49 protein-coding genes and 2 pseudogenes (2 of these 51 only partly in view) are annotated in these 57,346 nt (G+C 74.2%); 33 read left to right on the forward strand and 18 right to left on the reverse strand.

The window, feature by feature from the left end; genetic code table 11:
* Positions 1–2,688, reverse strand: partial view of a type VII secretion protein EccCa gene (gene eccCa, locus C5N14_RS00275; RefSeq protein WP_117664767.1) — the 5' portion only. The gene continues 1,299 nt to the left of window position 1, outside the view; only the first 2,688 of its 3,987 coding nucleotides appear in the window; it begins with the start codon at positions 2,686–2,688; its stop codon lies beyond the left edge, outside the window.
* Positions 2,689–2,790: 102 nt separating this feature from the next.
* Here eccCa and eccD point away from each other — a divergent pair, with 102 nt between their 5' ends.
* A complete protein-coding gene (gene eccD / locus C5N14_RS00280) occupies positions 2,791–4,191 on the forward strand; it encodes a type VII secretion integral membrane protein EccD (protein ID WP_117664768.1) in 1,401 nt (466 codons plus the stop codon).
* Between the two features lie 31 nt (positions 4,192–4,222).
* On the opposite strand, the gene C5N14_RS00285 is transcribed toward eccD, so the two are convergent.
* Positions 4,223–4,729: an inorganic diphosphatase gene (locus tag C5N14_RS00285; RefSeq protein ID WP_117664769.1), complete on the reverse strand. Its 507-nt coding sequence runs from the start codon at positions 4,727–4,729 to the stop codon at positions 4,223–4,225.
* A gap of 537 nt (positions 4,730–5,266) precedes the next feature.
* On the opposite strand from C5N14_RS00285, the gene dacB reads away from it, so the two are divergent.
* The 3 genes from dacB to tilS all read left to right on the forward strand — a co-directional run bounded on the left by dacB (position 5,267) and on the right by tilS (position 8,861).
* Positions 5,267–6,700, forward strand: a complete 1,434-nt coding sequence (dacB, locus tag C5N14_RS00290; RefSeq protein ID WP_243639021.1) for a D-alanyl-D-alanine carboxypeptidase/D-alanyl-D-alanine-endopeptidase — start codon at positions 5,267–5,269, stop codon at positions 6,698–6,700.
* Positions 6,701–6,781: 81 nt separating this feature from the next.
* Entirely contained in the window at positions 6,782–7,849 is a 1,068-nt protein-coding gene (locus C5N14_RS00295) for a zinc-dependent metalloprotease (RefSeq protein ID WP_117664771.1), read from the forward strand.
* 10 nt (positions 7,850–7,859) lie between these two features.
* On the forward strand, positions 7,860–8,861 hold the full coding sequence (gene tilS / locus C5N14_RS00300) for a tRNA lysidine(34) synthetase TilS (RefSeq protein ID WP_117664772.1): 1,002 nt from the start codon (positions 7,860–7,862) through the stop codon (positions 8,859–8,861).
* Positions 8,862–9,093: 232 nt separating this feature from the next.
* Here tilS and C5N14_RS00305 read toward each other — a convergent pair whose 3' ends face one another.
* Entirely contained in the window at positions 9,094–10,056 is a 963-nt protein-coding gene (locus tag C5N14_RS00305) for a GlxA family transcriptional regulator (protein ID WP_117664773.1), read from the reverse strand.
* A gap of 150 nt (positions 10,057–10,206) precedes the next feature.
* Here C5N14_RS00305 and C5N14_RS31910 point away from each other — a divergent pair, with 150 nt between their 5' ends.
* The 4 genes from C5N14_RS31910 (at position 10,207) to folE (ending at position 14,118) form a co-directional block, all read left to right on the forward strand.
* Complete coding sequence (locus C5N14_RS31910; protein WP_165878005.1) at positions 10,207–10,344, forward strand: hypothetical protein; 138 nt, start codon at positions 10,207–10,209, stop codon at positions 10,342–10,344.
* A gap of 100 nt (positions 10,345–10,444) precedes the next feature.
* A complete protein-coding gene (hpt, locus tag C5N14_RS00315; RefSeq protein WP_117664775.1) occupies positions 10,445–11,017 on the forward strand; it encodes a hypoxanthine phosphoribosyltransferase in 573 nt (190 codons plus the stop codon).
* Positions 11,018–11,404: 387 nt separating this feature from the next.
* Positions 11,405–13,420, forward strand: coding sequence for an ATP-dependent zinc metalloprotease FtsH (gene ftsH, locus C5N14_RS00320; protein WP_117664776.1), 2,016 nt, complete (start codon positions 11,405–11,407; stop codon positions 13,418–13,420).
* A 71-nt stretch (positions 13,421–13,491) separates the two neighbouring features.
* Positions 13,492–14,118, forward strand: coding sequence for a GTP cyclohydrolase I FolE (gene folE / locus C5N14_RS00325; protein WP_117664934.1), 627 nt, complete (start codon positions 13,492–13,494; stop codon positions 14,116–14,118).
* Between the two features lie 131 nt (positions 14,119–14,249).
* On the opposite strand, the gene C5N14_RS00330 is transcribed toward folE, so the two are convergent.
* Together C5N14_RS00330 and C5N14_RS00335 are read right to left on the reverse strand one after the other, a co-directional pair.
* The gene (locus tag C5N14_RS00330) at positions 14,250–14,996 is read right to left on the reverse strand and encodes a hypothetical protein (protein WP_243639010.1); all 747 of its coding nucleotides are present in this window, start codon (positions 14,994–14,996) and stop codon (positions 14,250–14,252) included.
* Positions 14,997–15,226: 230 nt separating this feature from the next.
* Positions 15,227–17,890: pseudogene (locus tag C5N14_RS00335) on the reverse strand (FtsK/SpoIIIE domain-containing protein); the annotation flags it as partial.
* A 304-nt stretch (positions 17,891–18,194) separates the two neighbouring features.
* Here C5N14_RS00335 and C5N14_RS00340 point away from each other — a divergent pair.
* Entirely contained in the window at positions 18,195–18,746 is a 552-nt protein-coding gene (locus C5N14_RS00340) for a hypothetical protein (RefSeq protein WP_117664777.1), read from the forward strand.
* A 3-nt stretch (positions 18,747–18,749) separates the two neighbouring features.
* On the opposite strand, the gene C5N14_RS00345 is transcribed toward C5N14_RS00340, so the two are convergent.
* The 7 genes from C5N14_RS00345 to C5N14_RS00375 are packed head-to-tail and all read right to left on the reverse strand — an operon-like array spanning position 18,750 to position 27,172.
* A complete protein-coding gene (locus C5N14_RS00345) occupies positions 18,750–19,349 on the reverse strand; it encodes a hypothetical protein (RefSeq protein WP_117664778.1) in 600 nt (199 codons plus the stop codon).
* 13 nt (positions 19,350–19,362) lie between these two features.
* Complete coding sequence (locus C5N14_RS00350; RefSeq protein ID WP_117664779.1) at positions 19,363–20,514, reverse strand: M23 family metallopeptidase; 1,152 nt, start codon at positions 20,512–20,514, stop codon at positions 19,363–19,365.
* Complete coding sequence (locus C5N14_RS00355; protein ID WP_117664780.1) at positions 20,511–21,068, reverse strand: hypothetical protein; 558 nt, start codon at positions 21,066–21,068, stop codon at positions 20,511–20,513. The genes C5N14_RS00350 and C5N14_RS00355 overlap by 4 nt, the downstream gene beginning before the upstream one ends.
* Positions 21,065–23,029 carry an MFS transporter gene (locus tag C5N14_RS00360; RefSeq protein ID WP_117664781.1) on the reverse strand — a complete coding sequence of 655 codons (1,965 nt, stop codon included), beginning with the start codon at positions 23,027–23,029 and terminating at the stop codon, positions 21,065–21,067. The genes C5N14_RS00355 and C5N14_RS00360 overlap by 4 nt, the downstream gene beginning before the upstream one ends.
* Before the next feature lies 1 nt (position 23,030).
* Positions 23,031–26,435, reverse strand: coding sequence for an ATP-binding protein (locus C5N14_RS00365; protein ID WP_117664782.1), 3,405 nt, complete (start codon positions 26,433–26,435; stop codon positions 23,031–23,033).
* 49 nt (positions 26,436–26,484) lie between these two features.
* Entirely contained in the window at positions 26,485–26,847 is a 363-nt protein-coding gene (locus tag C5N14_RS00370; protein WP_117664783.1) for a hypothetical protein, read from the reverse strand.
* Positions 26,848–26,857: 10 nt separating this feature from the next.
* Positions 26,858–27,172, reverse strand: a complete 315-nt coding sequence (locus C5N14_RS00375) for a hypothetical protein (RefSeq protein WP_117664784.1) — start codon at positions 27,170–27,172, stop codon at positions 26,858–26,860.
* 354 nt (positions 27,173–27,526) lie between these two features.
* Here C5N14_RS00375 and folP point away from each other — a divergent pair, with 354 nt between their 5' ends.
* From folP to C5N14_RS00410, 7 genes and pseudogenes are all read left to right on the forward strand, one after another.
* Positions 27,527–28,420 carry a dihydropteroate synthase gene (gene folP, locus C5N14_RS00380; protein WP_117664785.1) on the forward strand — a complete coding sequence of 298 codons (894 nt, stop codon included), beginning with the start codon at positions 27,527–27,529 and terminating at the stop codon, positions 28,418–28,420.
* Positions 28,417–28,788: pseudogene (gene folB / locus C5N14_RS00385) on the forward strand (dihydroneopterin aldolase); the annotation flags it as partial. The gene folP and the pseudogene folB, both read left to right, overlap by 4 nt.
* 104 nt (positions 28,789–28,892) lie before the next feature.
* Positions 28,893–29,420 (forward strand): 2-amino-4-hydroxy-6-hydroxymethyldihydropteridine diphosphokinase, encoded by a 528-nt coding sequence (folK, locus tag C5N14_RS00390; RefSeq protein WP_117664787.1) that lies wholly within the window; start codon positions 28,893–28,895, stop codon positions 29,418–29,420.
* Positions 29,421–29,439: 19 nt separating this feature from the next.
* Positions 29,440–29,979 carry a DUF3180 domain-containing protein gene (locus C5N14_RS00395; RefSeq protein WP_117664936.1) on the forward strand — a complete coding sequence of 180 codons (540 nt, stop codon included), beginning with the start codon at positions 29,440–29,442 and terminating at the stop codon, positions 29,977–29,979.
* Positions 29,980–30,097: 118 nt separating this feature from the next.
* Positions 30,098–31,315: an ABC transporter permease gene (locus C5N14_RS00400; RefSeq protein WP_117664788.1), complete on the forward strand. Its 1,218-nt coding sequence runs from the start codon at positions 30,098–30,100 to the stop codon at positions 31,313–31,315.
* A gap of 106 nt (positions 31,316–31,421) precedes the next feature.
* Positions 31,422–31,730: a hypothetical protein gene (locus C5N14_RS00405; protein WP_117664789.1), complete on the forward strand. Its 309-nt coding sequence runs from the start codon at positions 31,422–31,424 to the stop codon at positions 31,728–31,730.
* Positions 31,731–31,792: 62 nt separating this feature from the next.
* A complete protein-coding gene (locus C5N14_RS00410; RefSeq protein WP_117664790.1) occupies positions 31,793–32,293 on the forward strand; it encodes a hypothetical protein in 501 nt (166 codons plus the stop codon).
* 12 nt (positions 32,294–32,305) lie between these two features.
* Here the strand turns inward: C5N14_RS00410 and C5N14_RS00415 are convergent, their stop codons facing one another.
* Positions 32,306–33,295 (reverse strand): ABC transporter ATP-binding protein, encoded by a 990-nt coding sequence (locus C5N14_RS00415; protein ID WP_117664791.1) that lies wholly within the window; start codon positions 33,293–33,295, stop codon positions 32,306–32,308.
* A gap of 2 nt (positions 33,296–33,297) precedes the next feature.
* Between C5N14_RS00415 and C5N14_RS00420 the strand changes: the two genes are divergently transcribed.
* From C5N14_RS00420 to C5N14_RS00435, 4 genes are all read left to right on the forward strand, one after another.
* Complete coding sequence (locus C5N14_RS00420; protein ID WP_117664792.1) at positions 33,298–33,984, forward strand: ABC transporter permease; 687 nt, start codon at positions 33,298–33,300, stop codon at positions 33,982–33,984.
* A gap of 70 nt (positions 33,985–34,054) precedes the next feature.
* The gene (locus C5N14_RS00425; RefSeq protein ID WP_117664793.1) at positions 34,055–34,780 is read left to right on the forward strand and encodes an ABC transporter permease; all 726 of its coding nucleotides are present in this window, start codon (positions 34,055–34,057) and stop codon (positions 34,778–34,780) included.
* Positions 34,781–34,973: 193 nt separating this feature from the next.
* Positions 34,974–35,978, forward strand: coding sequence for a glycine betaine ABC transporter substrate-binding protein (locus tag C5N14_RS00430; RefSeq protein ID WP_117664794.1), 1,005 nt, complete (start codon positions 34,974–34,976; stop codon positions 35,976–35,978).
* A gap of 98 nt (positions 35,979–36,076) precedes the next feature.
* A complete protein-coding gene (locus C5N14_RS00435) occupies positions 36,077–37,684 on the forward strand; it encodes a hypothetical protein (RefSeq protein ID WP_128763497.1) in 1,608 nt (535 codons plus the stop codon).
* A 32-nt stretch (positions 37,685–37,716) separates the two neighbouring features.
* On the opposite strand, the gene C5N14_RS00440 is transcribed toward C5N14_RS00435, so the two are convergent.
* Both C5N14_RS00440 and C5N14_RS00445 read right to left on the reverse strand, forming a co-directional pair.
* Positions 37,717–38,886, reverse strand: coding sequence for an NADH-quinone oxidoreductase subunit D (locus C5N14_RS00440; RefSeq protein ID WP_207892564.1), 1,170 nt, complete (start codon positions 38,884–38,886; stop codon positions 37,717–37,719).
* Positions 38,883–40,055, reverse strand: coding sequence for an SAM-dependent methyltransferase (locus tag C5N14_RS00445; RefSeq protein ID WP_117664797.1), 1,173 nt, complete (start codon positions 40,053–40,055; stop codon positions 38,883–38,885). The genes C5N14_RS00440 and C5N14_RS00445 overlap by 4 nt, the downstream gene beginning before the upstream one ends.
* 237 nt (positions 40,056–40,292) lie before the next feature.
* On the opposite strand from C5N14_RS00445, the gene C5N14_RS00450 reads away from it, so the two are divergent.
* The 10 genes from C5N14_RS00450 (at position 40,293) to C5N14_RS00495 (ending at position 52,463) form a co-directional block, all read left to right on the forward strand.
* The gene (locus C5N14_RS00450) at positions 40,293–41,273 is read left to right on the forward strand and encodes a Rossmann-like and DUF2520 domain-containing protein (RefSeq protein ID WP_117664798.1); all 981 of its coding nucleotides are present in this window, start codon (positions 40,293–40,295) and stop codon (positions 41,271–41,273) included.
* A complete protein-coding gene (gene panC / locus C5N14_RS00455; protein ID WP_117664799.1) occupies positions 41,270–42,121 on the forward strand; it encodes a pantoate--beta-alanine ligase in 852 nt (283 codons plus the stop codon). The genes C5N14_RS00450 and panC overlap by 4 nt, the downstream gene beginning before the upstream one ends.
* 26 nt (positions 42,122–42,147) lie before the next feature.
* Positions 42,148–42,573 (forward strand): aspartate 1-decarboxylase, encoded by a 426-nt coding sequence (panD, locus tag C5N14_RS00460; RefSeq protein WP_117664800.1) that lies wholly within the window; start codon positions 42,148–42,150, stop codon positions 42,571–42,573.
* Positions 42,574–42,690: 117 nt separating this feature from the next.
* Entirely contained in the window at positions 42,691–43,587 is an 897-nt protein-coding gene (locus C5N14_RS00465) for a septum formation family protein (protein ID WP_117664801.1), read from the forward strand.
* Between the two features lie 79 nt (positions 43,588–43,666).
* On the forward strand, positions 43,667–45,361 hold the full coding sequence (locus C5N14_RS00470) for an L-aspartate oxidase (RefSeq protein ID WP_117664802.1): 1,695 nt from the start codon (positions 43,667–43,669) through the stop codon (positions 45,359–45,361).
* A gap of 114 nt (positions 45,362–45,475) precedes the next feature.
* Complete coding sequence (gene nadC, locus C5N14_RS00475; protein WP_117664803.1) at positions 45,476–46,381, forward strand: carboxylating nicotinate-nucleotide diphosphorylase; 906 nt, start codon at positions 45,476–45,478, stop codon at positions 46,379–46,381.
* 80 nt (positions 46,382–46,461) lie between these two features.
* Positions 46,462–47,220, forward strand: coding sequence for a type III pantothenate kinase (locus C5N14_RS00480; protein WP_117664804.1), 759 nt, complete (start codon positions 46,462–46,464; stop codon positions 47,218–47,220).
* A gap of 207 nt (positions 47,221–47,427) precedes the next feature.
* Entirely contained in the window at positions 47,428–48,936 is a 1,509-nt protein-coding gene (gene lysS / locus C5N14_RS00485) for a lysine--tRNA ligase (RefSeq protein ID WP_117664805.1), read from the forward strand.
* A 115-nt stretch (positions 48,937–49,051) separates the two neighbouring features.
* On the forward strand, positions 49,052–49,396 hold the full coding sequence (locus C5N14_RS00490; RefSeq protein ID WP_165878006.1) for an Lsr2 family protein: 345 nt from the start codon (positions 49,052–49,054) through the stop codon (positions 49,394–49,396).
* Positions 49,397–49,931: 535 nt separating this feature from the next.
* The gene (locus C5N14_RS00495) at positions 49,932–52,463 is read left to right on the forward strand and encodes an ATP-dependent Clp protease ATP-binding subunit (protein ID WP_117664807.1); all 2,532 of its coding nucleotides are present in this window, start codon (positions 49,932–49,934) and stop codon (positions 52,461–52,463) included.
* A 150-nt stretch (positions 52,464–52,613) separates the two neighbouring features.
* On the opposite strand, the gene C5N14_RS00500 is transcribed toward C5N14_RS00495, so the two are convergent.
* Positions 52,614–53,525 (reverse strand): A/G-specific adenine glycosylase, encoded by a 912-nt coding sequence (locus C5N14_RS00500; RefSeq protein ID WP_117664937.1) that lies wholly within the window; start codon positions 53,523–53,525, stop codon positions 52,614–52,616.
* A gap of 96 nt (positions 53,526–53,621) precedes the next feature.
* On the opposite strand from C5N14_RS00500, the gene C5N14_RS00505 reads away from it, so the two are divergent.
* From C5N14_RS00505 to C5N14_RS00515, 3 genes are all read left to right on the forward strand, one after another.
* A complete protein-coding gene (locus tag C5N14_RS00505; protein ID WP_117664808.1) occupies positions 53,622–54,134 on the forward strand; it encodes a glycine cleavage system protein R in 513 nt (170 codons plus the stop codon).
* Entirely contained in the window at positions 54,131–54,691 is a 561-nt protein-coding gene (locus tag C5N14_RS00510; RefSeq protein WP_117664809.1) for a peptide deformylase, read from the forward strand. The genes C5N14_RS00505 and C5N14_RS00510 overlap by 4 nt, the downstream gene beginning before the upstream one ends.
* A gap of 155 nt (positions 54,692–54,846) precedes the next feature.
* Positions 54,847–55,587: a hypothetical protein gene (locus C5N14_RS00515; RefSeq protein ID WP_117664810.1), complete on the forward strand. Its 741-nt coding sequence runs from the start codon at positions 54,847–54,849 to the stop codon at positions 55,585–55,587.
* Between the two features lie 51 nt (positions 55,588–55,638).
* Here C5N14_RS00515 and disA read toward each other — a convergent pair whose 3' ends face one another.
* Both disA and radA read right to left on the reverse strand, forming a co-directional pair.
* Positions 55,639–56,823, reverse strand: coding sequence for a DNA integrity scanning diadenylate cyclase DisA (gene disA / locus C5N14_RS00520; protein WP_117664938.1), 1,185 nt, complete (start codon positions 56,821–56,823; stop codon positions 55,639–55,641).
* 142 nt (positions 56,824–56,965) lie between these two features.
* Positions 56,966–57,346 carry the 3' end of a DNA repair protein RadA gene (gene radA / locus C5N14_RS00525; RefSeq protein WP_117664811.1) on the reverse strand. 1,068 nt of this gene lie beyond the right edge of the window, so the window shows 381 of its 1,449 coding nt (coding positions 1,069–1,449); its start codon lies off the right edge, out of view — the gene reads right to left on this strand; it ends in the stop codon at positions 56,966–56,968.

Below are 57,346 nucleotides of genomic sequence, written 5' to 3' on the forward strand. Positions count from 1 at the left end.
GCCGGACACCCCGCCGACGTGCGGCAGGTCGCGCAGCGCGGCCAGGCCCCCGCCGCCGAAGTCCAGGCAGTACACCTGCGCCTCGACCGGCGTGTGGGTCAGCGCCAGCGCGCAGACCAGGGTGCGGAGCAGGCCCGACTTGCCGCTCTGCGGACCGCCGACCACGCCGACGTGTCCGGCCGATCCGCCGAGGGTCAGCCAGAGCAGGTCCCGGCGCTGCTCGAACGGCTTGTCGACGACGGCCACCGGCACCTGGAGCGCGCCGTGCAGCTCCGGGTTGGCGGAGCCCAGCCCGCGCGCCGGGTCGGCGCCGACCGGCCCGAGCAGCTCGTCGAGGGTGGGTGCGACGTCCAGCGGCGGCAGCCACACCTGGTGCGCCGGCGGTCCCTGCCCGGCCAGCCGCCCCACCAGCACGTCGAGCAGGCTCGCGGCGCCGGGGTCCGCCTCGGCGGCGGCCGTCGGGGCGGGGACGGCCGGCTCCGGCACCGGCACCGCGTGGGTGGAGAAGGCGAGCAGGCGGGGCACGCCGGCCGCGCCGGGTCCCGCCGTGCCGTCGGGGCGGCGCAGCGCGCCGGAGACGTACGCGGCCTTGAAGCGCACCAAGGGCTCGGTGCCGAAGCGCAGGTAGCCGTGCCCCGGTGAGCGGGGCAGCTCGTGCGCGTCGGGCACCCCGAGGACCGTGCGCGACTCCAGCGCCGAGAAGGTGCGCAACCCGATCCGGTACGACAGGTGGGTGTCCAGGCCGCGCAGCCGCCCCTCCTCCAGCCGCTGGCTGGCCAGCAGCAGGTGCACCCCCAGCGACCGGCCCAGGCGGCCGATCTGCACGAACAGGTCGATGAAGTCCGGCTTGGCCGAGAGCAGCTCGGAGAACTCGTCGCAGATCAGCAGCAGCGACGGCAGCGGGGCCAGCGGGTTGCCGGCCGCCCGGGCCCGCTCGTAGTCGCGCAGGCTGGCGAAGTTCCCGGCCCGGCGCAGCAGCTCCTGGCGGCGGACCAGCTCCCCGTTGATCGCGTCGACCATCCGGTCGACCAGCGGCAGCGCGTCGGCCAGGTTGGTGATCACCGCGGCGGTGTGCGGCAGCCGGTCGAACGAGGCGAAGGTGGCTCCGCCCTTGAAGTCGACCAGCACGAAGTTGAGCTGCTCGGAGCTGTGCGTGGCGGCCAGCCCGAGGACCAGGGTGCGCAGCAGCTCGGACTTGCCGGAGCCGGTGGCCCCGATCAGCAGCCCGTGCGGGCCCATCCCGTCCTGGGCGGACTCCTTGAGGTCCAGCTCGATCGCCCCACCGTCGGTGCCCACCCCGATCGGCACCCGCAGCCGGTCCCGGGCCGACCTGGGCGTCCAGCCCTGCTCGGCGGTGAAGCCCTCCGGGTCGCCGATGCCGAGCAGCTCGGGCAGGCCCAGCTCGGCGTTGACCGGGGCGTCCGGCCCGCGTACGGCGGTGGCCAGCCGCAGCGGGGCCAGCCGGCGGGCGACCGCCTCCGCGTCGGCGGGCGCCAGCCCGTCGGCGGCGCCCACCTCGGCGTGCCCCTCGGCGGAGTGCGAGTGCAGCCGGCCGCCGCGCAGGTCGAGCAGGAGGGCGTACCGGTCGAGCAGGCGCGGCGGCGGGGTGTCCAGGTCGACGACGGTGACCGCGTCGATGCCGCCGTCGCCGACCAGGTCGGTGGCGCCGGTCAGGTCGCCGCCGTCGAGCACCACCACGACGTGCGGTCCGTCGGTCGCCGGGCCGGCCGGGCTGAACCGGGACCGGCTGGCCAGCACGTCGTCGAGGAGCCGCTCCAGCTCGGGGGCGGAGCTGGTGACCAGGCGGACCGGCCCGACGGCGTCGACGCGGGTGGGGTGGTGGGCGTGCGGCAGCCACTTGACCCACTCCCAGAGCGCCCGCCGCTCCGGCCCGGCGCAGACCGCGACCAGCAGCTCGTCCGGGGCGTGGAAGACCGCGAGCTGGGTGAGCAGGGCCCGGGCCAGCGCCTGGGCGTCGGGCGACCCGGTGCCGGGCCGGACCGCCCCGTCGGTGCCCTGGCGGGCCGGCTCGCCCCGGACGTGGACCCGGGCGAAGCTGCGCAGCGACAGCGCCACCGGCAGGTCCGGCACCACCGAGTACGCGTCCAGGAAGCGACGCAGCGCGCCGGCGGTCATCGGCTCCAGCTCCTCCAGCGGCCGGGTGACCGGAGGGACCAGCGGGGTGGCCAGGGTCTGCGGGCCGAGGCCCACCCGGACCACGGCGAAGTCCGGGTCGGCCGGCCGGCGCTCCCACACCCGGTGGCTGTCGACGGTCGACCAGAGCCGGGCCGGGTCGGGGTGCCGATAGTGCAGGCCGGCCCGCTGCTGCCCGGCGGTCTGCCGGACCCGGCGGCGCAGCGTGGTGAGGTGCCGCAGGTACTCCCGCCGGGCGGCCATCAGCTCCGACTTCTTCGGGGTGCCGGCGGCGCTGCCCCACGAGGTCACCAGCATCGCCACCGAGGAGAGCCCGAACATCCCGCCGACCACGTAGGAGTACGCCCCACCGCCCCGGCCGAACATCATCGCCATCGCGACCGTCCCGCCCAGCATCGGCAGCACCATCAGCGCCTGCTGCCAGCGGCTGCCGGTGCCGGCGGGGATCTCCGGTGGCGCCTCGACGGGCAGCTCGCCGAGCGGGATCTCCGGCGCCGGTCGCCGGGGCGGTCGCTTGATGACGACAGTGGACACTCGGCCTCCCCCACAGCGCTCGGTAACCCGAGCCTGGCTCATGGTAGGTAAAGTCCTTCCGTCCGCGCAGCCACCGTCCCCCTTCGATATGGAGATGCGCCGATGACATCCGGGCTGGCCCGTGTCACGATCAGCGCCCCCCGGCGCCGGGTCGACGTCGCCCTGCCGGAACAGGTCCCCCTCGGCGAGCTACTGCCCGAGGTGCTCCGGCACGCCGGCGACGGGCTGGCCGACGACGGGGAGCGGCACGGCGGCTGGGTGCTGCGCCGCACCGACGGCGCGGTGCTGCTCACGGCCCAGGCGCTGCTACCCCAGGGGGTCCGCGACGGCGAGGTGCTGCACCTGGTGCCGGCCCGCGCCGAGTGGCCCGAGCTGGAGTACGACGACGTGGTCGAAGCGATCGTCGACGGGGCCCGCCGCCGGGGTGCCGCCTGGTCGCCGGCCGCCACCCGGGCCGCAGCCCTGGCCGGGGCGGCCGTCCCGCTCGCCGTCGGGCTGCTCGCCGTGCTCGCCGCCGGGCCCGGGCACCGGACCGGCTGGCCCGTCACGGTCGCGGTGGCGCTGCTGCTCACCCTCGCCGGCACGGTCGCCTCCCGGGCGTACGGCGACGGCGTCACCGGCGCCACGCTGGGCGGCTACGCCCTGCCGTACGCCGCCGCGGCCGGCGCCCTCGCGGTCAGCTCGGGCGACCCGGTCGGCCCGGTCCCGCCGCTGCGTTGGCTGGGCGCCCCCGAACTGCTGGCCGGCGCGGTGGCGCTGCTGCTGGTGGCGGTGCTCGGCCTGCTCGGGGTGGCCAGCCGGGTCCGCGTCTTCGTGGCCGGCGCGACCGTCGGGGCGGCCGGCGCGCTCGCCGCGCTCGGCGGGCTGGCGCTGCCGGCCGAGGGCGCCGCGGCGGTGCTGGTCTGCGTCCTGGTCTTCGCGTTGGGCGGGCTGCCGCTGCTGGCCATCCGGCTGGGCAAGCTGCCGCTTCCGCCGATCACCCTGCCCGGCGACGGTGGCCCCGGCGCCGAGGCCGCCCGGGACCTGCCCGACCGGGCCCGGGTGCACGCCGCCGTGGCCCGGACCGAGGAGATCCTCACCGGGATGCTGCTCGGGCACGCCGTGCTGGCGGCCGGGGCGGCGGCGGTGCTCGCCGCGACGGGCGGGGTCGCCGGCCGGCTGCTGGCGGCGGTCGCCTCCGCCGTGCTGCTGCTGCGCTCCCGGCTCTTCGTGGCGCTGCGCCACCGGGTGCCCCCGGTGGCCGCCGGGCTGGCCGGGGCCACCCTGCTCGGCGGGGTGCTCGCCGTGGGCGCCGGTCCGGCCGGGGGGCTGTCACTGGCCGTCGGCGGGCTGGTCGTGGCCCTGGTCGCCGTGGCCGCCGGCACCACGTACGCCCGGCGGCCCGTGTCGCCGTACGTCGGTCGGCTGGCCGACCTGACCGACACCGCGCTGGTGGTATCCGTGGTGCCGGTGGCCTGCGCCGTGCTCGACCTGTACGAACGGGCCCGGGGGCTGCTCGGCTGAGCGGCCACCGGGCCCGTCGACGTCGGGTGGGTCAGTGCGCGGGCTCGCCGCGCTCCTCGGCCTCCCGGGCGCGCCGGTACGACGCGTGGATCTCGGCCTCGGCCTCGACCCGGCCGACCCAGGTCGCGCCCTCGACCGACTTGCCGGGCTCCAGGTCCTTGTACACCTCGAAGAAGTGCTGGATCTCCAGCCGGTCGAACTCGCCCAGGTGGTGGATGTCGCGCAGGTGCTCCTGGCGCGGGTCCTCGTAGGGCACGCAGAGGACCTTGTCGTCCCCGCCCTTCTCGTCGGTCATCCGGAACATGCCGATGGTGCGGCAGCGGATCAGGCAGCCGGGAAAGGTCGGCTCGGGGACCAGCACGAGCGCGTCCAGCGGGTCGCCGTCCTCGCCCAGGGTGCCCTCGATGAACCCGTAGTCCGCCGGATACTGCGTGGACGTGAAGAGGGTACGGTCCAGCCTGATCCGGCCGGTCGCGTGGTCCACCTCGTACTTGTTGCGGTGACCCTTGGGGATCTCAACCGTGACGTCGAAATCCATCTCCCACGCTCCTCGTCTGCCCACGCTGGCTAACGGAAACCAGTGGCGCCGCTCTCCGGGCAGAGTGAATACCCACCCGCCCGCTCCGGCCGCCGCATAGTCTTCGGACCGAAGTAGTGTCACCCAAGCTGTTTTCCACGCGGGGAGGAGGGGGTCGTGGGGAGGGAAGATTCACACTACCGCCCGGAGGGGGTCGACGGGCGGAAGGGCGGACATCCGCGCTCCGGGGGCGCGACCGGCCGGGTCCCGGTGCCCGAGGCGCACGTCCCCCGTACCCCCGCGCCGCCCCCCGCCGACGAGGTGGACCCCGACGCCACGGCCCGGCTCACCGGGACCGGGGAGCGGCCCCCGCCGCCCGTGTGGCGACCCCCGGCCCGGCCGTCCGCGGCCGACCGGTTCCCGGACCCGGATCCGGCCTCCCCGGCCGCCGGCCCGGACGCCCCGGCGCCGGCCGCCACGCCGGAACCGGCCGGTGAGCCGCCGGCCGGGCCGCCCCCGGGGTACGACCGGTCGCCGGCCCGCCGCCGACGCCTTCCAGTGGCCGTGCTGGCCGTGGTGCTGCTGCTCGCCCTGGTCGGGGCCGGGCTGGCGGTGGTCCGGCCCGGTCCGGTCGCCGGCTGGCTCGGTGCGGACCGGCCCAACCCGCGGACGACCGCCGAGGCCGCCGAGCCGGAGCCGGTCCCGGTGCTCGCCGGCCCGGACGCCAACGCCCCCGAGCCCACCCCGGACGGGGTACGCGCCGCCCTCGAACCGCTGCTGCGGGCCCCCGAACTGGGCAGCCGGGTCAACGTGTCGGTGGCCGACGTGACGACGGGCCGGTCGCTCTATGCGCGGGGCGGCGACGACGGCACCGTCCCCGCCTCGGTGACCAAGCTGGCCACCGCCGTCACCGTGCTGGAGGCCCGCGGGCCCGACCACCGCATCCCCACCCGGGCGGTGGCCGGCGCGAACCCGGGCGAGGTGGTCCTCGTCGGCGGCGGCGACCCGACCCTCGCGGTCGACGGCGACGGGTTCTATCCCGACGCGGCCCGCCTCGACGACCTGGCCAGGCAGGTCAAGCAGGCGCTCGGCGGCACCGCGCCGACCCGGGTCACCGTCGACTCCTCGCTGTTCCCGGGCCCGGTGTACGGCCCCGGCTGGGACCCGGACATCCCCACCGGTGGGTTCGGCGCGGCGATCAGCGCGCTGATGACCGACGGCGCGCGCCGGGACCCGCGGACCGCGAAGAAGAACTTCGACGCCAGCCACGGCTGGGCGGAGCGGGCCGCACAGCCGGACCTGGCGGCCGGCCGCGCCTTCGCCGGGCTGCTCGGGCTCACCGGGGCCGCCGCCGAGGTGAAGCGGGGTACCGCCCCGGCCGCCGGCGCGGCCCCGTCCGCCGCGGCTCCCGCGCCCGGCGCCGAACTGGGCAAGGTCGAGTCGCTACCGATGATCCGACTGGTCGACCTGATGATCACCGACAGCGACAACGTGATCGCCGAGGCGATGGCCCGGCAGGTCGCGCTGGCCCGCGACCAGCCGGCGTCCTTCGTAGGCGGGGCGGCGGCGATGGACATCGTGATCGGCGAGTTGGGCCTGTCGGCCGACGAGATCACCCTCTCCGACGGCAGCGGGCTGTCCCGGAGCAACCGGATCAGCCCGTCGCTGCTGACCGACCTCATCGCGCTCGCCGGCAACGGCACCCACCCGGAGTTGGCCGCCATCTTCGGCGGCCTGCCGGTCGCCGCCTGGTCGGGCACCCTCGGCGGGCGGTACCAGGTGCCGGCCACGGCGGCCGGGGCCGGCGTGGTCCGGGCCAAGACCGGCACGCTGACCCGGGTGCACGCCATCGCCGGGCTGGTCACCACCGCCGACGGCCGGCTGCTCACGTTCGCCGTGCTCACCGACCAGGTGCCGCCCGACTCGCTCGACGACACCCGGCGGGCCCTCGACCGGATCACCTCCGCGCTGGCCCGCTGCGGCTGCCGCTGAGCCGGCCGGGACCCCTTTTGCGGGGTCATGTCCTGTCCTCGGCGAAAGGTGGGGGTGTTCCGGCGCGGGTACGGTGGGTGCATGGCGCAGTTCGTGGACTGGGATCTGGCCGCCGCGACCGCGGGGGCGTTGAGCAAGTCGGGGCCCCGGGTGTCGTACGCCGAGGCCACCGAGGTGGTCTCCGACCTGCGGCGGCTGACCGACGAGGCGGCCGGGCACGTGGCCGACTACACCGGGCTCCGTTCGCAGGTGGCGCACCCGCCGGTACGGGTGGTGGACCGGCGGGACTGGGCGGCGACCAACATCGCCGGTCTCCGCGAGGTGATCACCCCGCTGGTCGGCCGGCTCGCCGGCGACAAGCAACCCGGCCCGCTCACCGAGGCGATCGGCTCCCGGGTCACCGGGGTCCAGGCCGGCACCGTGCTGGCGTACCTGTCGGGCCGGGTCCTGGGCCAGTACGAGGTCTTCTCCGCCGAGCCCGGCCAGTTGCTGCTGGTCGCGCCGAACATCGTCGAGGTGGAGCGGAAGCTGGAGGCCGACCCGCGTGACTTCCGGCTCTGGGTGTGCCTGCACGAGGTGACCCACCGCACCCAGTTCACGTCGGTGCCCTGGATGCGGGCCTACTTCCTCGGCGAGGTGCAGGCCTTCGTGGACGCCTCGCAGGGCGGCGAGCACCTCGTCGAGCGGCTGCGCCGGGGGGTGGCCACCCTATCCGACGCGGTCAGGGACCCGGAGAGCCGGGCCAGCGTGCTGGACATCGTGCAGACTCCCGCCCAGCGGGCCGTGCTCGACCGGCTCACCGCGCTGATGACCCTGCTGGAGGGGCACGCCGAGTTCGTGATGGACGGCGTCGGCCCGCAGGTCATCCCCAGCGTCGAGCGGATCCGGGCCGGGTTCAACCGGCGCCGGGAGACGGGCAACCCGCTGGAGAAGGCGATCCGCCGGCTGCTGGGCGTCGACGTCAAGATGCGCCAGTACGCCGAGGGCCGCAAGTTCGTCCACGGCGTCGTCGAGCGGGTCGGCATGGAGGGCTTCAACAAGATCTTCGGCTCCCCGTTGACCCTGCCCCGGCTGGAGGAACTGGGCGACCCGGACGCCTGGGTCGCCCGGGTGCACGGGCCGACCGGCGCCACCCCGACCGTCGGCTGACCGTACGCCGATGGCCGCGCTCGCCCCGCCGGTCGCCGCGATCCGGCTCGCCGTCCGCCGCGCGCTGACCGGGCTGGCCGGGGACGGGCCGGTGCTGGTCGCCTGCTCGGGCGGGGCCGACTCGCTCGCCCTGGCCGCCGCCACGGCGTTCGTCGCGCCCCGGCTCGGCCGGCGGGCCGGGCTCGTCACCGTCGACCACGCCCTCCAGGCCGGCTCCGACCGGCGGGCCGCCGCCGTGGCGGCCTGGGCCGGCGGGGCCGGGCTCGCGCCGGCCGAGGCGGTACGCGTCGACGTCGCCGGCCGCCCCGGCGGGCCGGAGGCCGCCGCCCGCCAGGCGCGCTACGAGGCGCTGGCCGAGGCGGCCCGGCGGCACGGGGCGGCGGCGCTGCTCACCGGGCACACCCGCGACGACCAGGCGGAGACGGTACTGCTCGCGCTGGCCCGGGGCGCCGGCCCCCGTGGGCTGGCCGGGATGCCGCCCCGGCGGGACCTGTCCGGGGTGCCGCTGCTGCGCCCCCTGCTCGACGTGACCCGGGAGCAGACCCGCAAGGCGTGCGCCGCGCTCGGGCTGACCCCGTGGGAGGACCCGCACAACACCGATCCCTCGTACGCCCGGGCCCGGGTCCGGGCCGACGTGCTGCCCGCGCTGGTCCGGGCGCTCGGCCCCGCCGTGCTGGACAACCTCGCCCGGACGGCCCGCCTGGTGGCCGCCGACACCGCCGCCCTCGACGAGCTGGCCGCCGCCGCCCTGACCGGCGCGGCGGGGGTGCGGGACCCCGCCGGCGGGCTGGCGGTGCCGGCGCTGGCGGGGCTCGCCCCGGCGGTCCGGACCCGGGTGCTGCACGCCTGGGCGCGGGAGCTGGGCGCGGCGCCCGCCGCGCTGTCCCATCGGCACGTCGCCGCGCTGGACGCGCTGGTCACCGACTGGCGGGGACAGGGCGCGACCCACCTGCCCGGCGGCATCCGGGTGGTCCGCCGCGCCGGCCGGCTCACCGCCGCCCCGACCGGCTGACCGGCTCGCCTGGCGGGCTCGCCGGGCTCTCCCGTCGGGGGCCGGGCACCGTCGGCATCGGCCCGTCGCCGGCGCGCATGATCGACTCCAGGTCAGTGACAAGACGGTCTCGGCAACGGCGGGACGGGCCAGGTCACCGACATCGAGTGGATCGTGCTGGTGCTGGTGCTGGCCGACGGCGTGATCCGGCACCTCTTGGCCACCGCGTCCTCCGGGCCGCCGGCGACGGGGATCAGCCGGTCGTGGCGCGGTCGCGGAAGGTGGCCCGGTAGGCGTGCGGGGTGGTGCCCAGCCGGCGGGTGAAGTGGTGGCGCAGGGCCGCCGCGTCGCCGAAGCCGGCCCGGCCAGCCACGCCCTCCACGCTCAGGCCGGTCTCCTCCAGCAGCCGCCGGGCCAGCAACACCCGCTGGTTGGTCAGCCAGTCGTGCGGCGTGGTGCCGGTCTCGGCGCGGAACCGGCGGGCGAAGGTGCGCGGCGTCATCCCGGCCCGGGCGGCCAGGCCGTCGATGGTGACGGGGCGGTCCAGGTGACCCATCAGCCACGCCAGCACCGGTTCCAGGGTGGGTGCCTCGGGGGCCTTCGGGATGGGGGCCTCGATGTACTGGGACTGGCCGCCGTCGCGGTGCGGCGGGACGACCATCCGACGGGCCAGCCGGGTGGCGATGGCCGAGCCGTGCTCCTGGCGTACCAGGTGGAGGCAGGCGTCGATGCCGGCGGCCGTACCGGCACTGGTCAGCAGGTTGCCGTCGGCCACGTAGAGCGAGTTGCACCGGACCCGGGCCCGGGGGTTGCGGCGCTGCAACTCGTCGACGTACCGCCAGTGGGTGGTGCACTCCCGGTCGTCGAGCAGCCCGGCCGCACCGAGCAGGAACGCCCCGGAGCAGACGCTCAGCACGTACGCGCCGCGGGCGTCGGCCCGGCGCAGTGCCGCCAGCACCGCCGGCGGCACGTCCGCGCCACCGCTGTGCGCGGGCACCGCGACCAGATCGGCCTCCTCGACGGGGGCGAGGTCGGCGTGCGGGATCAGGTGGAAGCCGGAGGCGGTACGCACCGGCGCGCCGTCCGCCGAACTGACGGTGAACCGGTAGCCGGGGAAACCGTCGGCGGTCCGGTCGGTGCCGAACACCTCGGCGAGCACCCCCAGCTCGAACGCGGCAACCTGGTCCAGGGCGACGACGGCGACGGAGCGGAGCATGTGACGAGGGTAACCGCACGGGTGGCAGGAAATCGAGGCTCAGTGGCATTCCTGCCACTGTCCGGCCCGGGGAGGACCGCGCAGACTGGTTCCAGTCCGGTGCGCACCGGCGGCGAGAACATCCGAAACCCCGCGAAAGCGAGCGCCGCCATGGGATTCCTGCTGCTTCTGCTCTTCCTGCTCCTCCTCGTCGCCGCCTCGGTCTCCGGCCTCGCCGCCGACACCCGGGACTCGGCCGACTGGAAGCCCACCGACGAGGGCCGCCGGTGGCGATCCAGTATCTACTGACCCGGTTCGCGCCGGATGTGGAGAAAATCCCGGGCGGGACCGCGCCGAAAGGGGCGGCCCCGCCGACGGAGGGCATCCGGCGTACGGCAGGCTAGGAGTCATGGCTGACGGCTCCTGGTACGACGCCGACATCGACCACGTGATCATTTCCGAGGCGCAGATCCGCGAGAAGACGGCGGAGCTGGCCAAGCAGGTCTCGGCTGACTACGCCGGCGTCGATGGGCTCCTACTCGTCTGCGTGCTCAAGGGCGCGGTCATGTTCATGGCCGACTTCGCCCGCGCGCTGGGCCGGCAGGGTCCGCCCGCCGAACTGGACTTCATGGCCATCTCGTCGTACGGCCAGGGCACCACCTCCTCCGGCGTGGTGCGCATCCTCAAGGACCTGGACCGCGACATCGCCGGACGGCACGTCGTGGTCGTCGAGGACATCGTCGACTCCGGGCTGACCCTCTCCTGGCTGCTGCGCTACCTGGAGTCGCGCTCGGCGGCCAGCGTCGAGGTCGTCGCCCTGTTCCGCAAGCCGGACGCGGTCAAGGTCCCGGTGCCGGTGAAGTACGTCGGGTTCGACATCCCGACCGAGTTCGTCGTCGGCTATGGCCTGGACTTCGGCGAGCGGTACCGCGAGCTGCCCTACGTCGGCGTGCTCAAGCCCGAGGTCTACGCCCGGGCGTGAGCCCGGGCGAGGCCCGCTCGCATCGGCACCTGTCAAGCGGACGTTCAGCGCGCTCTCAGCTGATCGGTCTACGGTAGGGGTCGGTGGTGTGGAGGCTCCTCCACGCCCGGCCCTTCGACCCGCGTGACCGGGCGGTCGGATGACCGGGTGCGGAACTCCCGCCACGCCGGCTGAAACCCGGTTCGCCTTACGCGTAACTGCTGGGCTCGCAAGCTCACATGTCGCGCGCACGGTGTACCGTCGAGTGACCGTGGCGCGGCAGTTGCGCGCCCCGGGGTCGAGGCCGGCCCGCACGGCGGCTCCGGCCGCCGCCTCGGCGGCGACAAGCCATCAGACGGTCAGGACGTCGATCAGGAGGATGCGGGCGCCTCGGCGCTCGACGACAGCATGGAACGTACGCGTTTCTTCCGCCGACCGGTGGTCTGGATCATCCTGGTCATCCTCGGCGCCGTTGTGCTCAGTCAGCTGTTCACCGCTGGTCCCAGCTACCACCGCGTGGACACTTCCGTTGCGCTCGACCAGCTGCACACCGCCAAGATCAAGAAGGCGGTATTCCAGGACAAGGAGCAGACGCTCCAACTCGACCTGGAGAACAAGACCAAGTTCGGTGACACCAGCACCGACCGGATCGAGGCCCAGTTCCCGTACGAGGTGGGCGGCCAGGTCTGGAACGAGGTCCTCGACGCCAAGGCGGCCAACCGGATCACCGGCCCGGCCGACACCAAGGTGTCGTCCGACAGCGTCTGGGTGAGCCTGCTGGTCAACCTGCTTCCCATCGCGCTGCTCGTGCTCCTGCTGCTGTTCTTCATGTCGCAGATGCAGGGCGGCGGCTCCCGGGTGCTCAACTTCGGCAAGTCCAAGGCGAAGATGATCACCAAGGACACCCCGAAGACGACCTTCGCGGACGTCGCGGGCGCCGAGGAGGCCGTCGAGGAACTGCACGAGATCAAGGACTTCCTGCAGAACCCGGCGAAGTACCAGGCCCTGGGTGCCAAGATCCCGAAGGGCGTGCTGCTCTTCGGCCCGCCCGGTACCGGTAAGACGCTGCTCGCCCGCGCCGTCGCCGGCGAGGCCGGGGTGCCGTTCTACTCGATCTCCGGCTCCGACTTCGTCGAGATGTTCGTCGGCGTCGGCGCCAGCCGGGTCCGCGACCTGTTCGAGCAGGCCAAGTCCAACGCCCCGGCGATCGTCTTCGTCGACGAGATCGACGCCGTCGGCCGGCACCGTGGCGCCGGCATGGGCGGCGGCCACGACGAGCGCGAGCAGACCCTCAACCAGCTCCTGGTCGAGATGGACGGCTTCGACACCAAGGGCGGGGTCATCCTGATCGCCGCCACCAACCGGCCGGACATCCTCGACCCGGCGCTGCTGCGCCCGGGCCGGTTCGACCGGCAGATCCCGGTGGACGCCCCCGACATGGAGGGCCGCAAGGCCATCCTGCGGGTGCACGCCAAGGGCAAGCCGTTCGCCCCCGACGTCGACCTCGACGCGGTGGCCCGGCGGACCCCCGGCTTCAGCGGCGCCGACCTGGCCAACGTGATCAACGAGTCCGCGTTGCTCACCGCCCGCAAGGACCAGCGGGCGATCAGCAACGACTCCCTGGAGGAGTCGATCGACCGGGTGATCGCCGGTCCGCAGCGCCGGACCCGGGTGATGGGCGACCAAGAGAAGAAGATCACCGCGTACCACGAGGCCGGGCACGCGCTGGTCGCCTGGGCGCTGCCGCACGCCGCGCCGGTGCACAAGGTGACGATCCTGTCCCGTGGCCGCTCACTGGGCCACACCCTGGTGCTGCCCACCGAGGACAAGTACACCCAGACCCGCGCCGAGATGGTCGACACCCTGGCGTACGCGCTGGGCGGCCGGGCCGCCGAGGAACTGGTGTTCCACGAGCCGACCACCGGCGCCGGCAACGACATCGAGAAGGCCACCGGGCTGGCCCGCGCGATGATCACCCAGTACGGCATGAGCTCCAAGCTCGGTGCGATCAAGTACGGCACCAGCGGGGATGAGCCGTTCCTCGGCCGCAACATGGGCCACGAGCGGGACTACTCCGACACGGTGGCCGCCGAGATCGACAGCGAGATGCGGGCGCTGATCGAGTTGGCCCACGACGAGGCATGGGAGATCCTGGTGGAGTACCGGGACGTCCTGGACAGCATCGTGCTCGAACTGATCGAGAAGGAGACCCTCTCCACGGCCGACATGGCCCGGATCGCTGGCCGGGTGGTGAAGCGTCCGCCGATGGCCCCGTACAACGGCTTCGGCAAGCGCCAGCCCTCCACCGAGCCCCCGGTGCTCACCCCGACCGAGAAGGACGCGCTCAAGGCGCAGGCCCAGGCCGACGGCGCGGCTGTCAGCGGCGGCACGCCCAGCTCGAACAACTCGGACGGTACGCACTGAGCACCGACCCGAAGATCGGTCCCGAGGTCCCCACCCAGGGAGCCTCGTCGACCGAGCCCGACACCGACGGGCTGGACTACCTCGCCGCGCGCCTGGTCAACGGCAAGTTGACCGGGCGCCCGGTCGAGGAGGCCGTCGACCTGGCCCGGATCGAGAAGGCGGTCCGCGAGATCCTGATCGCGGTAGGGGAGGACCCCGACCGCGACGGTCTGGTCAAGACCCCGGCCCGGGTCGCCCGCGCGTACGCCGAGCTCTTCGCCGGCCTGCGGGTCGACCCGGCGCAAGTGCTCAGCACCACCTTCGAGGCAAACCACGAGGAGTTGGTGCTCGTCCGGGACATCGACATGATGAGCCTGTGCGAGCATCACCTGCTCCCGTTCCGCGGCAGCGCCCACATCGGCTACATCCCCGGGCCGGACGGCCGGATCACCGGGCTGTCCAAGCTGGCCCGGCTGGTCGAGGTCTTCGCCCGCCGGCCCCAGGTGCAGGAGCGGCTCACCTCGCAGATCGCCGACCTGCTGATGAGCAGGCTGGCCCCGCGCGGCGTCGTGGTGGTGCTCGAATGCGAGCACATGTGCATGGCGATGCGCGGCATCCAGAAGTCCGGGGCGAAGACGATCACCTCGGCGGTGCGTGGCACGCTCCAGCACGACGCGAAGTCCCGGGCCGAGGCGATGGCGCTGATCATCCCCCGCTGACCGCGGGATTCCCAGGCGGACGACGCCGGGTCGGGCCGCACCCGACCCGGCGTCGCCGTCTCCGCCGAGGCTTCCGGGAGTGCCGATCCGTCGATCCGCCGGGGTGCCGGGGTGCCGGGGTGCCGGACGGATCAGCCGGCCAGCATCGCCAGCACGAGCCCCGCCGTGGTCGACACCGCCGGGACGAGGCAGACCAGGGCGCCCCACCGGGGGGTCCGGTCCAACCGGCCACCGGTCGCCGGATCCGGTGCCGCCCCGCCGAACAGCCGGCCGACAGCGAGCCAGCCGGCGACGAAGGCCGCCGCCGGCATCGGCACCCCGCAGACCAGCGCGACCAGGCTCGCCGGGCCGGTGCCGGCGGCCAGGAAGAGCACCACCTGGAGCAGCGGTACGACCAGCGCCAACGGCCCGTACACCAGCAGGTTGCGGACCCGCGGCGGCCAGGCCGCCGGGCGGAGCGGGCCGCGCGCGGCCAGCACGCCGTCCGCCGCGTCCGCCCAGCCCCGGGCCGCCCGCAGCGCCGTCAGCACCGCCGACGGCCCACCCGCCATGCCCCGGGCCGCCTCCGTCAGCTCGGGCGGCGACGGCATCAGCACCATCGGGGGTACGCCCAGTTCCCGTAGCCGGGATCGCTGCGGTGCGAGCCGCTCGCGTACCGTGGTCAGTTCCTCCCGGGCGGCCCGGACCGCGCGGGCCTGCTCCGTCGCGGCGGTCGCCGCGCCCCGGCGCACCCCGTCGAGCTGCCGGGCCGCGGCGACGTACTCCGTCCAGGCGGTCGTGGCGTCGGCGGGCCGGGGCGGCGCGGGATCGGCACCGGACCGCTGCCTGACCGGTGCGGCAATTGCCGCACCGGCGATGCTGGTCGGCTCCAGGCTCATGCGCCCTCCCCGGTCCCCGCCGCGACGTCGGCCCTGTTGCCGGCCCCGGCCCCGCTTCGGGCTTCGTCCGCGGTGTCGGTCCCGCTTCCGGCCTTGGCCGCGGTGTCGGTCCCGCCTCCGGCCTTGGCCGCGGCGTCGGCCCCGCTTCCGGCCTTGGCCACGGCGTTGGCCCCGTTTTCGGAGTCGGTCCTGTTCGCCCCAGGGCCGGTCCCGGTTCCGGGAGCGGCCTCCGCCGAGGGCTCGGCGAACGGCACCAGGAGGATGCCCCGCTCCTCCGGGCCGTCCCAGAGCACGGCCCGGTCCCTGCGGGGACGCCACTGCACCGGGCGGCCGAACACCGCCGCGAGCTGGGTCCCCGGCACACCCACCGCCACGACGGCAGCGAGCTTGTCGAGCTCGTCCTCGGCCTGGACGACCGCCGTGAACGGCGGCACCGTGCGCCACCAGCCGAGCAGATGTCGGCCGAGCGGCGGGCCCTCCCGCAGCAGGGTCCGCAGCCGGTCCGGCGGCAACTCCTCCGGGGCGGGTCCGTCGAGACCGAAGACCACCAGGTAGCCAGGCTCGTCGACGTCCAGCGCGGCGAGCAGGCCCGGCAGCCCGACCCGGTCCACCCGGTGCTGGCCGGCGAGGTCGGTGGCGAGCGCATCGGCCACCCGGGCCGGATCGGCGCCGAGCGTGGCCACGATGAACCGTCCCGTGCCGGGCTGGTGGTGCGCGGCGACGCTGCGGGCCGCGGTCGCGAGCAGCGCGGCGGCCTCCGCCCCCGGGCCCAAGACGGCGATGTTGCGGCCGGCGGCCGGGCCGATCGGTACCGCCACCGTCGAGCGGGACAGATCCACCGCACGGCCGAGCAGGGCGGCTGGGCCGCGGGCCCGGCCCGCGAAGGCGGCCCGGTAGCGGGGGTCGTTGCGCAGCAGCGGACGCGCCCAGCCGGCGAAGACGACCGGGGGCGCGGACCGCTCCGCCCGGCCCTCCCAGAGCCGGTGCCGCAGCTCCGCGATGCTCTCCGGAACCCCGTGCGGATCGGGGAACCGGACCATCCGCTCGTGCCCCCGGATCGCGCCCCGGGGCCCGCCGAGCCCGCCCGCCGTGTTCACCACCGCGCTGCCCACCGGCAGGCCGGCGGCCGCGTCGTTGCTCGGCTCCAGCACCGGGCCGCCGCCGGCCAGCGCCACCCGCACCGGGAACTGCCCGAGCATCGAGTCGCGGGTCGTCGGCCCACCGGCGATCCCGAGGTCGCCCTCCCCGGCCAGGACCAGGTGGACGCCGTACGCCCGGCCCGTTCGTGCCAGGGTGTCCAACCGGGCCGCCGCCTCGGCGGCCAGCCGGTCCCGGTCGGCGAGGAGCAGCGGGAGATTGTCGATCACGCACACCACCCGGGGCAGGGACTGGTGCTCCCGCAGGGCGGTGAACCGCTGCCCGCCGGCACGCTGCCCGGCCTCCTCCCGGCGTCGGGCCTCGGCGGCCAGCTCGCCGAGGAGATCCAGGACGTACTCCCGGTCGGCGGCCATCCCCGCCGTACGGACCTGGGGCACCCAGGACCGGTCCCGCTCGGTCTGGAGGAACTCCGCGAACGACTCACCGTCGCCGAGGTCCGCCAGGTGCAGGACCAGCTCGTCCGGGCTGTACCGGGCGGAGAGACCGAGCAGCACGTTGGTGAGGAAGGCGGCCCGGCCTGCGGCGGATCGACCGCTGACCAGCCAGTGGGGCGTCAGCTCGGTGAAGCCGACAGTGACCGGCCGGCCGCCGGCGTCCCCGACCGTGGTGGCGATCCCGTCCGCCGAGCTGGCCGCCCACAGTGGCTCGTCCGGGTCGGGCAGCAGGTCGGCCAGGCTGAGCCGGGAGCCGGCCTCCACCTCCTCGGCGAGCCGCCGGCAGACGTCATCGACCAGTTCCGGGGGCGGATCGTCGTCGACGAAGACGGGCGAGTTGAGCCCCCCGGGCGGCTCCGCGCCCGGCCCGGCGAACGAGGTGCTGGGCGGGTCGCCCAACAGCGCGTACGCGTTGCGCACGGACAGCGGGGTGGCCTGCGGCAGGGGGGCGCGGGTCGCGTACGGGCCGGCCGGGGGCCAGCCCGCCACCACGAGGTGCAGCCCGGCGGCAGGGCCCTGCTCGGCCAGCGCCTCGATTCGGCCGAGGTCCGTCGGCCCGGTCAGCTCGGGTAGCGCGGCGACGACCAGCAGCAGCGTACGGTCGTGGCGGCGCGGTCGGCCGGTGCCCGGAGCCACCCACTGTTCCGCCTCGGTGAGCACCGCCCGCAGCCCGGCGACGTCCACCGCCGGCGGAGGCAGTAGCCCGGCGTCCGCGAGCGCCGCGAACGGCGCGAACGTGCCCGGGGGCGCTGCGGCCGGTCCGGCGCCGCCGTCCGCGCCGGTACGGAGCGCGTCGCCGGTGCGGGTGTCGGCGGCACGGAGCGCGGCGCCGGCACGGGGCGCATCGGCGGTGGGGACCGCGTCGACCGCGCGGACCAGCAGGCAGCCGGCCGGCGTCGCGGCGAGCAGCCGCAGCAGGACCGCCCGGAGCAGCCCGGCCACCCGCGGGTCACGGGCGTCGGTGTCGATCGCCAGGTGTCCGGTGCCGAGCAGCGGCACCAGCGCGGGGAAGCGCGCGTCCTCCAGCGGGGCGGCGGCACCGACCCGGACGAACGCCGGTGGCGCCTCGCCCGAGGGCGTCTCCGCGGCGACCGTCTCCAGCGGTGCCCCCGCCCAGCCGGGCGCCAGCAGGGCCGCCGCGCTGCGGAGTCGGTCCGCCAGCTCGTACTGCCGGCGCTGGTCGGCCGGCGCGGGCCGGGTCTCGTCCAGGACGCCGGCCGCCGCGGCGGCCGTCGCCTCCGCCCTCCGGTACAGGGCAGCGGCGCGGTTGGTGCGTGTCCTCGGACCGACCACCGCGTCCACCCCTCTTCCCGAGGCTGGCAACCCCTCCCCGCGCAGTGACCGTATCCCAGGTCCGCGCCCTCCTCCGGGATGCGCCCCGGCGGTGCGTCCACGTGCCAGGTGATTACCGGCACGGCACTTCCCGGTGATGCGGGACGGTTCCTCGCCCGAGGGCTGACCGGTCCCTCATCCCGGGCGCGGCCACGCCCCCGTGCCCCGGCAATCGGGCGCAGCGGACCGGGTCGGTCGTGTCCCGGTCACGATCGGTGGCATCCGGGGCATTGGGTACGAGGCGTCCAGCCGATAGCCTCAAGGGGTGGAATCAGTGCAGCCCTCCGCCGGTTCCCAGGTCTCCCGCGTACCGGCGCAGCGGACCCCGCCGGAGCAACTGGCACCCCCGTCCGGGATGCCGGCGCCGGCCCGCCCGCCGCGTCGGTTGCGCACCTTCCTCACCGTGGTCGCCGGAGTGGTCGGCCTGCTCCTGCTCGGTGGCGTGGCGACCGCCTTCGTCCTGTACCAACGTGCCACCACCCCGGACCGCAGCGCACCCGACGTCGTGGTCGTCAATTATCTTCAGGCCCTGCTCGTCAAGCGTGACCAGAACCGAGCGACGCTCTTCACCTGCGGTGACCGAATGCCCGCGGTCGAGGCATTCCGGGACCAGATCCTCGCCAAGGAGGAGGAGCTAAGTGTCTCAATATCAGTAAATATTGAGAATCTCGTAGTTTCTAAAAGCGGCTCGTCGAACGCGATTGTAGACGCGGTGATCAGGAGAAGCGCCCAGGTAGATGGAGTGCAGCAGAGTCTCACCGACAACTGGCGCTTCGAATTGTCCGAGCGGGAAGGATGGCGCGTTTGCTCCGCACATCCCAGCTGACGGCTATTCGATCCAGAGCAGGTGGACTGGGACCTCCAGGGTTGTCGGGGCCTGCCCCCGCCAGGCCCAGCGGTACCATTCCAACTCGGGAGTGACCCGAACGCAGATGTCCCCGTCTGTGCCCGAGTAGGTCTCGGTCACCGCACGTAGGTCCCGTTGCTCGCCGGTGTCCGTGGCGTGCACGATCCGGCGTCCGGCGACGGCGCCAGCCTCGAACACAGGGGTCGGGGCACGGTGGGTCGGCGCGTCCAGGGACACCAGGTGGGCGTCGGATCCCTGAGACGCTCCGCCGCCCTGCCGGGTCCCGACGGTCTCCACCCAGACCCGCTCGACCGGCACGAGTGGGGCGAACACCTCGACCTGCTCGGACTCGGCGCGGTACCACTCCTGCTCCGAAATGACCGGTACGTATGTGCGGCTGTTCTGTACCACCCGCTCGTCGGCGCGCAGGTCGCCGCGCCAACCGAGGCCCGGTAGTCCGATCAGGACCCGCCGGCCGCGCAGGTCGACCCGGGTGGTCGCGGGCACGATCTCGATCGGACGGGGGGGCAGCGGAGCCCAGTCGGGCTGGTCGGCGAAGGGGTCGGGGAAAGGCCCGGTCATGTGTCCCGGGGCCTCACGCCTTGCCGTTCAACGGCGCGCCCCGGTCCCGCATGAACGGCACCGGGTTGACGGCACCACGGCTGGAACGGTCCCCGTCGAGGTGCACCTCGAAGTGCAGGTGTGGCCCGGAGGAGTTGCCGCTGGTGCCGACCTCTCCGATCACCTCGCCGGCCTTCACGAGTTGACCGGGCACGACCCGGGGCTTGACGATCATGTGGCAGTACCGGGTGATGTAGCCGCCGGCGTGCAGCACGTCGACGAACCAGCCGCATCCACCCTTGCCTGGCCAACCGTCCACGTCGCAGCTCCGGCGACCACCGTGGTCGGGGTCGCAGCGGGCTACCAGGACCCGACCCGTGGCGGCGACACGGATCAGGGTGTGCTTCGGCGCGGCGATGTCCACACCGTTGTGACTGGGGCGACTCGCGGTCCGGAACCCGGACCCGACTCCACCGGGGATCGGCGCGGTCCAGCCCGAGGCGGCGATCTGGCCCCGCGTGGCCGCGTTGCAGATGCTCTTCTCTGCCACCCGCACCGTGCGGGCCGCGCCTCCGGCGAGCGCGTCCACGATCTTGCTGGCCAGTTCCTCGTGCTTGGCGTAGGCGTCGGGGAAGGCGCTGACCTGTACCCGCTGGGCGGCCCGGGTGAGCGACATCTGCTCCCAGCCCGGGACCTTGACCAGCTTCTCGTAGAACTTCCGCGACGAGTAGGCCGGGTCCTGCAACTGCTGGGGGGAGCCCCAGCCCTGGCTGGGGCGTTGCTGGAAGAGGCCCACCGAATCGTGGTCGTTGCGGCTGCCGAGGTGCGGAAGGTTGCGCAGACCGGACTCCTGCATGGCGGTGGCGACCGCCACGACCCAACCGCGGGGCGAGACCTTCATGTCGGAGCCGACCTTGATGATGACCGCGGCGTTGCGGATCTGGCTGTCGCCGTACTGGGCGAACCGCGGCATCTTCCCGGACACGTTGACCTGGTGCGTCCGTCCGCACCCGGACCGGGTCTCGGGCGAGGAATCGTCCCCACTCCCGCTCAGCTCGGTAAGGAAGAACGCCGCCGAGCCGCCGGTGCAGCAGAGCAGCGTGAGGGCTGCGGTCAGCGCGGCGGCCAGAGCGCCGACGCGCAGCTGCAGGCGGCGCGGGGTTCCGCCTTCGATGTGATCGCTCATGTCCGCTCCCAGTCCACGGCGTCGACCAGCCACTGCCCGTCCGGGGCCACGAGTTCCAGCCGCAGCCGCCCCGTGTCGAGCGGCACCAGCACTTCGACGAAGCTCTCCGTCCGGGGCCGGAGGCTCGACTCCCCGGTCGTTCGTTCCGCCGGGACCCCCGCCGGGTCGGCCCCGGCGAGTTCCTCGGTCAGTTCCGGCGTGGAGAGCGGGCGCAGGGCGGCATGCCAATCGTCGGCGCCGCCGCCGCGACCGCCGAGCCAGGCGGCGGTGAACCTGTCCGCGATCTGCTCAGGCGTTGGTGTTCCGGGACGGGTCACCGGTGACGGGGGCGTGGTGCTCCCGACCACGCCGTCGTCACCGGCGGTCGGGTCGACGGTGGTGATGGGCTCACTCGGTCGGTTGCTCAGCCCCGTCGTCGGGCCGGCTGAACCGGAGAACAGCTGGGCGGCTCCGAGCACGCCGACCACGAGGACGCCGATGGCCAACGCGATGCCCAGCCGGGACCGCAGCGCCCTCGTGAACAGAAACTCGATCGCCCGTCGCACCACCCTCACCGCGCCTCGGTGCGGATCCGCGGCGCGGTGGGCCGCGGTGTCGCCGGCTCGGTGGCACCGGGACGGTAGATGACGAAGGACGGGTTCTCCTCGGGGACGTCCGGCTCGGTCCAGGTCGCCGGCTGGCTCCTCCGGGGCCGGGGCGCGGCGGGACGCGCGGTGCCCCGCTGCTCGGGCGAGGTGGCCTCGTCAGGGTGATCGCGGCCGTCCGGTCGCTGCGGCTCGGTGGCGCCGATGCCGATGCTGGTGCCAGTGGCGACCGTGGCCTGGCTCGGGTCCTCGTGCCGGGCCTCCGGCCGGAGGGTGCTTGGCTGCAGCCCCACGCCTCGGCGGCGCGCCAGGGCCGGCTCGGTAGTGCCACCCGGCTCCGCCACGTCCAGTCGAGCAGCGGTACGCATGTCCCGGAAGAACCGCCGGTGCCAGGAGCCGGCCGAGCTGACCGCCTCGCTGCTGTCCTTGCCGCCGAGCTGGGTGATCCGCCGGTACGGGCGCAGCAACAGCCAGCCGACCACCCCGCAGAGCCAGACCAGTACCACCTGAAGCCAGCCGGGCAGGGTGGCGGTGCTCATGATCAGGTCCACGGCGAAGAGGTAGATGGCGGCCCCGGTGCCGAAGATGGCGATGTTGAACACCGCGGCGACGACGGCGTTGGCCAGCCGCCGCAGCCCGGCGCTGGCCGGACGCATCAGGCCGACGGTGCCCAGGATCGGGGCTGCGATCACCGCCCATCGGAAGATGAGGAAGCCCAGCAGGACCAGCAGCGAGGCGGTGAGGTCGAACATCGCGAAGAGCAGCGCGGCGAGCACGGCGATGAAGCCGGAACCGACCCGGTCCATGTCCCGGATGCCCTGAAGATACTCGTACGCCTCCGGGTCTTCGGTCCTGATCTGCTCGGCGACCTTCATCCACTGTTGCTTCTTGGCCTCGATCATCGCGGATCTCGTGGCGGGGTTCGCGCGGATGGACTGGGCTTCCCCCCATGTCAGCGATCGTGCATCGTAAAGCGCTGGTCCGTACTTCTTGGCTGTCTCGCTGTCAGCAGACCCTAGGACGCCCCGGAGCCAATTGCGGTACAGCATCGTTTCAGTGGCGGTGTCACTGGCGCGAATGGCCGGGGACCGAAGGTCTTTACACCGCTCAGGTGAGTCGATGCAGCGCCCTGGTGCCGGATCCTTTGCCTGAGGACCAACGGCGTCATGCACCACGCCCAGAGTGGTGATCAGTGTCCCATCCGCCAAGTTGGCGGACTTGACTGGCCAGGCAGCTAATGCCGTGACCGTGACCATCACCAGTAAAGCCCAGCCCGCTGTCGTCATCGCGTTGCTCATATCCGACTGGCGGGATCTCCAGAGGAGGTAGAGGCCAACCACACAGAGTGTGATTATGCCGAATACACTGAACACCTTCTGGTAGACGGCTTTGGTGGCTTGGTCTACGAGCGGATCGGCCCATCCCCACATAGACCGAGGGTCCCAGGCCCTTTCTCGAAGGGCGTTTGATGCGCCGATGATCGCAGTAGCGATCATGAATTCGCCATTGGCGACGGTAGTGGTGAACTTGTAGTCCGGGTGAAGAACGGTGGAGACACAGCCGCCTGGTATGTCGTAGGTGGTGTAGTTGTAGCCACCGTATCCATAGAGGCTGTACTGGCCGATGACCCCACCTGATGACTCCTTGGAAGGAGCGCTGGCAAACCAGCCAGCCAGGCCGGAGTCTGGTGCACTGGGTGTCGGCGCTTCCAGACACTGCGCGCGATCGGCCGCGACATTGTTTAGCTTGCCGACGCAGGCGCGGAAGTTGGCCTGCCATTCCTGGGTGGTGCACAGATCCGCCCGGGCCTGGGCCGTCGGCGGGGCGGCGTACGCCGGGCCGCCACCCACCACCGGCCAGGCGACGGTGGCCCCGGCGAGTACGCCGAGCGCGAGCAGGAACGCCGCTATCCGGGCCCGCACCCTCGCCATGTCACGCCTCCAGGTCCGGCAGATTGGTCGGCAGCTGCCCGGCTGCCGCGGCGACCGCGGCGGGGGTGGTGTCCAGGTGGTCCAGCAGCCCGTCGACGTACGACACGTCCACCCGGACCTTCTGCACCCGCCCGTCGACGTCGCGCATGACGAACTCGCGGAAGCCGAGCCGGGCGGCCGAGGTGGCGTCCGCGGTTGACAGCGAGGCCAGTGTCGCCTCGTACCCGTCGTTAACCGGGACGCGGAGCAGCCGCAGCGCCTCGGAGGCGATCTCGGTGTCCTCGGCGATCCGGCCGACGAAGACGGTGGAGACCAGGTTCTGCACGTCGAGGCCGAGGATGTCCCGAGGGTTCTGCGAGGCGACCAGGGCGGAGAGGTTCCACTTGCGGGAGTCGCGGGCGAGTCGGACCAGGAAGGACCGGCCGGAGCGCCAACCCTCCATGAAGTGCGCCTCGTCCAGGCCGACCAGCTTCCGGGACGACATCGAACCGCCGTAGCAGCGGCGCACCGCCAGCCGGTGGGCGGTGTGCAGCATGGGCAGCGCGAGGGCCTCCTCGGCAGACCAGTACTCCCGTTCGATCTTGAGGTCGGGGAGCCGTAGCCCGGCCATGGTGATCACGGTGAGGGCCGCGTCGGCGCCGAGCAGCCCCTCCGGCGGGCGGCCGAAGAAGAGCATGGCCAGCGGCATCTCGGCCGTGTCCAGCAGCAGGTTGGCCAGTTCCTTGCCGGCGTCGTCGTCGAGCTGACCCAGGCAGGCGACCACGTCGTCCAGGGTGGACGTCTCCTCGGCCGGCACCTGGCGCACGGCGTGCCGGAACAGGGTGGCGGTGGACGCTTCCCGGGCCACCTGCGGCGGCACCAGCATCATGCAGATGTCCTGCACCAGCATGCGCCGCTCGGCGCGGGCGTTGGAGATCGCGATCTCGAACTCCCGGTCGCCGGTCGCGCCGGCGGTGAACTCGCTGCGCAGCGGCGTCGGGATGAGCGCGTACGGTGCCAGCGTCCCCTGCTCGGAACCGGTGAGGTTGAGCACCCGCGAGTACGGCCGCAGCTCCGGCATGTTGCACAGTCGGGCCAGCGGCCCGGACGGGTCGAGCAGGGTCACCTGCACCCCGCGCCGGGCGGCGAGGTAGCCCAGCGCACCGAGCAGGGTCGACTTGCCACCGCCCGGCTCGGCGACGAAGACCGCGAGCCCGGAGCGTTCCCGCACCTCCATCGGGAAGTGCAGGTCGAGGAAGACCGGCCGGCGGCAGGTGCCGGCGGTCCGCCCGATCAGGTCGCCCCGCCGGTCGCCCACCGTCGAGGCGGCCTGTGGCAGCGCGGCGGCCAGCAGGTTGACCGGCATCCGGCGGACGTAGCCGGTGTTGGCAATGGGCTCGCCGGGGATGAACTCCCGGGCCAGCCAGTCCTGGTTCTTCGGGTGTTGCAGGGAGACGCGCAGCTCCCGGGAGTAGAGCTGGATCAGCCGGCGGGCCCGCTCCAGGCACTCCTCCCGGGTCCGCCCGCCGACGGCGATCCGGTGCCAGCCGTGCGCCCGGGCCGAGTCGACCGGCAGTCCGGTGGTCATCTCGTCGCCGATCACCAGCGCCCGCTTGGCCAGCCGCTCCAGCTCGGGCGGGGCGTCGATGCCGTGCTCGGCGTAGTCGAGTTGCTGGGAGCGGATCATCCGCAGCCGGTGCTCGAGGTTGCGGAACGAGTCACCGGAGCCGAGGATGTCGACCCGGGTGGAGATCTCCATCGGCCAGGGCAGCCGCTCGTGGAAGTGCAGCCAGGGCTCGTGCCGCTCGGGGATCTCCAGCGGCTCCATCCGGCCGACCGCCAGCACGGCCACGTGCCGCTCCTCGCCGGTCATCCGGTTGACCAGCTTCACCGTCGACCCGTACGGCGTGCGGTACCGCTCGACCTGCTCGGTGAGGGCGAGCAGGTCTCCGCGCTCCCACCGGCCGTTGGTGATCGGGGAGAGGGTGCCGGGCGGGGCCATGCACAGCGCGACCGAGCGGTAGAGCAGCCACTCCAGTTCATGCGCGGTCACCCGCCGCCCGCGCATGCCGAACGCGCCCAGCACCTCGTCGAACTGTTCGACGGTGCGGCCGAGCTTGCGGCGCTCGCCCTCGGCGACGCCCCGGCCGAACGTGCGCAGCAGCCGCTCGGTGAGCGAGTCGCCGAGCGAGCGCCGGGCGAAGGTGACGCCGAGGTACGTCTGCCCCTCGGCGTGGTTGACCGAGAGCAGGTGCCGCTGGGCCGCCACCAGGTGGTCGCCCCAGCCGGCGGTGCCCGGCACGTCGGGCAGCGGGGCCGAGGTGTGCGTGTCGATGGTGCGGGCCCACTCGTCGGCCGGGAAGGGCCGGGTGGTGCGGCGCAGGTGCAGCCGGAAGCCGGCGAGTCCGGCGTACTGCTCGGAGATCGCGGCGAGCAGCGCCTCCCGCTCGGCGTCCGGCCGGAACGCCCACCGCACCTCGGGCAGCCAGTACCAGGCGGTGACGGTGTTGGGGGTGAAGGTCAGGTGGCCGGCGATCTCGGTGATGGCCAGCTCGACCGACGGGTCCCGGTCCCCGAACTTGATCTTCGGTGGCCGGACCGGCTTGGCCTGCTTGGCCGGTTTCGCGGCCTTCCCGGCCTTCTCGGGCCGGGCCGGCTTGCCGCGCCGGTCGACCGCGCGCTGGCGGGGCGGCACGGCCTCCCGGTCGGCCGGTGCCGGCTCGGGCCCGCGGCGGGTCGCCCGCTCCGGTTCCCGGTGCGGCTCGGCCCGGTGTGGTTCGGGGACCCGGTGCGGGGGCCGCTCGGGCTCCCGGGGGGCGGGCGGCGCGACGTCGCGCCAGCCGTACGTCTCGTCGTCGGGGTCGGCGACCCGGGCGGCCGGGGGCGGCGGCAGGTCGGGCTCTGCGGTGGGACGGACCGCCGGGAGTCGGTCCACCGGCTGCTGGGGGACCCGGGCCCGGTTCTGCGGGGCCGGGGTCGGGGCCGGTGCGGGGGCGCGCTCGACGGGCGAGGGAGACCGCTCGACGGGGGCCGGCTGCACCTCCGGGCGGGCGGGCGGCGGCACGGCGACCGGCTGTTGGTGGGGGATCGCGGGGAGGTCCCGGCCGGTCGGTCGGGCCGGCGCGGGCAGCGCGGGCCGGGCCGATCCCGAGAGTGCGCCGCCGAACAGGTCGAGGAACGGCGAGTCGATGTCGGCGTTGTCGGCGACCATCGGCGCGGGCGGCTCCGGCGCGACCGGGCGCCCCGGGGCGGGACGCGGCGCCTGGAAGACCCCGACCCGGCCGTGACCGGGCGTGGTGGCGAGCGCCGGGTCGAGGGCGACCTCGTCCAGCTCCTCGTCCAACGGGTAGTTGAACGAGCGCGCACGGTTACCGTGTGGAGCGGTGTGACGTCCTGCCGGGGAACCCGGCGTGGAAGGGTGGCTCATGCCACCGCCTCACCCGCGTGCTGCGACCGCCCGATCGGCGTACGCCCGGTCATGCCAGTTCCTCCCGGATCCTGATCCGGCTCGCCACCATGCGCGGGTCGCGCTGCTCGACGGCCGGTTCCCGGGTACGTCGCCAGTCGGTCAGCGCGGTGCGGATCACCATGCGCGCGGGCCGGTCGGGGTCGACGTACCGGAAGATGAACGAGGTGCTCACGATGGCGAGGGCGATCTCCCAGGCCGGGAAGAGTTCGACCCGCAACGTGAACAGCCAGTGGATGAACATGTAGAGGGGTACGAGCAGCATGAACAGGCCGTACTGGGCGTACGGCAGGTGGACGGGCAGGGTGTAGCCGGGCGGCCCGAGGTAGACCAGGCGGGCCCGGTAGATGTCGTCGTCGGTGCGCAGCCGCATCTGCCCGCGCCTATTCGAAGATCAGGTCGATCAGGTAGTCACCGACGAAGAAGAGTGTTGCCGCCCCGGCGATGAAGGCCAGCCCGACGATCGCGATGGCGGAACTGGTCAGCACCTTGGAGATCTCGCCGCGGCTGGCCCGGCCGATGAAGATGACGCCGAGCACGGCCAGCAGGATCGGAGCGATCTTGCTGGCGAAGAAGGTGACGATGTTGTTGGTGTCGATGCCCTTGGGCGCCGGCTCGGCGAGTGGAGTCGACGCCAGGGTGTGGAGCACGTGGCTGACGGCGGACGACGTCGTCTCCATGAGCTCGGTGGCGATCACTGGAACCTCCCCATGTCGCGGCCGGCGGAGCCGCGGCGGTGCAGTAGGCAAGCCTGGCGGGATGGTGCTCACTCGGCGCAGCGTCGGCGACCCTGCGTCCTTTGCCCACCACGGAGGGTGGTGAGCTTTGGGGGGATTTTTCCCGCTTTGGCCCTCCCTCCAGGCTTCGCCGTCTCGCTGCTGGGCAATTCCAAAGGGTACGGGCCGCCCCCCTTTGCGACAAGCCGCGAAGAGTCGACCCGGAACGACCCGGACGCCCGATCGTACACCTGTTCCAATCCGCTCGTCAGGGGCGGTGCCGGCGCGGTCGACCGGGCCGCCGGGGGCCGCCGGAGCGACCGGTACCGTGCAGTCGTGACCGATCTGGTGCGGGCGCAGGTCCCGGTGGTGATGGGCGTCCTCAACGTCACGCCCGACTCCTTCTCCGACGGCGGCCGATACGCCGATCTCGACGCCGCCGTCGCACACGGTGTGCGACTCGCGGCGGACGGTGCGCACCTGGTGGACGTCGGGGGCGAGTCGACCCGCCCCGGTGCCGACCGGGTGGACGCCGGGACCGAGGCGGCCCGGGTGGTGCCGGTGATCCGACAGCTCGCCGTCGCCGGCGTCCCGGTCAGCATCGACACCAGCCGGGCCCGGGTCGCCGAGGCGGCGCTCTCGGCGGGGGCCCTGGTGGTCAACGACGTCTCCGGCGGCCTGGCCGACCCCGACATGGCGCGGGTGGTCCGCGACGCCGGCTGTCCCTGGGTGCTGATGCACTGGCGGGGGCACTCCCGGGGGATGCGCGACCTGGCCCACTACACCGACGTGGTGACCGACGTCCGGACCGAGCTGGCCCAGCGGGTCGACGCGGCGCTGGCCGCCGGGGTGGCGGCCGACCGGATCGTCGTCGACCCGGGCCTCGGTTTCGCCAAGACCGCCGAGCACAACTGGCAGCTCACCGCCCGCCTGCCCGAGCTGCTGGCGCTCGGCTTCCCGCTGCTGTTCGGGGCCAGCCGCAAGTCGTACCTGGGCCGGCTGCTCGCCGACGCCGACGGCGTCCCCCGGCCGACCGCCGGGCGGGAGGCGGCCACCGCGGCCACCAGCCTGCTCGCGGTGGCGGCGGGCGCCTGGGGGGTACGCGTGCACGACGTGCTCGGCACCGTCGACGCGCTGGCCGTCTGGCGGGCGGCCGGTCGCCCCCGCCTCGTGGCCGACCGGGCCGGCGGGGAGCGGGCCGACGGAATCCAACCGGAGGGGGACCGGTGAGCGACCGGAGCACGGAGCACGACCGGATCACGCTGACCGGCCTGCGGGCGCACGGTCGGCACGGCGTCTACGACTTCGAGCGGGAGCGGGGGCAGGACTTCGTCGTCGACGCCGTCCTCGAACTGGACCTCGCGCCGGCCGCCCGCTCCGACGACGTGACCGACACGGTGCACTACGGCGAGTTGGCCGACCGGCTGGTGGCGGTGCTCACCGGGGAGCCGGTCAACCTGATCGAGACGCTCGCCGACCGGCTCCTCGCGATCTGCCTGACCGACCCCCGGGTGCTCCGGGCGACGGTGACCGTGCACAAGCCCGAGGCCCCGGTCCCGCACGCCTTCACCGACGTCGCGGTGACCATGACCCGGACCCGTCCCGGAGCACCGCCCCGCACGCCCGGCGGCGGTCCGGCGCCGACGCGGCAACCACCACGACCGCAACCGGGATCCCCGACCGTCGGGAACGGGGGTGCGGCGTGACCCGCGCCCTGCTCTCCCTCGGCAGCAACCTCGGCGACCGGCTGGCCCACCTGCGCTCGGCCGTGGACACCCTAGGCGAGGCGGTGCTGCTGGTCTCCGGCGTCTACGAGACCCCGCCGTGGGGCGACGCGGACCAGCCGGCGTACCTCAACGCGGTGGCGCTGGTCGAGGACCCGGCGGCAGCCCCGCAGGACTGGCTGGCGCGGGCCCGGGCCGCCGAGCGGCGGGCCGGCCGCGAGCGCGACCCGCAGCGCCGGTTCGGGCCGCGCACGCTGGACGTCGACGTGGTCGCGGTGTGGGACGACGCGGGCGAACCGGTGCTCAGCGACGACCCCGAGCTGACCCTGCCGCACCCCCGGGCCCACCTGCGGGCGTTCGTGCTGCGGCCGTGGATCGACATCCAGCCGTACGGGCGGCTGCCCGGGCACGGTTGGCTGACCGATCTGCTGAACGCCGAACCGGTGGCCGGTGACGCCCTGGAACTGAGCCCCCGGCCGGATCTGGCGTTAGAGTCGTCGACATGAGCCAGTGGAGCCGGCCGGCATGACCCAGGCGCAGTCCCCGCCCCCGCGCGGGACGGACCCCGACCGGTCCAGGATGGGGCCCACCCGCATCTCCACCCTGGTCGTCGCCGGCCTGGCCGCCGCGGCGGTGGCCTGGCTGCTGATCAGCAGCCTTTACTACAGCGGCATTCCCCGGCTGCCCTGGCTGCCGGTGGTCACGCTGGCCGGGCTGGCGGTGCTGGAGGCGTATGCGGCGGTCAACACCCGGGGCCGGCTCGAGCGCAAGTCGGGCCGCGAGCCGGTCAACCCGCTGCTGGTGGCCCGGTTCGTGGTGCTGGCCAAGGCGTCCGCCCTGGCCGGCGCGATCTTCACCGGCTTCTACGCCGGGCTGACCGGGTGGCTCTTCGTGGAGCGCACCCGGGCCGCCACCGAGGACCGCCCGGCCGCCGGGGCCGGGCTGCTCGCCTCGCTCGCGCTGGTGGCCGCCGCGCTCTGGCTGGAGCGGGCCTGCCGGGTGCCGGAGCGGCCGGAGGACGAGCGCGACGCCGACCACCGGGAGCACCGCCCGGGCCAGCGCTGAGCGCGGGGGTTACGCCCGGCGCGGCGCGCAGGTACCGTGCCTGGCGACCGGTGAGCAACGGCCGCCCCGGTCCGCCCGGGTCGGACCCTGCGGCCGTGACCTGGGGAGGGCACGCGTCATGGGGTACGACGATCCGGGCCGCGACGCCCCGGTGCAGCCCTCGTCGGGCGTGCCCGCAACGGTGTTGGAAAACGTCTTCGACGACCCGGCACACGGCGAGCCGGGGCGGGACCGGGTGGCCGTGCACGTCGCCTGGGAGTTGGTGCTGGCCGCCGGCCTGGCCGTGCTGACCTGGCTGCTGTGGCGGGACGACCCGGCCGCGCTGCGCGACGACGGCCTGCGGGTCCTGCTGGTCGATGTGGTGGCGGTGGGGCTGCTCGTCCTGGCCGCCGGCCTGAGCCTGCGGACGGCGGCGGTGAACCTGGCGGTCGGCCCGGTCGCGGTCGCCGCCGCGCTGCACTTCGCCGAGCAGGGCGACCAGGGGGTCGAGGTCGCGGTGGGCCAGGCCGCGGCGGTGGCCGCCGTCGGCGGGCTGCTCGTGGGGCTGGCCGTGGTCGTGCTGCACGTGCCGGGCTGGGCGGCGAGCCTGGCCGGCGCGGCCGGCGTGGTGGTCTACATCGAACGGCGGGCCGCGCCGGTCCTCGTGCAGGGCGGTTACGACCCCCGTGACAGCGCGTTCTACCTCTTCGCCGGCTTCGCCGCAGTGGCGGTGCTCGGCGGCCTGTTCGGGGCGATCCACCCGGTGCGCCGGCTGGTCGGGCGGTTCCGGGCGGTGGCCGACCCGGCCCGCCGCCGGGGCGGGGCGGCCGGTGCCGTCGTCGTGGTCGCGTTCGTGCTGTCCACCGTCCTCGCCATGCTGGCCGGCGTCCTGATCGCCAGCAACGGCACCGGGCCGGTCGTCCCGACCGAGGGACTGGGCTGGACGGTGCTCGCCGTGGGCACCGCGCTGCTCGCTGGCACCAGCGCGTACGGCCGGCGGGGCGGGATCTTCGGGACCCTGTTCGCGGTCAGCCTGATCACCGTCCTGCTCGCCTGGTCCGAGGCCCGGGGCTGGCAGGTCAGCCGGTGGGCGGTGGGCGCGGCCGCGCTCGGCGTCGGCCTGGTGGTCACCCGGCTCGTCGAGGCGTACGGGCGGCCCCGGTCGGCGGGTGCGGACGCGGAGACCCGTCCGAGCGGCGACGGCACCATCAGCTCCGGCTGGTCGGTGCCCCGGCCGGCGCCGGTCGAGGACTGGCCGCCCGCCCTGCCCACCCGGTCCGACGACACGCCCACCGACCCCTGGGACGCGTCCCGCTGGGACACCCGTCCCCGGCACTGGGACGGCGGCGACCGCTGACGCCCCGCCCGCCCGGCGCGGCGGGCGCCCGCCCGGTGACTGCCGACGCCCGGCCAGCGCCGCGTCCGCCGCGCCGCCGGTGATCTCGGCGGTTAGGCTCGGCGGCATGACCGAGACACCTTCCACCGGTACCGGCAGGCACACGTTCGAGGAGTTGGACGCGCTCTCCACCGAGGAGTTGCGGGAGCGGGCGTTCGCGCTGGCCCGGGAGCGTCGCGACGTCGCGTTCTTCTGGTCGGTGCTGCGCCACCTGCCCAACGCCGACGAGGCCGCCGCGCTGGACGGTGCGCCGAACTCGGTCGGCCCGACCATCGACGAGGCGTCCGCGCTGTGGCGGGAGCTGACCGGGCACGGCTACGAGGAGTCGGCGCCGCTGCTGCGGGCCAAGTTCATCGACTACCTGATGAAGCCCTAGCCGGGGCGACCGTGATGGTCCGTAGGTTTGCCCGTCGGGGCGCGCCGGGAACTGGTCGCGCCATGGCTTCCACCCAGCGTTCCGGCGCGGTCAGCAGGTACGGGACCGCGGCCGGCACAGGCACCCTCGCGGCACTGGTGCTCGTCGCGGTCTGCGGCAGCCCGTTGTACGTCGGGTGGGCGGAGGACAACACCGACCCCAACTCGGCCGGCGGGTGGTACCTGCGGCTGCTGGCCTGGCCGGCCTGGCGGTTCGGCTCCGACGAGCCGGGGCAGGGGGTGCTCGCCACCGACCTGCGGGCCATCCTGCTGGTGGTCCTGGCGGCGGCCCTGCTCTATCTGCTGCCCGCCTCGCAGGTGGCCCGGGTACAGGGCTCGGTGAGCCAGTTCTTCTCCGGTTGGGGCGCGTACGTGCTGGCCGCCGGCCTGGCCGCGCTGTTCGGCACGCTGCTCGGGCCGGACCCGTCGCTGCTCGCCGCGCTCCAGGCGGCCGGTACCGGCGCCACCTACGGCTTCCTCTCCGGCTGGATCATCGGCGCCGCCAGCCTGGGCGGCCGGGCCTGACCAGAGCGCGGGTCAACGCCCCGCGCCCAGTGCGCGGTGCCGGGTGAGCACCCCGGCCGGCCGGCCGTCGGCGGTCACCAGCACCCGGTCCGCCCCGGCGGTCAGCATCGCGGCCAGCGCGTCGTACGCCGACGAACCCAGCGCCACCTCGGGTAGCCCGGCCGGGTCGGCGGGGGGCGGGTCCAGCGCGTCCCGGGTGACCGGGGTGACGGCGAGCGCCCGGATGCCCCGGTCCGCGCCGACGAAATCCCGGACGAAGGGGGAGGCGGGCGCCCCGAGCAGGGCCGCCGGGGTGTCGTACTGCTCCAGCCGGCCGCCCTCGGAGAGCACCGCGATCCGGTCGCCGAGCCGGACCGCCTCGTCCAGGTCGTGGGTGACCAGCACGATGGTCTTGCGCACCTCGGCCTGGAGCCGGAGGAACTCCTCCTGCAACCGGGTCCGCACGATCGGGTCGACGGCCGAGAACGGCTCGTCCATCAGCAGCACCACCGGGTCGGCGGCCAGCGCCCGGGCCACCCCGACCCGCTGCCGCTGGCCGCCCGACAGCTCGTGCGGGTAGCGCCGGCCGAACCGCCCCGGGTCCAGCCCGACCAGCTCCAGCAGTTCCTCCGAGCGGCGGCGCACCCGGTCCCGGGCCCAGCCGAGCAGCCGGGGAACGGTGCCGACGTTCGCCAGGACCGTCTGGTGCGGGAACAGGCCGACGTTCTGGATCACGTACCCGATCCGGCGGCGCAGCTCGACCGGGTCGACCCGGGTCACGTCCTCGTCGCCGAGCAGGATCCGGCCGCCGGTCGGTTCGATCAGCCGGTTGACCATTCGCAGCACCGTCGACTTGCCGCAGCCGGACGGGCCGATGAGCACCACCAGCTCGCCGGTCCTGACCTCCAGGCTCAGCTCGCGAACCGCCTCCGTGCCGTCCGGGTAGCGCTTACGGATGCCCTCCAGGGCGATCGACGCGGCACTCTGGCCGGCGTCACCGGTGGTTCCCGGGGTAACGTCCACGCATGTCCTTCCGCCTGAGCTACCGGGCCGACCCGGGTAACCCGTGGTTCTCCTGGCAGTACGTGCGGGACAACTCTGACACGATCCTCGCCGCGCTGCGCGACCACGCCTCGCTGACCGCGCGGGCGGTGCTGATCGCCGCGCTGGTGGCCCTTCCGCTCGCCGTGGCGGCCCACTGGTTCCGCTCGCTCGCCGGGCCGATTCTCGCATTCACCGGCGTGCTCTACACGATCCCGTCCCTGGCGCTGTTCGCGTTCCTCGCGCCGTACCTGGGGATCGGGGCGATCACCGTGCTCAGCGTGGTGGTGCTCTACGCGTTGCTGGTCATCGTCCGCAACGCGGTCGCCGGGCTGAGCCAGGTGCCACCCGAGGTCCGCGAGGCCGCCGAGGGGATGGGCTACGGCCGGTGGGGGCGGCTGCTGCGGATCGAGCTGCCGCTGGCCCTGCCCGGCATCCTCACCGGGCTGCGGCTGGCCACCGTGTCGACCGTGGCGCTGGTGACCGTCGGGGTGGTGGTCGGCCGGGGCGGCCTCGGGCAGCTCATCTTCGCCGGCTTTCAGAACAACTTCTACAAGGCCGAGATCATGACCGGCACGCTGCTCTGCGTCCTGTTGGCCCTGGTGCTGGACCTGATCCTGGCAGGGGTCGGCCGGGCGATCACCCCGTGGCTGCGCGGCGGGGCCCGGTGAGCGCCCCCGGGACGGGCCCGGCGACCGGCTCCGGCGCGGGGCCGACGAGCGACCGCGGGAGGGGAACCCGGTGAGCAATCCGGTCGGCCAGGCGGTGCTCTGGCTCAACGACCCGCTGAACTGGACGAACCCGGGCGGTGTCCTGGACCGGCTCGGCGAGCACCTGAGCATTTCGGCGGCGGCCGTGCTGCTGGGCTGCCTGGTGGCCTGGCCCGTCGGGCTCTGGCTCGGGCACTCCGGCCGGGGCGGCGGACTGGTCCTGCTGGTCTCCAACGTCACCCTGGCGATCCCCACCCTGGCCCTGCTGACGATCCTGCCGCTGACCTTCCTCGGCTTCGGCCGGTCGTCGGTGGTGGTCGCGCTGGCCGTCTTCGCGGTGCCGCCGCTGCTGGCCAACGCGTACACCGGGGTGCGCCAGGCCGACCCGGAGGCGCGGGACGCGGCGCGGGGGATGGGACTGTCCGGCGGGCAGGTGCTGCGCCGGGTGGAACTGCCGCTGGCGGTGCCGTACCTGGCGGCCGGCTTCCGGACCGCGACGGTGCAGGTGGTGGCGACGGCCGCGCTGGCGTCGTTCGTCAACGGCGGCGGGCTCGGCCAGATCATCCGGGCCGGTTTCGGCCTGGACATCGCCGCCGGGGGCGGGCAGATCATCGCCGGCGGGCTGCTGGTGGCCGGGCTGGCGGTGCTGGTCGAACTGGCGTTGGCCCTGGTCGAGCGGGTGGTGACCCCGCGCCCGCTGCGCCCGGCCCGGCGCCGGGCCAACCGCCGCGCCGCGGACGCCGTCGCCGGCACCTGACGGGACCGCCGGAAGCCGGCCGTTCCTGTCGTACGCCTCGGGTGTGACGATCCGGTGACAAAGCTCGCCTCAGGTTGTCGGTGTCGGCCGGCAGCATGTTGGGTGAGAGATCGCGGGCGATCACAAGAGGGTTCGTCCGTCGGACACGCGGCCGGCCCGGAGGGGCCGCGCCGGGACACGGAAGGCGGGCTTGATGCGCGCACGTACACGCCTGGCCATCGGCGCAGTCGGCGCCCTGACCGCGGCCGGGTTCCTCACCGGCTGCGGGGACGCCGGGTCCTCCGGCACCGACGCTCCCCAACAGGGCGCGTCCGGGGCCGGTTGCGCCCCGGTGGCCGGTGACCAACTGGTCGTCCTGGCCGACGACAAGAAGCTCCAGAACACCGACAACATCCTGCCGGCCGTCAACGCCAAGGTGGCCACGCCACCGCTGATCGCGGCGCTGGACAAGGTCTCCGCGGCGCTGGACACCCCGAAGCTGATCGGGCTCAACAAGGCGGTCGACGTCGACCGCAAGACCCCGAAGAACGCCGCCGAGGAGTTCGCCACCGCCAACACCCTCACCCAGGGCGTGGAGAAGGGCCCGGGCGGCACGATCGTGGTCGGCGCCGGCAACTTCAGCGAGAGCCGGACCCTCGCCGAGCTGTACCGGATCACTCTCACCGCCGCCGGCTACCAGGTGAAGGTGCAGCAGATCGGCAACCGGGAGCTCTACGAGCCGGCCCTGGAGAAGGGCGAGATCCAGGTGGTCCCGGAGTACGCGGCGACCATGGCCGAGTTCCTGAACACCAGGGCCAACGGCAAGGACGCCCAGCCGGTCTCCTCGCCGGAGCTGGAGAAGACGGTGGCCGCCCTGAAGGCCAGCGGCGACAAGGCCGGCATCACCTTCGGCACGCCGTCCGCCGCGCAGGACCAGAACGCGTTCGCCGTCACCAAGGCCTTCGCCGACAAGTACGGGGTGAGCACCCTCTCGGAGCTGGCCGCCAAGTGCTCCGGCAGCGCCACGGTGCTGGCCGGCCCGCCGGAGTGCCCGCAGCGCCCGAAGTGCCAGGCCGGGCTGGTCGAGGTCTACGACTTCAAGGCCGGGGCGTTCAGCTCGCTGGACGCGGGCGGCCCGCAGACCAAGAACGCGCTGAAGACGGGAAGCGCCAGCGTCGGCCTGGTCTTCTCCTCCGACGGGGCCCTCGCGGCCAGCTGACCCGACCGGTCGCCGGCGGCCCACGCCGCCGGCGACCGGTGCTGATCAGGGCGTCGCCCCGTTCCCAGCCGCCGCAACTCTCGGTAGGCTGCACACCCATGCCCGCCCCGGTTGCCGTCGCCGTCAGGCGTGAATCCCGCCTGCTGCCCGTGCTCTTCTGGACCGGCGTGGCGTTGGCCCCGGTCGCGGCGCTGATCCTGCTCGTCGCCGACGGCAACGGACCGCTGCGGTTCGCGGCCGTGCTCGCCATCGCGGCCGTGGTGCTGATCGGCCTCTCGATCGCCCTGCGCGCGGAGGGCGGCAGCCGGGCCGAGATCGAGGACCTCCACGACGAGATCGAGGAGCTGCGCCGCGAACTGCGCGGCGAGGTCGTCGCCGCCGCGCAGCGCGGCAACCAGGCGCTCGACGCGTCCCAGCGGGTCCAGGACCAGGTCGCGGCGCTGCGCCGCCGGCTCGACGCCGCAGCGGCCGGCATCGCCGCCGACCCCGAGCCGGCCGCCGGGGAGCCGGTCGGCGCGGGCCGCGCCCGGGTCCCGCTCGCCGGGGCGTACGACGACGCGCACCGCCCCCGGAACACCGACGACGCACCCGCCGGGCGGGTCCGGGGGCCCGGGACGGCCCACGACGACGATCCGTCCGTCCGCCGGCCCCGGCCGGACCCGCGGCACGGGGCCGAGCGGCCCGCCCAGCCCGGCGGTCCCGGGCCGGCGCCCCGGCCGGTCGAGCCCGACGCCCGGTCGGCCGCCGCCGAGCCCGTCCCCCGCCAGGTCGGCATGGTCCGGCACACCGAGACCGTGCACGTCACCACCCGGCACACCGTCGTCGACGGTCCGGACCCGGGCATGGGCCCGTACGGCGACGGTCCCGCCGGCCGGTGGTCGCCCACGCCGCAGGAGCGGCCGTGGGCCGGCGCTGCCGGCCCCGAACCGGAGGGCCGCCGGGCCGGGTACGTCGACCCGTCCGCCCACGCCCGCCCCGAACCGCCCGACGACCGCTTCTGGCCGCCGCAGCCGGCCGGCCGGCACGCGCCCGGCCGCTCCGCCGCCCGTGCGGCGCCCGCCTGGCCCGGTCCCGAGGAGGAACCGGCCCGGTCCGCGCCCCGGGACGAGCCGGGCCGGGGCGTCCGGCACGACGAGGCCCCGCGCGACGAGGCCGCGTGGGGGACCGGCCGCCCCGCCGACGCCGGCCGTCCGGGTCCGCACGACGACGCCGGTCGGTCCGGTCACCGCGACGGGCCCGGCCGCGACGGGCCGGGCGGGTCCCGGCACGCCGACCGGGGGTCGTGGGACGCGCCGGCGCGGCCGGTTCCGTCCGCCGACGCCGGGCGAGCCCGGCCGCACCCGTCCGGGCCGGCACCTAGCGGACCGGACCAGTGGTCGGAGCTGCGGGCCGGGGACCGCTGGGCGGAGGTACGCGACGACGAGCGCGGCCGGGAGGTCCGGCTCGGTGAGCGCCGGGCCACGGCGCACGCGGACGCCGCCGGCACCGGGTACCGGGTCGAGGACCGCTGGGCGTCGGTCCGGCGGAGCGAGCCCCGCCCCGGGACGGACCAGGGCGAGCGGTGGTGGGACGAGGACCCGGGCGGGCCACGGCCGGAACCGGACCGGCCCAGCGGGCACCAGCGTGCCGACGGGCGATACGGCTACCCGCCCCGGGACGACCCGCCCCGGGACGGCGGCGCCCGCCCGGCGGACCGCTGGCCCTGACCACCGACCGACCGGCGCGGGACCGGCCCCGGCTACTTGTCGATGTCGCCCACCACGAAGAACATCGAGCCGAGGATGGCGATCAGGTCCGGCACCAGGCAGCCGGGCAGCAGCGTGGCCAGCGCCTGCACGTTCGCGTACGACGCGGTGCGCAGCTTGAGCCGCCAGGGCGTCTTCTCGCCCCTCGACACCAGGTAGTAGCCGTTGATGCCGAGCGGGTTCTCCGTCCACGCGTAGGTGTGCCCCTCCGGGGCCTTCACCACCTTCGGCAGCCGGGTGTTCACCGGCCCGGTGAGCCGGTCCACCCGGTCCAGGCACTGCTCGGCGAGGTCGAGTGAGGCGTACACCTGGTCGAGCAGCACCTCGAACCGGGCGTGGCAGTCCCCGGCGGTCTTGGTGACCACCGGCACGTCGAGCTGGTCGTACGCCAGGTACGGCTCGTCGCGGCGCAGGTCCAGGTCCAGCCCGGAGGCCCGGGCGACCGGCCCGGACGCGCCGAACCCGGCGGCGTCGGCGGCCGACAGCACGCCCACCCCGACCGTTCGGGCCAGGAAGATCTCGTTGCGCCGGATCAGGTTGTCCAGGTCCGGCATCCGGCGGCGCACCTCGCCGATCGCCGCCCGGGCCCGGCCGGTCCAGCCGGCGGGGACCTCCTCCTTCAGCCCGCCGACCCGGTTGAACATGTAGTGGATCCGGCCGCCGGAGACCTCCTCCATCACCGCCTGGATGGTCTCCCGTTCCCGGAACGCGTAGAAGACCGGGGTGATCGCGCCGATCTCCAGTGGGTACGAGCCGAGGAACATCAGGTGGTTGAGCACCCGGTTCAGCTCGGCCAGCGCCATCCGCAGCCAGGTGGCCCGCTCGGGCACCTCCATGCCCATCAGCCGCTCGACGGCCAGCACCACGCCCAGCTCGTTGGAGAACGCCGACAGCCAGTCGTGCCGGTTGGCCAGCACGATGATCTGCCGGTAGTCGCGCACCTCGAACAGCTTCTCGGCGCCCCGGTGCATGTATCCGACGATCGGTTCGGCGGCGACCACCCGTTCCCCGTCGAGGACCAGCTTCAGCCGCAGCACCCCGTGCGTGGACGGGTGCTGCGGGCCGATGTTGAGCACCATGTCGGTGCCGAGCTGTTCCCCGCCGGCCCCGGTGCCGACGGTCAGCTCGCGCAGGTCACCGGTGTCCGTGGTCATGCCCGTCATCGTGCCATGAGTGGATCGACGGTGACGCCGACCGGCTGGAGCAGCCACCGGTGCCCGCCGAGCCCGGCCGGGTCGGTCAGCTCGGTAACCGCCGAGGCGGCGGCGAGCGCCCGCACGTACCCGGCCGGGTCGCTGGCGGCCAGGCTCAGCGGCGGTCGCCCGCCGTCGGCCCCGAGCGCCCGCAGCGCCTCTCGCTGACTCACCAGCGTGTACGCCCCGCCGCCCGCCGCCGCCCCGGCCGCGCCGGCCGAGTCCATCGCCACGTGCGCCGTGACGTCGCAGGACCCGTCGGGCACGGGCGGCACCTGCCGGCCGCCCCGGTACCCGGTCAGCGTCCCGCCCACCGGCCGGGATCCGCGCAGGTGCCCGTAGTCCACGGCCAGCGCCAGCCCTCGGTCGACGCGGCGCACGGCCCCGGCCCACGCCTCATCGCGGGACCGGCCGATCTCCACCCGCCCCTCGATCCTGTCGATCAAGAGGTTTGCGTCCGAGAAGGGCCCGGGTTCGGACGTGAACCCCTTGATCGACGAATTCGGGGGCGGGGTGGGCCACCAGTGCGTTACCCAGGCCGCGTCCTCGGGAGTCAGGGGGGCACCGGGTGTTTCCCCGCCCGTGGTGGGGTCCACCAGGAGGTAGCGCCAGCCGGTGTCGGTGGGCACGGCCAGGTCCAGCGGAACGTTGTCGAGCCACTCGGTGGCCACCAGCAGGCCGGTGATCCGGTCCGGGATCTCGTCCACCCAGTCGATCTCCGCCGGAAGGCCGTCGGGGCGGGGCGCCCGCTCGACGGCGGTGAGGCGTACCCGACGGGCCAGCGGGACCGGTGGTCGCCGGGCGGGCGCCGGGCGGGCGGCGGCCGGGGCGGGCTCCCCGGAGCCCACCACCGCGCACCCGGCGGCCTCGTCACCGGCCTCCGACGCCTCGGACCCGGCGAGCCCCGCCAGGGCGAGCAGCAACTCGCCATGTCCGGCGCCCACGTCCACCACGTCGAACGGGGTGGGGAACCCGAGGTGGCGGTCGAGCCGCGAGACGAGCCGGAAGACCGCCGACGCGAACGCCGGGGACGCGTGCACGCTGGTCCGGAAGTGGCCCGCCGGGCCGGGCCCGGAGACGAAGAACCCCCCGGGCCCGTACAGCGCCCGGTTCATCGCGTCCCGCCAGCGGACCGGCATCAGTTCGTTCCGCGTTCAGGATCCGTCACCGTGCCGACCCTACGGTCCGCGGCTGTGGGCCGAATCGCGATCCCCGCGGCGGCGGTCGTAGCACTGCTGCTCGCCGCCGTCGGCCGGCACCGTGGCGGCCCGGTCGCCCCATTGGTGAAGGTTTTCACACCTCCTTGTTTCGACTCCGTGACCGCGGCGCATACTTGCGATCGACCGGTACCCCCTTTCGAGGACTGGATCGTTGCCATGAGCGCACCGCTGCGCCCGCGTCCGGCCGCCCTCTCCCGGGCCGCCGTACCAGCGGGCGGCGCCCCTGCCGGCGCCCCGCCCGTCTTCCCCCGCGTGCTCACCGTCGGCGTCATCGGCGCCGGCCGGGTCGGTGCCGTGCTGGGCGCCGCGCTCGTCGCCGCCGGCCACCGGGTGGTCGCCGCCTCCGGCGTCTCCGGGGCGGCCAAGGCCCGGATCGCCCTGCTGTTGCCCGACGCCCGTAACCGCTCCGCCACCTCCGTGGCCCGGGCCGCCACCGACCTGCTGCTGATCGCCGTCCCCGACGACGCGCTCGCCGGGGTGGTGGCCGGGCTGGCCGAGACCGGCGCGCTGCGCCCCGGCCAGGTGGTCGCGCACACCTCCGGCGCGCACGGCCTGGGCGTGCTCGCCCCGGCCGCCGCCGTCGGGGCCCGCCCGCTGGCCCTGCACCCGGCGATGACCTTCACCGGTACGCCCGACGACCTCGGCCGGCTCGCCGGCATCTCGTACGGGGTGACCGCCCCGGCCGAGCTGCGTCCGCTCGCCGCCCGGCTGGCCGCCGACCTCGGCGGGGTGCCGGAGTGGGTGGCCGAGGCCGACCGGCCGCTGTACCACGCGGCGCTGGCGCACGGCGCGAACCATCTGGTCACCCTCGTCAACGAGGCGGCCGACCGGCTGCGCGACGCCGGGGTGGGCCAGCCGGAGAAGGTGCTCGCCCCGCTGCTGCGGGCGGCGCTGGAGAACGCCCTGCGGCTCGGCGACGACGCGCTGACCGGCCCGGTGTCCCGGGGCGACGCCGGCACCGTACGCCGGCACCTGGAGCGGCTGGCCGCGACCGCGCCCGAGTCGGTGGCCCCGTACCTGATCCTGGCCCGACGGACGGCGGACCGGGCCATCGCGGCGGGCCGGCTGCGGCCGGCGGACGCCGAGTCGCTGCTCGACGTGCTCAGTGGGACCCATCGGGAGGTGGCAGCACAGTGACGGAGCTGGTGCAGAACCGCGAGGAGCTGGCGAAGGCGCGCGCCGCGCTGACCGGCACGGTCGGCGTGGTGATGACCATGGGCGCGCTGCACGCCGGGCACGAGACGCTGCTGCGGGCCGCCCGGGAACGGGCCGACCACGTACTGGTGACGATCTTCGTGAATCCGCTCCAGTTCGGCCCGAACGAGGACTTCGACCGGTACCCGCGCACCCTGGCGGCGGACCTGGAGATCTGCCGGCGGGCCGGGGCGGATCTGGTCTTCGCGCCGGACCGGGAGGAGATGTACCCGGACGGCGAACCCAGGGTCCGGGTGAACCCGGGCCTGCTCGGCGAGGACCTGGAGGGGCTGAGCCGGCCGGGCTTCTTCCACGGGGTGCTCACCGTGGTGCTCAAGCTGTTCCAGCTCACCCGGCCCGACCTGGCGTTCTTCGGCGAGAAGGACTACCAGCAGCTCACCCTGGTCCGGCGGATGGCCCGGGACTTCGACGTGCCGGTCGAGGTGGTCGGCGTGCCGACCGTCCGGGAGCCGGACGGGCTGGCCCTGTCGAGCCGCAACCGCTACCTGTCGGCGCAGGAGCGGGAGGCGGCGCTGAGCCTGTCGGCCGCGCTGCGGGCCGGCGTGGCCGCCGCCGACCGGGGACTGGACGCCGGCGCGGTGCTGGCCGAGGCCCACCGGACGTTCGGTGCCGGCGTGCCCGGGGCCCGGCTCGACTACCTGGTGCTGACCGACCCGGATCTGGAACCCGGCCCGGTCGCCGGGCCGGCCCGGCTGCTGGTCGCGGCCTGGGTCGGCGCCACCCGGCTGATCGACAACGCGGCGATCCGGCTCGCTTCCCGCTCCTGCTGACCTCTTTGCGCGCGAAAGGCACCCCGATGTTCCGCACCATGCTCAAGTCGAAGATCCACCGGGCTACGGTGACCCAGGCCGACCTGCACTACGTGGGCTCGGTGACGGTGGACCAGGACCTGCTCGACGCGGCCGACCTGCTCCCGGGCGAGCAGGTGGCGATCGTGGACGTCACCAACGGGGCCCGACTGGAGACGTACGTGATCCCCGGTGAGCGGGGCAGCGGCGTGCTCGGCATCAACGGCGCCGCCGCGCACCTGGTGCACCCGGGCGACCTGGTCATCCTGATCTCGTACGGCCAGCTGGACGACGCCGAGGCGCGGGCGTACCGGCCCCGGGTGGTGCACGTCGACGCCGACAACCGCGTGGTCGAGCTGGGCGGCGACCCGGCCGTGGCGGCGCCGGGCACGGCCGGCGACCCGGTACCGAGCCCGCTCGCCGTCGTCGGCTGACCGACCGACCGGTCGGGCCGACCGTCGGCGAACATCGGCTCGTGCGCGGTCTGTCACCGATGGTCATCTGTGGTTACTCTTGGGTCGCCGTCGTGAGCTGGTGGCTGGGGAGGCCCGATGCGCCGTGCGATGACGACCCTGTGTGCGGCCCTGGCCGCGGCGGTCGTGCTGGTCGGGTGTGGCGCCTCCACGGGGCTCGACGGCGACCTCACCGACGACTGGGCGGCCCTCGCCCCGGCCGGGCCGTTCACCCCGGCCGTGGGCGTGTGCCAGGTCGCCGACTTCACCGAGACGGTCACCCTGTCGGCGTACGCGCCGGTGGACTGCGCCGCCGCGCACCGGGTGGAGACCGTGCACGTGGGCGCGTTCCCGGCGGAGCGGGCTGCCCCGCCGGCCGGTGGGTCGACGGAGCTGCGCGGCGCGTTCGCCGACTGTGACGCGAAGGCCACCGGGTACGTGGGCGACGACTGGCGGGCCGGCCGGCTCCGGCTGGCCGTGGCGCTGCCGTCGAAGCCCGGCTGGGCGTCGGGCGCCCGCTGGTACCGCTGCGACCTGACCGAGGTGAGCACCGCCGAGGCGGGGGCCGTGCCGGTCACCCGCACCGGCAGCCTGCGCGACGCGCTGAAGGTGGCGTCGCCGCTGCGGCTGGGCTGCCAGCGCACCGCGTCCGCCGGGACGCGGGGGGCGCAGGTGCTGACACCGGTCGGGTGCGCCACCCGGCACGACGCCGAGTTCGTCGGAGTGTGGAAGGCACCGGACCGGCCGTACCCGACCCGGGACGCCGACTGGGCTCCCTTCTACGTCGGCTGCCGCTCGGCGCTCGCCCGCTACGTCGGCGTGCCGGACGACGGTGACCTGAGTTACCGCAGCGGCGTGATGGTCCGCCCGCCCGGCGCGGGCCGGTGGCGGGTCGGCGACCGGGGGGTCCGCTGCTACCTGTGGCTCAGCGACCGCTCGGTGACCGCCTCGCTCAAGGGGGCCGGCCCGGCGGGGCTCCCGGTGCGGACGAGGTAACGGCGCCGGACGCCGTAGCCGAAACCACTCGTCGTGCCCCCGCCGCCCGGGGCGAGGAACCTTCGGGTTGACTGTGCTCATGGACGTACCGACCGTCGACCTGCCCGAGCTGCCGTCGCTGCTGGCCGCGCCGTCGCCCGGCTGGGTGGAGACCACCGACGTGGTCGTGGTCGGTTCCGGGGTGGCGGGGCTGACCGCCGCGCTGCACCTGCGCGAGGCCGGCCTGCACGTCACCGTGGTCACCAAGGTCAACATCGACGACGGCTCGACCCGCTGGGCGCAGGGCGGCATCGCCGCCGTCCTCGACCCGGCGGACACCCCGGCGGCGCACGCCACGGACACCGAGCTGGCCGGCGTCGGGCTGTGCGACCCGGCGGCCGTGCGGGTGCTGGTGGAGGAGGGGCCGACCCGGCTGCGGGAGTTGATGCGCATCGGCGCGGAGTTCGACCGCCATCCGGACGGCTCGCTCATGCTCACCCGCGAGGGCGGGCACCGGGCGGACCGGATCGTGCACGCCGGCGGGGACGCCACCGGCGCGGAGGTGCAGCGGGCCCTGCACGCGGCGGTCCGCCGCGACCCGTGGATCCGGCTGTTCGAGCACGCCCTGGTGCTGGACCTGCTGCGCGCCCCGGGTGACGGGCCCGGCGGCCTCGGCCCGGCCTGCGGGATCACCCTGCACGTGCTCGGCGAGGGCAGCGAGGACGGCGTCGGGGCGATCCTGGCCCGGGCCGTGGTGCTGGCCACCGGCGGGATGGGACAGATCTTCTCGGCCACCACCAACCCGGCCGTCTCCACCGGCGACGGGGTGGCCCTCGCCCTGCGGGCCGGCGCGGCGGTCACCGACGTGGAGTTCGTCCAGTTCCACCCGACCGCGCTGATCACCCCGGCCGGGGCCGGGGTGCCCGGGGCCGGCCGGGCGCAGCAGCCGCTGGTCTCCGAGGCGCTGCGCGGCGAGGGCGCGCACCTGGTCGACGGCGACGGCAAGCGGTTCATGGTCGGCCAGCACGAGCTTGCCGAGTTGGCCCCCCGGGACGTGGTGGCCAAGGGCATCCACCGGGTGCTGCTGGCCAGCGGCGCCGACCACGTGTACCTCGACGCCCGGCACCTCGGCGGGGACTTCCTTGCCGGGCGCTTCCCCACCATCGTCGCGTCCTGCCTGGCCATCGGGGTGGACCCGGCCACCGACCTGATCCCGGTCGCCCCGGCCGCCCACTACGCGTCCGGCGGCGTCCGCACCGACCTGCGCGGCCGTACCTCCATCCCCGGCCTGTACGCCTGCGGCGAGGTGGCCTGCACCGGCGTGCACGGCGCGAACCGGCTGGCCAGCAACTCGCTGCTGGAGGGGCTGGTCTTCTCCCGCCGGATCGCCGAGGACATCGCCGCCGGCCTGCCCGACCAGGCCCAGCCGGCGGCCACCGGCGCGTGGGTCGGCGGGGGCGGCTGGGTGCTGCCCGCCGACGGGACGCCGGCCCTGCAACGGGCGATGACCCGGGGCGCCGGGGTGCTCCGCTCGGCGCGGACGCTCGCGGGCACGGCCGGGGCCCTCGGCGAGCTTGGCACCGGCCGGGGCGTGCCGCGCACCGCCGACTGGGAGGCGACGAACCTGATCACCGTGGCGTCGGCCCTGGTCGCCGCCGCGTACGCCCGCCAGGAGACCCGGGGCTGCCACTGGCGGGAGGACTTCCCGACGGCTGACGAACGGTGGCTGGGCCACCTGGTCGGCGCGATCGGGTCGCAGGGCCGGTTGACGTCCCAGTGGCAGGGGCCGGCATGAGCGCGAGGAGTGAGCTGTTCTTGCGAGCCCCGCAGTCGCGAACCGAGGAGATTCAGTGAGCGCGAGGAGTGAGCCGTTCTTGCGAGCCCCGCAGTCGCGAACCGAGGAGATTCAGTGAGGGAGACGACGGAGCAGGCGCTGCGGGCCGGCGGGCTCGATCCGGCCGAGGTGCGGCGGGTGATCGTCGCCGCGTTCACCGAGGATCTCGGCCCGGACTTCCTGGACGTCACCAGCGTCGCCACCATCCCGGCCACCCAGACAGACACCGCCGACCTGGTCGCCCGCGCCGACGGGGTGGTGGCCGGGCTGGCCGTCGCGGCGGCCGTGTTCGAGGTGGTCGGCGAGGTGACCGGGTCCGACGGGGGCGCCCGTGCCGTCGAGGTGTCGCAGGTGGCCCACGACGGCCAGCGGGTGGCCCGCGGTGACGTGCTGGCCACCGTGACCGGGCCCACCCGGCTGCTGCTCACCGCCGAGCGGACGGCGCTCAATCTGCTCTGTCGGCTGTCCGGGGTGGCCACCCACACCCGGGCCTGGGCGGACGCGCTGACCGGCAGCAAGGCGATGGTGCTGGACACCCGCAAGACCACGCCGGGCCTGCGGGCGCTGGAGAAGTACGCGGTGCGGGCCGGCGGCGGCACGAACAAGCGGATGGGCCTGTACGACGTCGCAATGATCAAGGACAACCACAAGTTCGCGGCCGGCGGTGTCGCGGCGGCCTACCGCCGGGTCCGGGCGGAGTTCCCGGACGTGCCGGTGCAGGTGGAGGTGGACACCCTCGCCGAGGCGCTGGAGGCGGTCGAGGCCGGCGCGGACTTCCTGCTGCTGGACAACATGACCCCGGAGACGCTGACCGAGGTGGTGGCCGCGGTGGGGGACCGGGCCGAGCTGGAGGCCACCGGCGGGCTGACCCTCGACGTGGCGGCGCGGTACGCGGCGACCGGGGTGGACTACCTGTCGGTGGGCGCGCTGACCCACTCCTCGCCGATCCTGGACGTCGCGCTGGACCTGCGCACGGAGTGAGCCGGGGCAGGGCCCTGCCGCCGGCGTACCGCGCGCCCGGTGGGCGACGGTCCGGACCGCCCGGCGTCTAGGCTGCGTGCGTGCTGCTCTGCATCGACATCGGAAACACCAACACCGTGCTGGCGACCTTCGACGGCGACAAGCTGGTGCACTCCTGGCGGGTCAAGACCGACGCCCGCTCGACGGCGGACGAACTCGGGCTGATGTTCCGGGGGCTGCTGGCCGGTGACGCCGTGGAGATCACCGGGGTGGCCGCCTGCTCGACGGTGCCGGCCGCGCTGCGCTCGCTGCGCAACATGCTGGCCCGGTACTACGCCGACCTGCCGAGCGTGATCGTCGAGCCGGGGGTGCGCACCGGCGTGCAACTGGCGATCGACAACCCCAAGGAGGTCGGCTCGGACCGGGTGGTGAACACGCTCGCCGCGTACACCCTCTACGGCGGGCCGTCGATCGTGGTGGACTTCGGCACCACCACCAACTTCGACGTGATCAGCGGGCGGGGGGAGTTCCTCGGCGGCGCGTTCGCCCCGGGCATCGAGATCTCCTTCGACGCGCTCGCGGCCCGCGCCGCCCAACTGCGCAAGGTGGAGGCGACCAGGCCCCGGTCGGTGATCGGCAAGAACACCGTCGAGTGCCTCCAGTCCGGCCTCTACTTCGGCTTCGCCGGCCAGGTCGACCGGATCGTCGAGCGGATGGTCGAGGAACTGGGCGAGGTGAAGGCGGTGATCGCCACCGGCGGGCTGGCGTCGGTGGTGATCGGCGAGTGCCGGACCATCACCCATCACGAGCCGATGATCACTCTGATCGGGCTGCGGATGGTCTACGAGCGCAACGTCTGACCCGGGGACGGGTGGCGCGGGGTTTCCCGTTCACGCCGGGAGGGCGCGCCGGCGACAGCGGGCGGAACCGGTCGTACGCGCCGGCGCCGAACGACAGGGCGGCAGTGGGGTCGGTCATGGCGGGCAGGTTATCCCGTAACGACCGCTGGGGCGTTTGAGTACGCTCGGGCCTGACCCCGCCGAAATCTCCTCCTGAGGAAGCGTGCCGTGACCGAGCAGAACGCCGTGCCAGTCGACCCCGCCGACGACCTTCCCGAGCAGATGAAGGTCCGCCGGGAGAAGCGGGACCGGATGCTCGCCGAGGGCGTCGAGCCGTACCCGGTCGGATACCCCCGGACCAGCACGCTGGCGGAGATCCGCGAGAAGTACGCCGACCTGCCCACCGACACCGCCACCGGCGACCGGGCGTCGGTCACCGGCCGGGTGATCTTCGTCCGGAACACCGGCAAGCTGTGCTTCGCCACCCTGCGCGACGGCAACGGCACCGAGCTCCAGGCGATGCTCTCCCTGGACCGGGTGGGCGCGCAGCGGCTGGAGGACTGGAAGCGCCTGGTCGACCTGGGCGACCACGTCGGGGTGACCGGCGAGGTGATCACCAGCCGCCGGGGCGAACTGTCGGTGCTGGTCGAGCAGTGGGCGGTCACCGCCAAGGCGCTGCGCCCGCTGCCGGTGGCGCACAAGCCGCTCAGCGAGGAGGCCCGGGTCCGCCAGCGGTACGTCGACCTGGTCGTCCGGCCCCAGGCGCGGCAGATGGTGCGGACCCGGGCCGCCACCGTGCGCAGCCTGCGTGACTCGCTGCACCGGCAGGACTTCATCGAGGTGGAGACCCCGATGCTCCAGTTGCTGCACGGCGGGGCCGCCGCCCGGCCATTCGTGACCCACAGCAATGCGTTGAGTACCGATCTGTATCTCCGAATCGCGCCGGAACTGTTTCTCAAGCGGGCCGTCGTGGGCGGCGTCGACCGGGTCTTCGAGATCAACCGCAACTTCCGTAATGAGGGTGTCGACTCTTCGCACTCGCCGGAGTTCGCGATGCTCGAGGTGTACCAGGCGTACGGCGACTACGACACCATGGCCACGCTGACCCGCAATCTGGTGCAGCAGGCGGCGATCGCGGTCGCCGGGTCGACCGTGGTGACGCACGCGGATGGCCAGGAGTTCGATCTGGGCGGCCAGTGGCGCTCGGTGACGCTGTTCGGGGTGCTTTCCGAGGCGCTCGGCGAAGAGGTCACGGTCCGCACCGAGCGGGCCCGCCTGGTCGAGTACGCCGACAAGGTCGGCCTGGCCGTCGACCCGAAGTGGGGGCCGGGGAAGCTGGCCGAGGAACTCTTCGAGGAACTGGTCGTGCCGGGGCTGCGGGCGCCGACCTTCGTCCGGGACTATCCGGAGGAGACGAGCCCGTTGACCCGGGCACACCGCGGCGAGCCGGGACTGGCCGAGAAGTGGGACCTGTACGTCCTCGGGTTCGAGCTGGGCACGGCGTACTCGGAGCTGGTCGACCCGGTGGTGCAGCGGGAACGCCTGGTGGCCCAGGCGCAGCTCGCCGCCCGGGGCGACGACGAGGCGATGCGGCTGGACGAGGACTTTCTCCGGGCCATGGAGTACGGAATGCCGCCGGCCGGGGGTATGGGAATGGGAATCGACCGGCTGCTGATGGCGCTCACCGGCCTGGGAATTCGGGAAACCATCCTCTTCCCGTTGGTCCGGCCCGAGTAGGGGTTCCCGACCCCCTGCCGGGTTCGGATACCGCATCCTATTGACGCGACAAGCGTCGGGCGGGTTATTGTGCTGTCAGTTTGCAGGAACACCCTGCTCGAAAGGAATGTGGGACGTGGCCAAGCAGATCATTCACAAGCTGGTCGATGACCTGGACGGCGGGGACGCTGACGAGACCGTCAAGTTCGCGCTCGACGGCGTTCAGTACGAGATCGACCTCTCGAAGGCGAACGCCGAGAAATTGCGTGACGTTTTCGCGCCGTACGTCGCCGCGGGCACCAAGGTGGGCCGGGGCGGCGTGGTGGTCGGCGGACGGGCCGCTCGGGGTCGGGGCGGCGCCACCGCCGACCGGGAGCAGAACAAGGCGATCCGGCAGTGGGCCAAGGGGAAGGGCAAGGACATCTCCGACCGGGGGCGCATCCCCCAGGAGATCGTCGACGAGTTCCACGCCACGCGCTGACCGAGAACGTCGCGGGGCCACCGCCCGGGTGCCGGAGGGCGCGCCGAGGGATCTCATGGGCGGACCCGACACGGGGGACGCGGGCGACACCGACGCCGGACCGGAGCACGTCTCCGGCCCGGCGTCGCCGTTTCCGGGTTCCGGGATCGCGGGATGACGGGCGGGAAGAACCGGGCCGGTCCGGGCGTTGTCCACAGCCGGTGGAGAATCTGTCCACAGCCTGTGGACGACCGTTCGCCGGGGTGACCGGAGCGCCCGCAGGGCCCCCCAGGGCCTGCGGAGGCCGCGGAAGCCGGTCTGACCGGCGGTCCGAATTTCGCTCTGCGCGTACAGCCGGGGGTACCGGAACAGCGCCTGAGCGCGGACGGTTGTCAGAAATGACGCTTACCGGGCTCCCGCCGAGGACACACGACCTCAGCGGAGTCGGTCCGCGGCGATAGAGTAAGGAGGCACGGACGCCCATCCCGGACGTCCGCGCACCGGCCCCGCCGAGATCTGACCATCAAGGCGCACGGCACGTGAGGAGCACGAGGGCATGTTCGAGCGGTTCACCGACCGAGCGCGACGGGTTGTCGTCCTGGCCCAAGAAGAGGCCCGGATGCTCAACCACAACTACATCGGTACGGAACACATCCTGCTGGGCCTGATCCACGAGGGTGAGGGTGTCGCGGCAAAGGCCCTGGAGAGCCTCGGCATCTCCCTGGAGGGCGTCCGCCAGCAGGTCGAGGAGATCATCGGCCAGGGCCAGCAGGCGCCGAGCGGGCACATCCCGTTCACGCCGCGGGCGAAGAAGGTGCTGGAGCTGTCGCTGCGCGAGGCGCTGCAGCTCGGCCACAACTACATCGGCACCGAGCACATCCTGCTCGGCCTGATCCGCGAGGGTGAGGGCGTCGCCGCCCAGGTCCTCGTGAAGCTCGGCGCCGACCTGAACCGGGTCCGCCAGCAGGTCATCCAGCTGCTCTCCGGCTACCAGGGCAAGGAGCCGGCCGCCGCCGGGGCCGCCCCGGGCGAGGCCGCGCCGTCGACCAGCCTGGTGCTGGACCAGTTCGGCCGGAACCTGACCCAGGCCGCCCGCGAGGGCAAGCTCGACCCGGTCATCGGGCGCGAGAAGGAGATCGAGCGGGTCATGCAGGTGCTGTCCCGCCGCACCAAGAACAACCCGGTCCTGATCGGTGAGCCCGGCGTCGGCAAGACCGCCGTGGTGGAGGGCCTGTCCCAGAAGATCATCAAGGGCGAGGTGCCCGAGACGCTGAAGGACAAGCAGCTCTACACCCTCGACCTCGGTGCGCTGGTCGCCGGCTCCCGCTACCGCGGTGACTTCGAGGAGCGGCTGAAGAAGGTCCTCAAGGAGATCCGCACCCGCGGCGACATCATCCTGTTCATCGACGAGATCCACACCCTCGTCGGGGCGGGCGCGGCCGAGGGCGCGATCGACGCGGCGAGCATCCTGAAGCCGATGCTGGCCCGGGGCGAGCTGCAGACCATCGGCGCGACCACGCTGGACGAGTACCGCAAGCACCTGGAGAAGGACGCCGCCCTGGAGCGGCGCTTCCAGCCGATCCAGGTGGGTGAGCCGTCGCTGGCCCACACGATCGAGATCCTCAAGGGCCTGCGTGACCGCTACGAGGCGCACCACCGCGTGTCGATCACCGACGCCGCCCTGGTGGCCGCCGCGACCCTGGCCGACCGCTACATCTCCGACCGCTTCCTGCCGGACAAGGCGATCGACCTGATCGACGAGGCCGGTGCCCGGATGCGGATCCGCCGGATGACCGCGCCGCCAGACCTGCGGGACTTCGACGAGCGGATCGCCCAGGTCCGCCGCGACAAGGAGTCCGCGATCGACGCGCAGGACTTCGAGCGGGCCGCCCAGCTCCGCGACAAGGAGAAGCAGCTCCTCGGCCAGAAGGCGCAGCGGGAGAAGGAGTGGAAGGCCGGCGACCTGGACGTCGTCAGCGAGGTCGACGACGAGCAGATCGCCGAGGTTCTCGGCAACTGGACCGGCATCCCGGTCTACAAGCTGACCGAGGAGGAGACCTCCCGCCTGCTGCGCATGGAGGACGAGCTGCACAAGCGCGTCATCGGCCAGGAGGACGCGGTCAAGGCGGTCTCGAAGGCGATCCGGCGGACCCGGGCCGGCCTGAAGGACCCGAAGCGGCCGTCCGGCTCGTTCATCTTCGCCGGCCCCTCCGGCGTCGGTAAGACCGAGCTGTCCAAGGCGCTGGCCGAGTTCCTGTTCGGCAGCGAGGACGCCCTGATCCAGCTGGACATGTCCGAGTTCCACGACCGGTACACGGTGTCCCGGCTCGTCGGTGCCCCTCCCGGCTACGTCGGCTACGACGAGGGCGGGCAGCTCACCGAGAAGGTGCGCCGCCGGCCGTTCTCGGTGGTCCTGTTCGACGAGATCGAGAAGGCCCACCCGGACGTGTTCAACACCCTGCTCCAGATCCTGGAGGACGGGCGTCTGACGGACGGCCAGGGCCGGATCGTGGACTTCAAGAACACGGTCATCATCCTGACCACCAACCTGGGCACCCGTGACGTGGCCAAGGCGGTGACGCTGGGCTTCCAGGCGTCGGAGGACTCCGAGTCCACCTACGACCGGATGAAGCAGAAGGTCAACGACGAGCTCAAGCAGCACTTCCGGCCCGAGTTCCTGAACCGGATCGACGACACCATCGTCTTCCACCAGCTGCGTCAGCAGGAGATCCTGTCGATCGTCGACATCATGATCGCCCGCATCGAGACCCAGCTGCGCAACAAGGACATGGGCCTGGAGCTGACCGACAACGCCAAGAAGTACCTGGCGCTCAAGGGCTTCGACCCGGTGCTCGGGGCGCGTCCGCTGCGTCGGACGATCCAGCGCGACATCGAGGACAACCTGTCCGAGCGGATCCTGTTCAACGAGCTGACCCCGGGTCAGATCGTGGTGGTGGACTGCGAGGGCGACCCGAACGACATCGACAAGTCCAAGCTCGTCTTCCGGGGCGCGGACCGGCCGGACGCCGTGCCGGACGCCGTCCCGGCGGACCTCGGCGGCACCGCCGCCGCCGGCGCGGACGAGTAGTCGACGGCGGACGGGTAGACGACAGCGCAGAAGGGCGACGGCCCCGGTCGGCGAGAGCCACCGGGGCCGTCGCCCTTCGTCGTGCCCGGCCCACCCCGACGGGTCGCCCGGGGGCGGCGGAGGGCCGGGTGCCGTCCGCCGGCGGTGGGGTCAGCCGGCGGTGGGCAGCGCGGGGGCGGTGGGGCCGTCGCCGACCAGGCGGAACTCCGCCTCGCCGACCGGCTCCACCAGGCCGTCGGCGACCAGCCCGGCCAGCGCCCTGGCGCGCTGCACGCCGTCGGTCCAGACCTGGTCCAGCCGCTGGTGCGGCACGGGGCCGGTGGCCTCCCGCAGCACCGCCAGCAGCAGCCCGCGTACCTGCCGGTCGGTGCCCGCGTACCGCTGGGGCCGACGGGTCGGGCCGGCCGGGGCCGCCTGGCCGGACGCCCGCCAGGCGCAGACGGACTGCACCGGGCACGCCGGGCAGCGCGGCGAGCGGGCGGTGCAGAGCATCGCCCCCAGCTCCATGAACGCGGCGCTGGCCAGCGCGGCGGCGGCCGGCTCCGCCGGCAGCAGCTCCTCGGTGGCCACCAGGTCGGCGGGTCGGGTGGCCGGGCCGGCGTCCGGCTCCCCGGCGATCGCCCGGCAGACCACCCGGCGCACGTTGGTGTCCACCACCGGGTGCCGCTGGCCGTACGCGAAGGCGGCCACCGCACGGGCCGTGTAGGTGCCCACCCCGGGCAGCGCCAGCAGTTGGTCCAGCCGGTCCGGCACGGCGCCACCGTGCCGCTGGACGATCGCCGCCGCACACCCGTGCAGCCGCACCGCCCGGCGGGGGTAGCCGAGCCGCCCCCACATCCGGATCGCCTCGGCGGGCGTGTCGGCGGCCAGCGCGGCGGGCGTCGGCCAGCGGGCCAGCCACGCCTGGAAGGCCGGCAGCACCCGCACCACCGGAGTCTGCTGGAGCATGACCTCGCTGACCAGGATCGCCCATGCGCCCACGCCGGGCGCCCGCCACGGCAGGTCGCGGGCGTTCTGCTCGTACCACCGGCTGACCAGGGTGGCGAAGGTGGGTTCGGACATCGCGCCGCCGATCATGTCATGGGCGTCCTTCCCGCTGGTTGGGCGGGCCGGGCGGGGCGGCGCGGGGGGCGGACCCGGATCGGGCAGAATGCCCGGATGAACGAGCTCGCGATCACCGTCATCGGCCGGGACCGGCCCGGCATCGTGGCCGACGTCGCCGAGGTGCTCGCCCGGCTCGGCGCGAACCTCACCGACTCCACCATGACCCGGCTGCGGGGTCACTTCGCGATGACCCTGATCTGCGTCGGTCCGGCCGCCGCCGACGTCGAGGCCGAGCTGGCCCCGCTCGCCGCCGACGGCCAGCTCCTGGCCACCGTGCGGGAGGTCACCCCCGACGGCGTGACGCCGCCGGCCGGTGAGCCGTACGTGCTGGCGGTGCACGGCGCGGACCGGATGGGCATCGTCGCGGCGATGACCCGGGTGCTGACCGACGCGGGCGGCAACGTCACCGACCTGAGCACGCGGCTGACCGGCACCCTCTACGTGGTGGTGGCCGAGGTCGAGCTGCCGCCGGGAACCTCGGACGAGGTGGCCGGCCGGCTGGCCCGTACCGCCGCGGAACTCGGCGTCGGGGTCAGCCTCCGCCCGGCGGACTCGGACCTGCTGTGACCGCGGAGTACGTCGGCCTCGGCGGCTGGACGCCCGAAGCGCTGGCCGTGCCCGGCGAGGTGCGTCCGGTGGTCTCCGCCCCGGACCCGGTGCTCAGCCGGCCCGGCCCGGAGGTGGACCCGACGTCCGACGAGGTGATCCGCCTCGCCGCCGACCTGGTCGCCACGATGCGCGTCTCGCCCGGCTGCGTGGGCCTCGCCGCGCCCCAGGTCGGCGTGAGCGCCCAGGTGTTCGCGGTCGACATCACCGGGCACCCGAAGGCGGTGACCGTGCACGGGACCTTCGTGCTGTGCAACGCCCGGGTGGTGGAGGCGAGCCGGTGGAAGGCCGGCCGGGAGGGCTGCATGTCGGTGCCCGACCTGACGGGCGACGTCAAGCGGGCCAGCCGGCTGGTCGTCGAGGGGGTGCTTCCGGGCACCGGCGCGCCGGTGCGGCTGGTCACCGACGGGTTCGAGGCGCGGGCGTTGCAGCACGAGATCGATCACTGCGCCGGCCTGCTCTTCCTCGACCGGGTGGCCGGTGCGCACGCGATCTACCAGCGCAAGGTGTACCTGTGAGCCGGCGGAGCCCCGGCCGATGGCTCCGCCGCCCGGCGTCGCGGGCGGGCCGGGGCGGGCGGCCGTCGTGAGTGGAGGGTCGTGCCCGTGAGCGGAGGGTGGCCCGGCGCGTCGCGCCGGACGAGGGTGGGTCGCGCCGTTACGGTGGGGGCATCATGCGTCTGACGGTCGGCCCCCTGCCACCCGCCGTGTACTGGCGGCGTCGCGTTGTCGTGGTGGGAGCGGGGCTTCTCTTCCTGATTGTCCTGCTCTACTCCTGCAACAAGGCGGGCAACACCGGCACCACCCCGCAGTCGAAGTCGACCCCGACTCCGACTGCGGCCCAGGGTGCCGGCGACCCGTCCGCGGCCCCGGACCCGAGCGGCTCGGTGCTGTCCCCGCAGACCGGCGCCCCGCCCGGCGGCTCGGACGACGCCGGCTCGTCCGGCGCCCCGGCCAACCCCGGCTCCTCGGCCGGGCCGGTCGGGAACGACGTTCCGGCCGCCCCGGGCGCCGACGCCGGGACGTGCACCGACGCGGAGATCTCGGTGACGCCGGTGGCGGTGCCGTCGTCGGCGCAGCGGGGCACCGTGGTCAGCCTCCAGCTCAAGATCAAGAACAGGTCGAACCGCACCTGTAGCCGGGACGTCGGCGCAGACTTCCAGGAGTTGTACGTGAAGTCCGGCGCGGAGAAGGTCTGGTCCTCCGACACCTGCGGCAACGTCAAGGGCTCGGACGTGCAGTCGTTCACCCCGGGTTTCGAGCGGTCATACCAGGTGGACTGGAACGGCAGGGACACCAGCCGCTGCAAGGACGGGCTGGCCAACGGCCCCCTCCCGCCGGCCGGGAGCTACCAGCTCTTCGGGCGGCTGGACACCAAGCTGAGCGAGCCGGTGAAGTTCACCATCTCCGGCTGAGCCGGGCGGCCCGCCGTGCGGGGCCGGGTCGGCCGGCCCGGGCGGGGCCGGTCAGACGTAGCGCTCCAGGATGGAGGCCTCGGCGAGCCGGGACAGCCCCTCCCGGACGCCCCGGGCCCGGGCGTCACCGACGCCCTCGACCGCCTGAAGGTCCTCCACGGTGGCCCCGAGCAGCCGCTGGAGGCTGCCGAAGTGCAGCACCAGCCGGTCGACGATCGCCACCGGCAGCCGGGGGACCTTCGCCAGCAGCCGGAAGCCGCGCGGGCTGACCGCCGCGTCCAGCGCGTCGGAGGCGGCCGGGTAGCCGATCGCCTTCGCCACCGCGACCAGGTCGATCAGCTCGGTGGCGCCCAGCAGGTCCAGCTCGACCAGCGCCTCGTCCAGCGTGCGGGGCTTGCGCCCGGCGGGCAGGTAGTCCCGGATGACCAGGGTGCGGTCGGCGTCCACGCCGGCCATCAGCTCGTCGAGCTGGAGGGCGAGCAGCCGGCCGTCGGTGCCCAGCTCCACCACGTATCCGGCGATCTCGTCGGCGATCCGGCGGACCATCTCGAGCCGCTGCACCACCGCCACCGCGTCCCGGACGGTGACCAGGTCCTCGATCTCCAGGGCGGACAGGGTGCCGGATACCTCGTCGAGGCGCAGCTTGTAGCGCTCCAGCGTGGCCAGGGCCTGGTTGGCCCGGGACAGGATGGCCGCCGAGTCGTCCAGCACGTGCCGCTGGCCGTTGACGTAGAGGCTGATGATCCGCATCGACTGGCTGACCGAGATGACCGGGTAGCCGGTCTGCCGGGCCACCCGCTCGGCGGTGCGGTGCCGGGTGCCGGACTCCTCGGTCGGGATCGACGGGTCCGGCATCAGGTGCACGGCCGCCCGGACGATCCGGCTGCCGTCGCTGGACAGCACCACCGCGCCATCCATCTTGCACAGCTCGCGGACCCGGGTGGCGGAGAACTCGACATCCAGCGGGAAGCCGCCGGTGCACAGCCCCTCGACCACCTTGTCGTAGCCGAGCACGATCAGTGCGCCCGTCCGGCCGCGCAGGATCCGCTCCAGGCCGTCACGCAGCGCGGTGCCGGGCGCCATGAGCGCCAGGTTGGCCCGCAGCGGGTCGCCGCCCGCGCCGCCGACACTCCCGGTCACGCTGACGCTGATCGGACGGGCGGGCGAGCCCACGGCACCGGTGCGGGCGTGGGTTGTCGCGCCGGCGGTTCTGCTGGCATCGCGGTCGATCGGCACGCGCACAGTCTACGGACTGGCGTGCGGTGGGTGCTGTCGTGGTTACTGTGATGTGTCACGATGCCCCCCGTCGGCCACGCCGCGCGCCCTGCCGCGCTTGTCCGGTATCGCACAGGCGGTCCCGCCCGGCGGCCACCGTCGGTCACTCCGCGGATGCGCGGGCGGCACACTGGAGCGCCGAGCGCACGTCGGTGACCTCCATCACCCGCATGTTCTCCGGGCCCGCTCCGGCGCTTTCCGGACCGCACCCGGGCGGGACGAGCGCCACTCGGAACCCGAGCCGGGCCGCCTCGGCCAGCCGACGCGGCACCGCGCCGACCCGGCGCACCTCGCCGGTCAGCCCGACCTCGCCGATCGCCACCAGGTGCGGATTGATGGCCAGGTTGAGCCCGCCGGAGGCGACCGCCAGGGCGACCGCGAGGTCGGCCGCCGGCTCCACCACCCGGATGCCGCCGACCGTGGCCGCGAAGACCTCCCGGTCGTGCAGGGTCAGCCGCTCGGCACGGCGCTGGAGCACCGCCAG

The sequence above is a fragment of the Micromonospora sp. MW-13 genome (genome assembly GCF_003434305.1).
Taxonomy (GTDB): domain Bacteria; phylum Actinomycetota; class Actinomycetes; order Mycobacteriales; family Micromonosporaceae; genus Micromonospora.

Excerpts from the sequence above, each read along its gene's own strand:
- eccD (WP_117664768.1), top strand. The coding sequence starts at position 2,791 with ATGACATCCGGGCTGGCCCGTGTCACGATCAGCGCCCCCCGGCGCCGG.
- C5N14_RS00285 (WP_117664769.1), bottom strand. The coding sequence starts at position 4,729 with ATGGATTTCGACGTCACGGTTGAGATCCCCAAGGGTCACCGCAACAAG.
- C5N14_RS00295 (WP_117664771.1), top strand. The coding sequence starts at position 6,782 with ATGGCGCAGTTCGTGGACTGGGATCTGGCCGCCGCGACCGCGGGGGCG.
- tilS (WP_117664772.1), top strand. The coding sequence starts at position 7,860 with ATGGCCGCGCTCGCCCCGCCGGTCGCCGCGATCCGGCTCGCCGTCCGC.
- C5N14_RS00305 (WP_117664773.1), bottom strand. The coding sequence starts at position 10,056 with ATGCTCCGCTCCGTCGCCGTCGTCGCCCTGGACCAGGTTGCCGCGTTC.
- C5N14_RS31910 (WP_165878005.1), top strand. The coding sequence starts at position 10,207 with ATGGGATTCCTGCTGCTTCTGCTCTTCCTGCTCCTCCTCGTCGCCGCC.
- hpt (WP_117664775.1), top strand. The coding sequence starts at position 10,445 with ATGGCTGACGGCTCCTGGTACGACGCCGACATCGACCACGTGATCATT.
- ftsH (WP_117664776.1), top strand. The coding sequence starts at position 11,405 with ATGGAACGTACGCGTTTCTTCCGCCGACCGGTGGTCTGGATCATCCTG.
- C5N14_RS00330 (WP_243639010.1), bottom strand. The coding sequence starts at position 14,996 with ATGAGCCTGGAGCCGACCAGCATCGCCGGTGCGGCAATTGCCGCACCG.
- C5N14_RS00345 (WP_117664778.1), bottom strand. The coding sequence starts at position 19,349 with ATGACCGGGCCTTTCCCCGACCCCTTCGCCGACCAGCCCGACTGGGCT.
- C5N14_RS00350 (WP_117664779.1), bottom strand. The coding sequence starts at position 20,514 with ATGAGCGATCACATCGAAGGCGGAACCCCGCGCCGCCTGCAGCTGCGC.
- C5N14_RS00360 (WP_117664781.1), bottom strand. The coding sequence starts at position 23,029 with ATGGCGAGGGTGCGGGCCCGGATAGCGGCGTTCCTGCTCGCGCTCGGC.
- C5N14_RS00365 (WP_117664782.1), bottom strand. The coding sequence starts at position 26,435 with ATGAGCCACCCTTCCACGCCGGGTTCCCCGGCAGGACGTCACACCGCT.
- C5N14_RS00370 (WP_117664783.1), bottom strand. The coding sequence starts at position 26,847 with ATGCGGCTGCGCACCGACGACGACATCTACCGGGCCCGCCTGGTCTAC.
- C5N14_RS00395 (WP_117664936.1), top strand. The coding sequence starts at position 29,440 with ATGACCCAGGCGCAGTCCCCGCCCCCGCGCGGGACGGACCCCGACCGG.
- C5N14_RS00400 (WP_117664788.1), top strand. The coding sequence starts at position 30,098 with ATGGGGTACGACGATCCGGGCCGCGACGCCCCGGTGCAGCCCTCGTCG.
- C5N14_RS00405 (WP_117664789.1), top strand. The coding sequence starts at position 31,422 with ATGACCGAGACACCTTCCACCGGTACCGGCAGGCACACGTTCGAGGAG.
- C5N14_RS00410 (WP_117664790.1), top strand. The coding sequence starts at position 31,793 with ATGGCTTCCACCCAGCGTTCCGGCGCGGTCAGCAGGTACGGGACCGCG.
- C5N14_RS00420 (WP_117664792.1), top strand. The coding sequence starts at position 33,298 with ATGTCCTTCCGCCTGAGCTACCGGGCCGACCCGGGTAACCCGTGGTTC.
- C5N14_RS00430 (WP_117664794.1), top strand. The coding sequence starts at position 34,974 with ATGCGCGCACGTACACGCCTGGCCATCGGCGCAGTCGGCGCCCTGACC.
- C5N14_RS00435 (WP_128763497.1), top strand. The coding sequence starts at position 36,077 with ATGCCCGCCCCGGTTGCCGTCGCCGTCAGGCGTGAATCCCGCCTGCTG.
- C5N14_RS00440 (WP_207892564.1), bottom strand. The coding sequence starts at position 38,886 with ATGACGGGCATGACCACGGACACCGGTGACCTGCGCGAGCTGACCGTC.
- C5N14_RS00445 (WP_117664797.1), bottom strand. The coding sequence starts at position 40,055 with ATGCCGGTCCGCTGGCGGGACGCGATGAACCGGGCGCTGTACGGGCCC.
- C5N14_RS00450 (WP_117664798.1), top strand. The coding sequence starts at position 40,293 with ATGAGCGCACCGCTGCGCCCGCGTCCGGCCGCCCTCTCCCGGGCCGCC.
- panD (WP_117664800.1), top strand. The coding sequence starts at position 42,148 with ATGTTCCGCACCATGCTCAAGTCGAAGATCCACCGGGCTACGGTGACC.
- C5N14_RS00465 (WP_117664801.1), top strand. The coding sequence starts at position 42,691 with ATGCGCCGTGCGATGACGACCCTGTGTGCGGCCCTGGCCGCGGCGGTC.
- C5N14_RS00470 (WP_117664802.1), top strand. The coding sequence starts at position 43,667 with ATGGACGTACCGACCGTCGACCTGCCCGAGCTGCCGTCGCTGCTGGCC.
- C5N14_RS00495 (WP_117664807.1), top strand. The coding sequence starts at position 49,932 with ATGTTCGAGCGGTTCACCGACCGAGCGCGACGGGTTGTCGTCCTGGCC.
- C5N14_RS00500 (WP_117664937.1), bottom strand. The coding sequence starts at position 53,525 with ATGTCCGAACCCACCTTCGCCACCCTGGTCAGCCGGTGGTACGAGCAG.
- C5N14_RS00505 (WP_117664808.1), top strand. The coding sequence starts at position 53,622 with ATGAACGAGCTCGCGATCACCGTCATCGGCCGGGACCGGCCCGGCATC.
- C5N14_RS00515 (WP_117664810.1), top strand. The coding sequence starts at position 54,847 with ATGCGTCTGACGGTCGGCCCCCTGCCACCCGCCGTGTACTGGCGGCGT.